The 55,932-nt window shown below is 72.3% G+C and carries 55 protein-coding genes (2 of these 55 running past the window's edge); 32 read left to right on the plus strand and 23 right to left on the minus strand.

Translation table 11 applies throughout. From position 1 onward, the window contains the following. The 7 genes from ABH937_RS08370 to ABH937_RS08400 form a co-directional block, all read left to right on the plus strand. Nucleotides 1–77 carry the 3' end of a 16S rRNA (uracil(1498)-N(3))-methyltransferase gene (locus tag ABH937_RS08370; RefSeq protein WP_280690349.1) on the plus strand. It extends 673 nt beyond the left edge of the window, so 77 of the gene's 750 nt are visible here — the last part of the coding sequence; its start codon lies off the left edge, out of view; its stop codon occupies nucleotides 75–77. Nucleotides 78–147: 70 nt separating this feature from the next. Further along, complete coding sequence (locus ABH937_RS08375; RefSeq protein ID WP_370217861.1) at nucleotides 148–3,477, plus strand: PDZ domain-containing protein; 3,330 nt, start codon at nucleotides 148–150, stop codon at nucleotides 3,475–3,477. Between the two features lie 132 nt (nucleotides 3,478–3,609). Beyond that, complete coding sequence (locus ABH937_RS08380) at nucleotides 3,610–3,963, plus strand: HIT domain-containing protein (protein WP_370217726.1); 354 nt, start codon at nucleotides 3,610–3,612, stop codon at nucleotides 3,961–3,963. 4 nt (nucleotides 3,964–3,967) lie between these two features. Next, entirely contained in the window at nucleotides 3,968–4,885 is a 918-nt protein-coding gene (locus tag ABH937_RS08385) for a ribonuclease Z (protein ID WP_370217727.1), read from the plus strand. A gap of 183 nt (nucleotides 4,886–5,068) precedes the next feature. Continuing rightward, nucleotides 5,069–6,193: a PhoH family protein gene (locus ABH937_RS08390; RefSeq protein ID WP_370217728.1), complete on the plus strand. Its 1,125-nt coding sequence runs from the start codon at nucleotides 5,069–5,071 to the stop codon at nucleotides 6,191–6,193. A 14-nt stretch (nucleotides 6,194–6,207) separates the two neighbouring features. Next, entirely contained in the window at nucleotides 6,208–6,702 is a 495-nt protein-coding gene (gene ybeY / locus ABH937_RS08395) for an rRNA maturation RNase YbeY (RefSeq protein ID WP_280690345.1), read from the plus strand. Nucleotides 6,703–6,783: 81 nt separating this feature from the next. Further along, the gene (locus ABH937_RS08400; protein ID WP_370217729.1) at nucleotides 6,784–8,118 is read left to right on the plus strand and encodes a hemolysin family protein; all 1,335 of its coding nucleotides are present in this window, start codon (nucleotides 6,784–6,786) and stop codon (nucleotides 8,116–8,118) included. Between the two features lie 62 nt (nucleotides 8,119–8,180). Here ABH937_RS08400 and ABH937_RS08405 read toward each other — a convergent pair whose 3' ends face one another. Both ABH937_RS08405 and ABH937_RS08410 read right to left on the minus strand, forming a co-directional pair. Next, nucleotides 8,181–8,543 carry a winged helix-turn-helix domain-containing protein gene (locus ABH937_RS08405; RefSeq protein ID WP_370217730.1) on the minus strand — a complete coding sequence of 121 codons (363 nt, stop codon included), beginning with the start codon at nucleotides 8,541–8,543 and terminating at the stop codon, nucleotides 8,181–8,183. Next, a complete protein-coding gene (locus ABH937_RS08410) occupies nucleotides 8,540–9,232 on the minus strand; it encodes a hypothetical protein (protein WP_370217731.1) in 693 nt (230 codons plus the stop codon). The genes ABH937_RS08405 and ABH937_RS08410 overlap by 4 nt, the downstream gene beginning before the upstream one ends. Nucleotides 9,233–9,492: 260 nt before the next feature. Here ABH937_RS08410 and ABH937_RS08415 point away from each other — a divergent pair, with 260 nt between their 5' ends. Beyond that, nucleotides 9,493–10,575, plus strand: coding sequence for a Scr1 family TA system antitoxin-like transcriptional regulator (locus ABH937_RS08415; protein WP_370217862.1), 1,083 nt, complete (start codon nucleotides 9,493–9,495; stop codon nucleotides 10,573–10,575). Continuing rightward, nucleotides 10,576–10,773, plus strand: a complete 198-nt coding sequence (locus ABH937_RS08420; protein ID WP_370217732.1) for a DUF397 domain-containing protein — start codon at nucleotides 10,576–10,578, stop codon at nucleotides 10,771–10,773. Nucleotides 10,774–10,787: 14 nt separating this feature from the next. Here the strand turns inward: ABH937_RS08420 and ABH937_RS08425 are convergent, their stop codons facing one another. Next, a complete protein-coding gene (locus ABH937_RS08425) occupies nucleotides 10,788–11,504 on the minus strand; it encodes a hypothetical protein (protein ID WP_370217733.1) in 717 nt (238 codons plus the stop codon). A gap of 110 nt (nucleotides 11,505–11,614) precedes the next feature. Here ABH937_RS08425 and ABH937_RS08430 point away from each other — a divergent pair, with 110 nt between their 5' ends. The 3 genes from ABH937_RS08430 to era all read left to right on the plus strand — a co-directional run bounded on the left by ABH937_RS08430 (nucleotide 11,615) and on the right by era (nucleotide 13,175). Then, entirely contained in the window at nucleotides 11,615–11,956 is a 342-nt protein-coding gene (locus tag ABH937_RS08430; RefSeq protein WP_370217734.1) for a cytidine deaminase, read from the plus strand. A 67-nt stretch (nucleotides 11,957–12,023) separates the two neighbouring features. Continuing rightward, entirely contained in the window at nucleotides 12,024–12,176 is a 153-nt protein-coding gene (locus tag ABH937_RS08435) for a hypothetical protein (RefSeq protein ID WP_280690337.1), read from the plus strand. A gap of 48 nt (nucleotides 12,177–12,224) precedes the next feature. Beyond that, a complete protein-coding gene (gene era, locus ABH937_RS08440) occupies nucleotides 12,225–13,175 on the plus strand; it encodes a GTPase Era (RefSeq protein ID WP_280690336.1) in 951 nt (316 codons plus the stop codon). A gap of 78 nt (nucleotides 13,176–13,253) precedes the next feature. Here the strand turns inward: era and ABH937_RS08445 are convergent, their stop codons facing one another. Both ABH937_RS08445 and ABH937_RS08450 read right to left on the minus strand, forming a co-directional pair. After that, on the minus strand, nucleotides 13,254–13,559 hold the full coding sequence (locus ABH937_RS08445; protein ID WP_280690335.1) for a protealysin inhibitor emfourin: 306 nt from the start codon (nucleotides 13,557–13,559) through the stop codon (nucleotides 13,254–13,256). Between the two features lie 118 nt (nucleotides 13,560–13,677). Beyond that, complete coding sequence (locus ABH937_RS08450; RefSeq protein ID WP_370217735.1) at nucleotides 13,678–14,802, minus strand: M4 family metallopeptidase; 1,125 nt, start codon at nucleotides 14,800–14,802, stop codon at nucleotides 13,678–13,680. A gap of 304 nt (nucleotides 14,803–15,106) precedes the next feature. Between ABH937_RS08450 and leuA the strand changes: the two genes are divergently transcribed. From leuA to ABH937_RS08490, 8 genes are all read left to right on the plus strand, one after another. Continuing rightward, nucleotides 15,107–16,912, plus strand: coding sequence for a 2-isopropylmalate synthase (gene leuA / locus ABH937_RS08455; RefSeq protein ID WP_280690333.1), 1,806 nt, complete (start codon nucleotides 15,107–15,109; stop codon nucleotides 16,910–16,912). 11 nt (nucleotides 16,913–16,923) lie between these two features. Further along, a complete protein-coding gene (locus ABH937_RS08460; protein WP_370217736.1) occupies nucleotides 16,924–17,181 on the plus strand; it encodes a hypothetical protein in 258 nt (85 codons plus the stop codon). Nucleotides 17,182–17,375: 194 nt separating this feature from the next. Then, the gene (locus ABH937_RS08465) at nucleotides 17,376–18,041 is read left to right on the plus strand and encodes a TerB family tellurite resistance protein (RefSeq protein WP_280690331.1); all 666 of its coding nucleotides are present in this window, start codon (nucleotides 17,376–17,378) and stop codon (nucleotides 18,039–18,041) included. Between the two features lie 109 nt (nucleotides 18,042–18,150). Then, nucleotides 18,151–18,897, plus strand: a complete 747-nt coding sequence (recO, locus tag ABH937_RS08470) for a DNA repair protein RecO (RefSeq protein ID WP_370217737.1) — start codon at nucleotides 18,151–18,153, stop codon at nucleotides 18,895–18,897. Nucleotides 18,898–18,899: 2 nt separating this feature from the next. Then, nucleotides 18,900–19,739 carry an isoprenyl transferase gene (locus tag ABH937_RS08475; protein WP_370217738.1) on the plus strand — a complete coding sequence of 280 codons (840 nt, stop codon included), beginning with the start codon at nucleotides 18,900–18,902 and terminating at the stop codon, nucleotides 19,737–19,739. 119 nt (nucleotides 19,740–19,858) lie between these two features. Further along, nucleotides 19,859–20,173, plus strand: coding sequence for a type VII secretion target (locus tag ABH937_RS08480; RefSeq protein WP_370217739.1), 315 nt, complete (start codon nucleotides 19,859–19,861; stop codon nucleotides 20,171–20,173). A gap of 2 nt (nucleotides 20,174–20,175) precedes the next feature. Beyond that, nucleotides 20,176–21,270, plus strand: a complete 1,095-nt coding sequence (locus ABH937_RS08485; RefSeq protein WP_370217740.1) for a WXG100 family type VII secretion target — start codon at nucleotides 20,176–20,178, stop codon at nucleotides 21,268–21,270. Between the two features lie 62 nt (nucleotides 21,271–21,332). Beyond that, nucleotides 21,333–21,944: a hypothetical protein gene (locus ABH937_RS08490; RefSeq protein ID WP_370217741.1), complete on the plus strand. Its 612-nt coding sequence runs from the start codon at nucleotides 21,333–21,335 to the stop codon at nucleotides 21,942–21,944. Between the two features lie 15 nt (nucleotides 21,945–21,959). On the opposite strand, the gene ABH937_RS08495 is transcribed toward ABH937_RS08490, so the two are convergent. Next, entirely contained in the window at nucleotides 21,960–22,388 is a 429-nt protein-coding gene (locus ABH937_RS08495) for a Fur family transcriptional regulator (protein ID WP_370217742.1), read from the minus strand. Nucleotides 22,389–22,762: 374 nt separating this feature from the next. On the opposite strand from ABH937_RS08495, the gene ABH937_RS08500 reads away from it, so the two are divergent. Further along, nucleotides 22,763–24,145 carry a glycine--tRNA ligase gene (locus ABH937_RS08500; protein WP_280690322.1) on the plus strand — a complete coding sequence of 461 codons (1,383 nt, stop codon included), beginning with the start codon at nucleotides 22,763–22,765 and terminating at the stop codon, nucleotides 24,143–24,145. 79 nt (nucleotides 24,146–24,224) lie between these two features. On the opposite strand, the gene ABH937_RS08505 is transcribed toward ABH937_RS08500, so the two are convergent. Together ABH937_RS08505 and ABH937_RS08510 are read right to left on the minus strand one after the other, a co-directional pair. Continuing rightward, a complete protein-coding gene (locus ABH937_RS08505) occupies nucleotides 24,225–24,788 on the minus strand; it encodes an NADAR family protein (RefSeq protein ID WP_280690321.1) in 564 nt (187 codons plus the stop codon). Between the two features lie 84 nt (nucleotides 24,789–24,872). Next, on the minus strand, nucleotides 24,873–26,027 hold the full coding sequence (locus ABH937_RS08510; protein WP_370217743.1) for a sensor histidine kinase: 1,155 nt from the start codon (nucleotides 26,025–26,027) through the stop codon (nucleotides 24,873–24,875). Between the two features lie 511 nt (nucleotides 26,028–26,538). Here ABH937_RS08510 and ABH937_RS08515 point away from each other — a divergent pair. Continuing rightward, nucleotides 26,539–27,891: a peptidase S8 gene (locus ABH937_RS08515; RefSeq protein ID WP_370217744.1), complete on the plus strand. Its 1,353-nt coding sequence runs from the start codon at nucleotides 26,539–26,541 to the stop codon at nucleotides 27,889–27,891. Nucleotides 27,892–27,987: 96 nt separating this feature from the next. Here ABH937_RS08515 and ABH937_RS08520 read toward each other — a convergent pair whose 3' ends face one another. Both ABH937_RS08520 and ABH937_RS08525 read right to left on the minus strand, forming a co-directional pair. Beyond that, complete coding sequence (locus tag ABH937_RS08520) at nucleotides 27,988–28,923, minus strand: NADP-dependent oxidoreductase (protein WP_370217745.1); 936 nt, start codon at nucleotides 28,921–28,923, stop codon at nucleotides 27,988–27,990. 122 nt (nucleotides 28,924–29,045) lie between these two features. Continuing rightward, nucleotides 29,046–29,846, minus strand: a complete 801-nt coding sequence (locus ABH937_RS08525) for an alpha/beta fold hydrolase (RefSeq protein WP_370217746.1) — start codon at nucleotides 29,844–29,846, stop codon at nucleotides 29,046–29,048. Between the two features lie 66 nt (nucleotides 29,847–29,912). On the opposite strand from ABH937_RS08525, the gene ABH937_RS08530 reads away from it, so the two are divergent. Further along, complete coding sequence (locus tag ABH937_RS08530) at nucleotides 29,913–30,416, plus strand: DinB family protein (protein ID WP_280690316.1); 504 nt, start codon at nucleotides 29,913–29,915, stop codon at nucleotides 30,414–30,416. A gap of 22 nt (nucleotides 30,417–30,438) precedes the next feature. On the opposite strand, the gene ABH937_RS08535 is transcribed toward ABH937_RS08530, so the two are convergent. From ABH937_RS08535 to ABH937_RS08565, 7 genes are all read right to left on the minus strand, one after another. Then, nucleotides 30,439–32,376, minus strand: coding sequence for a glycoside hydrolase family 5 protein (locus ABH937_RS08535; RefSeq protein ID WP_370217747.1), 1,938 nt, complete (start codon nucleotides 32,374–32,376; stop codon nucleotides 30,439–30,441). Nucleotides 32,377–32,532: 156 nt separating this feature from the next. Next, entirely contained in the window at nucleotides 32,533–33,498 is a 966-nt protein-coding gene (locus ABH937_RS08540; protein ID WP_370217748.1) for an SUKH-3 domain-containing protein, read from the minus strand. Further along, entirely contained in the window at nucleotides 33,495–34,409 is a 915-nt protein-coding gene (locus ABH937_RS08545; protein WP_370217750.1) for an SUKH-3 domain-containing protein, read from the minus strand. The genes ABH937_RS08540 and ABH937_RS08545 overlap by 4 nt, the downstream gene beginning before the upstream one ends. Nucleotides 34,410–34,432: 23 nt before the next feature. Beyond that, a complete protein-coding gene (locus tag ABH937_RS08550; RefSeq protein WP_370217751.1) occupies nucleotides 34,433–35,377 on the minus strand; it encodes a YwqJ-related putative deaminase in 945 nt (314 codons plus the stop codon). Further along, nucleotides 35,374–36,102 carry a WXG100 family type VII secretion target gene (locus tag ABH937_RS08555; RefSeq protein WP_280690311.1) on the minus strand — a complete coding sequence of 243 codons (729 nt, stop codon included), beginning with the start codon at nucleotides 36,100–36,102 and terminating at the stop codon, nucleotides 35,374–35,376. The genes ABH937_RS08550 and ABH937_RS08555 overlap by 4 nt, the downstream gene beginning before the upstream one ends. 114 nt (nucleotides 36,103–36,216) lie before the next feature. Continuing rightward, entirely contained in the window at nucleotides 36,217–36,633 is a 417-nt protein-coding gene (locus ABH937_RS08560; RefSeq protein ID WP_280690310.1) for a hypothetical protein, read from the minus strand. A 39-nt stretch (nucleotides 36,634–36,672) separates the two neighbouring features. Further along, nucleotides 36,673–37,110, minus strand: coding sequence for a hypothetical protein (locus ABH937_RS08565; RefSeq protein WP_280690309.1), 438 nt, complete (start codon nucleotides 37,108–37,110; stop codon nucleotides 36,673–36,675). Nucleotides 37,111–37,315: 205 nt separating this feature from the next. On the opposite strand from ABH937_RS08565, the gene ABH937_RS08570 reads away from it, so the two are divergent. From ABH937_RS08570 to ABH937_RS08600, 7 genes are all read left to right on the plus strand, one after another. After that, entirely contained in the window at nucleotides 37,316–38,659 is a 1,344-nt protein-coding gene (locus ABH937_RS08570; RefSeq protein WP_370217753.1) for a histidine kinase, read from the plus strand. Further along, on the plus strand, nucleotides 38,647–39,291 hold the full coding sequence (locus ABH937_RS08575; protein ID WP_280690307.1) for a response regulator transcription factor: 645 nt from the start codon (nucleotides 38,647–38,649) through the stop codon (nucleotides 39,289–39,291). Before ABH937_RS08570 ends, ABH937_RS08575 begins: the two co-directional genes overlap by 13 nt. A gap of 2 nt (nucleotides 39,292–39,293) precedes the next feature. Further along, nucleotides 39,294–40,091 carry a DUF4097 family beta strand repeat-containing protein gene (locus ABH937_RS08580; protein ID WP_280690306.1) on the plus strand — a complete coding sequence of 266 codons (798 nt, stop codon included), beginning with the start codon at nucleotides 39,294–39,296 and terminating at the stop codon, nucleotides 40,089–40,091. Between the two features lie 94 nt (nucleotides 40,092–40,185). Next, entirely contained in the window at nucleotides 40,186–41,370 is a 1,185-nt protein-coding gene (gene dusB, locus ABH937_RS08585) for a tRNA dihydrouridine synthase DusB (RefSeq protein WP_280690305.1), read from the plus strand. 562 nt (nucleotides 41,371–41,932) lie between these two features. Then, nucleotides 41,933–44,641: a pyruvate, phosphate dikinase gene (gene ppdK / locus ABH937_RS08590; protein WP_280690304.1), complete on the plus strand. Its 2,709-nt coding sequence runs from the start codon at nucleotides 41,933–41,935 to the stop codon at nucleotides 44,639–44,641. A 201-nt stretch (nucleotides 44,642–44,842) separates the two neighbouring features. Further along, entirely contained in the window at nucleotides 44,843–45,355 is a 513-nt protein-coding gene (locus ABH937_RS08595) for a hypothetical protein (RefSeq protein WP_370217754.1), read from the plus strand. Further along, nucleotides 45,352–45,678, plus strand: a complete 327-nt coding sequence (locus tag ABH937_RS08600; RefSeq protein ID WP_280690302.1) for a transcriptional regulator — start codon at nucleotides 45,352–45,354, stop codon at nucleotides 45,676–45,678. The genes ABH937_RS08595 and ABH937_RS08600 overlap by 4 nt, the downstream gene beginning before the upstream one ends. A gap of 220 nt (nucleotides 45,679–45,898) precedes the next feature. Here ABH937_RS08600 and ABH937_RS08605 read toward each other — a convergent pair whose 3' ends face one another. Together ABH937_RS08605 and ABH937_RS08610 are read right to left on the minus strand one after the other, a co-directional pair. Next, complete coding sequence (locus tag ABH937_RS08605) at nucleotides 45,899–46,903, minus strand: hypothetical protein (protein ID WP_370217755.1); 1,005 nt, start codon at nucleotides 46,901–46,903, stop codon at nucleotides 45,899–45,901. Nucleotides 46,904–47,039: 136 nt separating this feature from the next. Then, nucleotides 47,040–47,783 (minus strand): GNAT family protein, encoded by a 744-nt coding sequence (locus ABH937_RS08610; protein ID WP_280690300.1) that lies wholly within the window; start codon nucleotides 47,781–47,783, stop codon nucleotides 47,040–47,042. Between the two features lie 682 nt (nucleotides 47,784–48,465). On the opposite strand from ABH937_RS08610, the gene ABH937_RS08615 reads away from it, so the two are divergent. Both ABH937_RS08615 and ABH937_RS08620 read left to right on the plus strand, forming a co-directional pair. Then, nucleotides 48,466–49,413 (plus strand): PAC2 family protein, encoded by a 948-nt coding sequence (locus ABH937_RS08615; RefSeq protein ID WP_280690299.1) that lies wholly within the window; start codon nucleotides 48,466–48,468, stop codon nucleotides 49,411–49,413. Nucleotides 49,414–49,437: 24 nt separating this feature from the next. After that, entirely contained in the window at nucleotides 49,438–50,418 is a 981-nt protein-coding gene (locus ABH937_RS08620) for an SGNH/GDSL hydrolase family protein (protein ID WP_370217757.1), read from the plus strand. A gap of 189 nt (nucleotides 50,419–50,607) precedes the next feature. On the opposite strand, the gene ABH937_RS08625 is transcribed toward ABH937_RS08620, so the two are convergent. The 4 genes from ABH937_RS08625 to ABH937_RS08640 form a co-directional block, all read right to left on the minus strand. Continuing rightward, entirely contained in the window at nucleotides 50,608–53,958 is a 3,351-nt protein-coding gene (locus tag ABH937_RS08625) for a tetratricopeptide repeat protein (protein WP_370217758.1), read from the minus strand. Next, nucleotides 53,955–54,413, minus strand: coding sequence for a hypothetical protein (locus ABH937_RS08630; RefSeq protein WP_280690296.1), 459 nt, complete (start codon nucleotides 54,411–54,413; stop codon nucleotides 53,955–53,957). The genes ABH937_RS08625 and ABH937_RS08630 overlap by 4 nt, the downstream gene beginning before the upstream one ends. 189 nt (nucleotides 54,414–54,602) lie before the next feature. Next, nucleotides 54,603–55,910 carry an MFS transporter gene (locus ABH937_RS08635; protein ID WP_370217759.1) on the minus strand — a complete coding sequence of 436 codons (1,308 nt, stop codon included), beginning with the start codon at nucleotides 55,908–55,910 and terminating at the stop codon, nucleotides 54,603–54,605. Further along, a protein-coding gene (locus ABH937_RS08640; protein ID WP_280690294.1) for a helix-turn-helix domain-containing protein crosses the window boundary here: on the minus strand, nucleotides 55,907–55,932 show its 3' portion. Its footprint extends 571 nt past the window's final position; the window shows 26 of its 597 coding nt (coding positions 572–597); the start codon falls outside the window, past its right edge; it ends in the stop codon at nucleotides 55,907–55,909. The genes ABH937_RS08635 and ABH937_RS08640 overlap by 4 nt, the downstream gene beginning before the upstream one ends.

The raw sequence follows: 55,932 nt of genomic DNA on the forward strand, positions 1-55,932 counted from the left end.
CCTCGGTGCTGCGCACCTCCACGGCAGGGGTGGCCGCGGGTGCCCTGCTGCTGGGGCGCACCGGCCGCTGGTCCTGAACCAGCAGCTGCCCGAGCTCGGGAGAATCGCTGGTCCCACCCGCCCCGGGCTGCATAACCTGGCGCGGTGATGGAAACCGAGAGCACTCCAGCGAGCGCTTATCTGCGCCACCCGCACCTGCACGGCGACCTGGTGACCTTCGTCGCCGAGGACGACATCTGGCTCGCCCCGGTGGACGGCGGCCGAGCCTGGCGGCTGACCGCCGACCGCTCGCCGGTCTCCCGTCCGCGGTTCTCCCCGGACGGCCGGCTGATCGCCTGGACCTCCACCCGGGACGGTTCGGCCGAGGTCTACGTCGCCCCGGTCGACGGCGGCGAGGCCCGCCGGCTCACCCACTGGGGACACACCGGGCGCAGCCGGCTGCGCGGCTGGACCCCGCAGGGCGAGCCGGTGGCGATCACCAGCGCGGGCCAGCCGACGTCCCGTCAGACCTGGGCCTTCGCCGTCCCGCTGGACGGCGGCGAGCCGCGGCGGCTGCCGTTCGGGCCGATCGGCAACCTGGCCTTCGAGGGTCCGGTCGGCGCGCAGGGTGGGGAGGAGGCCCGGGTGCTGCTGCTCTCGGCGGCCGCCACCGAGCCGGCGTACTGGAAGCGGTACCGGGGCGGCAACGCCGGGCGGCTGTGGCTGGGCAGCGCCGGTGCCCAGTTCGCCCGGGTGCACGAGGAGCTGGACGGCAACGTGGAGTCGCCGCTCTGGGTGGGGGACCGGATCGCCTTCCTGAGCGACCACGAGGGCAGCGGCCAGCTCTACTCCAGCCGCCCCGACGGCTCGGGGCTGCGCCGGCACACCGACGTCGAGCACCCGTTCTACGCCCGCAACGCCGCCACCGACGGCACCCGGGTGGTCTGGCACAGCGGCGGCGAGCTGTGGCTGCTCGACACCCTGGAGGGCGAGGCCCGGCCGCGGCGGCTGGACGTGCGCCCGGCCGGTCCGCGCACCGGGCGCCGCAGCTACCCGCTGCCCGCCGCGGGTTGGCTCACCTCGGCCGCCCCGGACGCCACCGCTCGCGCCGCCGCCGTGGTGGTGCGCGGCACCGTGCACTGGCTGACCCACCGGGAGGGCCCGGCCCGGGTGTTGGACGAGACCCCGGGCGCGCGGGCCCGGCTGGCCCGGGTGGTGCCGCCGGCCTCCGAGGGCGCTGCCGAGGGTGCTGCCCAGGGTGCGCTCTGGGTGACCGACGCCGAGGGCGAGGACGCCCTGGAGTACGCCCCCGACGTGCTGGGCGCCGAGCGGCACCGCCTCGCGGCGGGCGCGCTGGGCCGGGTGCTGGGCCTGCTGGTCGCCCCCGACGGCAAGCAGGCGGCGGTGGCGGCGGCCGACGGCCGGGTGCTGCTGGTCACGCTGGCCGACGGCGCGGTGCGGGAGCTGGCCGGCGCCGTCGACGGCGAGGTCACCGGGCTGGCCTTCAGCCCCGACTCGGCCTGGTTGGCCTGGTCCCAGCCGGCCCTGGGTCCCTTCTCGCTGCGCCAGATCATGCTCGCCGAGCTGGCCTCGGGCACCGTGAGTGAGGCCACCCCGCAGCGATTTGTCGACACGTCACCGGCGTTCACGGCCGACGGCAAGCACCTCGCCTTCCTCTCGCTGCGCAACTTCGACCCGGTCTACGACGCGCACAGCTTCGACCTGGGCTTCCCCACCGGCGCCCGGCCGTACCTGATCACGCTGGCCGCCGAGACGCCCTCGCCGTTCGGCCCCCGGCGCGGCGGGCGGCCCGCCGAGGGGGTGGACGAGGCGGAGGAGAAGGCGGCCGAGAAGCCGGCGGAGGGCACCGAGGCGGGCGACACCACCGAGGCCACCGAGGCCACCGAGACCACCGAGGCCACCGAGAAGTCGGACATCCCCGTCACCACCGTCGAGTTGGTGGGGCTGGCCGACCGGATCGTCCCGTTCCCGGTCGAGGGCGGCCGGTTCGGCGTGCTGCGGACCGCCAAGGACGGCGTGCTGTGGACCAGGTACCCGGTGGTCGGCGAACTCGGCGACGACGCCGCCACCCCCGACGACGAGCGCCCGGGCCCGGTGCTGGAGCGCTTCGACCTGGTCAAGCTGCGCGCCGAGCAACTGGCGGAGAGCCTGGACGGTTTCGCGGTCAGCGGCGACGGCGCCCGGCTCGCGGTGCTGGACGGCGGCGAGCTGCGGATCGTCCCGGCCGACCGCAAGGCCGGCGATGACGACGAGGCCCGGGTGGACCTCGGGCGGCTGCGGGTCACCGTCGACCCGGCGGCCGAGTGGCGGCAGATGTTCGAGGAGAACGGCCGCCTGATGCGCGACAACTTCTGGCGGGCCGACCTGGGCGGCGTCGACTGGGCCGGGGTGCTGGACCGTTACCGCCCGCTGGTCGAGCGGCTCGGCTCGCACGACGATCTGATCGACCTGCTCTGGGAGGTGGTCGCCGAGCTGGGCACCTCGCACGCCTACGTCTCGCCGCACGCCCGCGGCGCGGCCGCCTCGCGGCCGCAGGGCCTGCTCGGGGCCGACCTGGTGCGCGACGGCGAGGTCTGGCGGATCGCCCGGATCCTGCCCGGCGAGTCCTCCGACCCCAGGGCCCGCTCCCCGCTGCTGGCTCCCGGGGTCGCGGTGCGGGCCGGTGACGCGCTGCTCGCGGTGGACGGCCGCCCGGTCGACCCGGTGGCCGGCCCGGCCCCGCTGCTGGCCGGCACGGCGGGGCAGCCGGTCGAGCTGACCGTCCAGCACGCCGACGGCACCGTGCGCTACCCGGTGGCGGTGCCGCTGGCCGACGACGAGGCGCTGCGCTACCACGACTGGGTGGCCGGCCGCCGGGCCGAGGTGCGCCGGCTCTCCGAGGGACGGCTGGGCTACCTGCACGTCCCGGACATGATGAGCGCCGGCTGGGCCCAACTCCACCGCGACCTGCGGGTGGAGCTGGCCAAGGAGGGCCTGCTGGTCGACCTGCGGGAGAACCGCGGCGGTCACACCTCCCAGCTGATCATCGAGAAGCTCTCCCGCCGGATCGTCGGCTGGGGCTACGGCCGCGGCATGGCCACCGCCGAGCCCTACCCTGGCGAGGCGCCGCGCGGCCCGGTGGTGGCGCTGGCCGACGAGCACGCGGGCTCGGACGGCGACGTGGTCAACGCCGCGATCCAGGCCCTGGGCATCGGCCCGGTGGTCGGAACCCGCACCTGGGGCGGCGTGATCGGGATCGACGGCAAGTACGGCCTGGTCGACGGCACCGGGGTGACCCAGCCCAAGTACGCGACCTGGCTGGAGGGCTACGGCTGGGGCCTGGAGAACCGCGGGGTCGTCCCGGACGTCGAGGTGCCGATCGCCCCGCACGACTGGGCGGCGGGCCGCGACCCGCAGCTCACCGAGGGGGTGCGGATCGCGCTGGCCGCGCTGGCCGTCACGCCGGCCAAGACCCCGCCGCCGCTGCCGCCGCTCTGACGGGCTCCGCCCGAGACCGACCGACCCTGCGGGGGAGGGCCGCCGAGGCCTTCCCCCGCAGCGGCTCGGCTAGGCTGCGGTCCGTCAGATGCCGGTGGCCAGAGGCCGGCAACGCATCGCGAGGAGACCCGGATGTCCGGCGAGCCGCAGGCGGACTGCCTGTTCTGCAAGATCGTGGCGGGCGAGATCCCGGCCACCGTGGTCCGCAAGACCGAGCGCACCCTGGCGTTCCGGGACATCCACCCGCAGGCCCCGACGCACATCCTGGTGATCCCGCACGTGCACTACCCGAACGCCGCCGCGCTGGCCGCCGCCGAGCCGCTGATCGCGGCCGAACTGCTCACCGAGGCCGCCGCGGTCGCCGCCGACGAGGGGATCGACGCCTACCGGCTGATCTTCAACACCGGCGCCGGGGCCGGCCAGACCATCTTCCACGCACACGTCCACGTGCTGGGCGGCAAGCCGCTGCGCGAGGGCATGGTCTGATCCCGTGTCACAACGCGAACTCGTCGTCCTCGGCACTGCCAGCCAGGTGCCGACCCGGCAGCGCAACCACAACGGCTACCTGCTGCGCTGGGACGGCGAGGGCCTGCTGTTCGACCCGGGGGAGGGCACCCAGCGGCAGATGCAGTTCGCCGGGGTCTCGGCCACCGACCTGACCCGGATCTGCGTCACCCACTTCCACGGCGACCACAGCCTGGGTCTGGCCGGGGTCGTCCAGCGGATCAACCTGGACCAGGTCCCGCACCCGGTGCACGCCTACTACCCGGCCAGCGGCCAGGTCTTCTTCGACCGGCTGCGGCAGGCCACCGCCTTCCACGAGACGGCCGAGCTGCGCCCGCACCCGATCGCCGAGGCCGGCGAGCTGCCCACCGAGGGCGCCGCCTTCACCCTGGAGGCGATCCGGCTCTCGCACCCGGTGGACGCCTTCGGCTACCGGCTGACCGAGCCCGACGGCCGTCGCCTGCTGCCCGAGAAGCTGGCCGCGCTCGGCCTGCGCGGACCCTCGGTCGGCCGGCTGCAGCGCGAGGGCGCCGTGGAGGTCGACGGGCGCACGGTCACCCTGGCGGAGGTCAGCGAGGTGCGGCGCGGCCAGCGCTTCGCCTTCGTGATGGACACCCGGCTCTGCCCGGGCGCCGAGGCGCTGGCCGAGGGCGCCGACCTGCTGGTCGCCGAGGCCACCTTCCTGGCCGCCGACGCGCACCTGGCCGAGCAGCACGGCCACCTCACCGCCGGGCAGGCGGCCATGCTGGCCGCCGAGGCGGGCGTGCGGACCCTGGTGCTGACCCACTTCTCGCAGCGCTACCCGGACCTGGCCGGCCACCTCGCCGAGGCCCGGGCGCACTTCGACGGCGAGCTGGTGGTCGCCGAGGACCTGGCCCGGATCCCGGTGCCGCCGCGTCGATGAGGCCCGGAGACCGCGAGGCCCGAAATCCGCTGGCGTCCCAGGGGGAACTGGCCCACCATCGATCGGGCCGCGTCACAGCGAACACCTGCGCGGCGTACCCTGGTGACCCCGGAACCGACCGAGCGGCACCCCGAGACACGGATGGGATGAGGCAGGCCTCAGCGCCGACCCATGAGCGAACCGATGAGTGACACCGTACAGACCAGCGCCCCCAGCGGCGTCCAGGGCGGCGACGGATCGACCGCCCGGATCGTGATCCCCGAGAAGCACCCGATGGTCACCCTGCTCGGTGCCACCGACTCCCTCCTGAGAGTGATCGAGCGCTCCTTCCCGGACACCGACATCCACGTCCGTGGCAACGAGGTGACCGCGACCGGCAACCGGGCCGACATCGCGCTGGTCAAGCAGCTGTTCAGCGAGATGATGCTGGTGCTGCGCACCGGCCAGCCGCTGACCGAGGACGCCGTGGAGCGGTCGATCGCGATGCTCAAGAGCGGGGCCCAGGACCCGGACGGCGCGGTCAGCCCGTCCGCCGTCTTCACCCAGAGCATCCTCTCCAACCGGGGCCGGACCATCCGCCCCAAGACGGTGAACCAGAAGACCTACGTCGACGCGATCGACCGGCACACCATCACCTTCGGGATCGGCCCGGCCGGCACCGGCAAGACCTACCTGGCGATGGCCAAGGCCGTGCAGGCGCTGCAGGCCAAGGAGGTCAACCGGATCATCCTGACCCGCCCGGCGGTGGAGGCCGGCGAGCGGCTCGGGTTCCTGCCCGGCACCCTCTACGAGAAGATCGACCCGTACCTGCGCCCGCTCTACGACGCGCTGCACGACATGATGGACCCGGACTCGATCCCGCGGCTGATGGCGGCCGGCACCATCGAGGTCGCCCCGCTCGCCTACATGCGCGGCCGGACCCTGAACGACGCCTTCATCATCCTGGACGAGGCGCAGAACACCTCGCCCGAGCAGATGAAGATGTTCCTGACCCGCCTGGGCTTCAACTCCCGGGTCGTGGTCACCGGTGACACCAGCCAGATCGACCTGCCGGGCGGTACCCGCAGCGGTCTGAAGGTGGTCCAGGAGATCCTGGCCGGCGTCCCCGACATCCACTTCTCGATCCTGACCAGTACCGACGTGGTCCGTCACAAGTTGGTCGGCCGGATCGTTGACGCCTACGAGCGCTGGGACGCCGAGAACGCCGAGGACGCGGACCGTGCGGCCTCCGACCGGTCCCCGCGCAAGACCGCCCCGCGCGGCCCCCGTGGCCACGCGCCCCGACAGTCCCATCGCACCGAAAGCTGAGTCGACACCGCTTCATGTCCATCGACATCGCCAACGAGTCCGGCTGGGAGGCCGACGAGGAGTCCATCCTCGACGTCGCCCGCTTCGCCCTCGACAAGATGCGGATCCACCCGCTGTCCGAACTGTCCGTGATCCTCGTGGACGCCGAGGCGATGGAGCAACTGCACATCCAGTGGATGGACCTGCCAGGTCCCACCGATGTGATGTCCTTCCCGATGGACGAGCTGCGCCCCGGCAAGGAGGGCGAGGAGCTGCCGCAGGGCCTGCTCGGCGACATCGTGCTCTGCCCCGAGGTGGCCCAGGCGCAGGGCCTGGCCGCTCCCTCCAAGCACTCGATGGACGAGGAGCTGCAGTTGCTCACCGTCCACGGGGTGCTGCACGTGCTCGGCTACGACCACGAGGAGCCGGAGGAGGAGCAGATCATGTTCGCCCTCCAGAAGCGGATCCTCGACGACTGGCGGGCCGGTCGCGGGCTTTCGGGGATCTCCCCGGCGCCGACGACCCACTAGTCCGATGAGCGAGCGAAGCGAGCTCATCATCGATAGGTGCGTGTGCCGCGAAGCGCCTGCCGAGGGCAGCGAGGCGGCCGCATGAGTGGCAATAGTACGAGCTTTCTGGTCGGGGCCTGCCTGCTGGTCGTGCTGGGCTGGCTGGCCGCCTGCGCCGAGGCCGGCATCTCCCGGGTCTCCCGGTTCCGCGCCGACGAGGCCGTGCGCAACGGCCGGCGCGGCGCGGTCCGGCTGCTCACGCTGGCCAGCGACTCGATCCGCTATCTCAACCTGGCCACCCTGATCCGGGTGGCCAGCGAGATGGCGGCCGCGGTCCTGGTCACCGTGGTCTGCGTGCGCACCCTGCAGCAGACCTGGCAGGCGATCCTGCTGGCCTTCGGGGTGATGGTGCTGGTCTCCTTCGTGGCGGTCGGCGTCTCCCCGCGCACCATCGGCCGCCAGCACCCGCTGACCACCGCGACCGCGGCCTCCTTCGTGCTGCTGCCGCTGGCCCGGATCCTCGGGCCGATCCCGCGCCTGCTGATCCTGCTGGGCAACGCGCTCACCCCCGGCAAGGGCTACCGGGAGGGCCCGTTCGCCTCCGAGGCCGAGCTGCGCGCGCTGGTCGACCTGGCCGAGAAGGACGACCTGATCGAGGACGACGAGCGCCGGATGGTGCACTCCGTCTTCGAGCTGGGCGACACCATCGTGCGCGAGGTGATGGTGCCGCGCACCGACCTGGTGATGATCGAGCGGCACAAGACGGTCCGGCAGGCGCTGACCCTGGCGCTGCGTTCGGGCTTCTCGCGGATCCCGGTGGTCGGTGACAACGAGGACGACGTGGTCGGCATCGTCTACCTCAAGGACCTGGTCCGGCGCACCCACGTGAACCCCGAGGCGGAGTCCGACCAGGTGGACACCGTGATGCGCTCGGCCGTCTTCATCCCGGACAGCAAGCCGGTCGACGACCTGCTGCGCGAGATGCAGCAGATGCGCTCCCACGTGGCGATCGTGATCGACGAGTACGGCGGCACGGCCGGGCTGGTCACCATCGAGGACATCCTGGAGGAGATCGTCGGCGAGATCACCGACGAGTACGACCGCGAGATCGCGCCGATCGAGGACCTCGGCGACGGCTCGTTCCGGATCACCGCCCGCCTGCTGGTCGAGGACCTCGGCGAGCTGTTCGGCATCGAGCTGGAGGACGAGGACGTCGAGACGGTCGGCGGCCTGCTCGCCAAGCACCTGGGCCGGGTGCCGATCCCCGGCTCGGCCTGCGAGATCCCGGCGCCCGAGGACGGCCCGGCCGGACTGAAGGCGATCCGGTTGACCGCCGAGAGCTCGGCCGGGCGGCGCAACCGGATCGGCACCGTGGTGGCCGCCCCGGTCGGGCCGGGCGGGTCGGACCAGCCGCCGGCGGGCGTGGATCTCGGCTGACGGTCCGTCAGCCGCTCCTGGCCCTGGCGACCACCACGGCGGCGTCCACGCCGGCAGGACGCTCAACCAGGTGATGGAGCGGCTGTGGGACCGGGGTTGACTCCGCCGTCACGTTCTTCAAGTCCTTCGAGCTGGTGGATCAGGGTCCTGAGCGTCGTGATCTCGTCGTGCAGGGCCTTCTTGCCGGCCTTGGTGAGCTGGACCCAGGTGCGGGCCCGCTTGCCCTCGTAACCCTTGTCGATCGTGACCAGGCCGGCCTTCTCCAGGACGCCGAGGTGTTGGGAGAGGTTGCCGGCGGTGAGGCCGAGTGTGCTGCGCAGGAAGGTGAACTCCACCCGCCGGGCCTCCTTGGCCACCGCGAGGATGCCCAGGCGGACGCGCTGGTGCACGACGTCGTCGAGGCTGCTGGTGGGGTGCTCGGTCATCCGGCCGACCGCCCCTGGGCCCGGTGCAGCAGGGCGAGGACGACGCCGCCGACCAGCAGCACGCCGCCTTCCAGTAGCAGGCTCGGGAGGAAGGACCACGGGGACGGGTCAGGACGGCTGTCAGAGCTGAGCATGGCGAGCAGGTACCCGCAGGTGACGGCGAGAAGCGGCCAGCTGCGCTCGATCCGGGCGAGCAGCAGCAACGCCAGACCGATCGTGCCGGCTGGGCTCAACACCGTGCGGGCGAACACGGAGATCGGCCCCGTCCCGTCCAGCTCGGCCAGGAAACCCGGGTGGGCCGCCGTCCACGCCTGGTCGGCGGCCATGAGCAAGGCGAGGGCGACACCCAGCACCAGGTACGGCTGGATCCGGGTACCCAGGCCGAGCTTGGCGGAACGACGGAGATAGAACCAGCTGATCGCGACATAGGCGAGCAGCAGCGCCACCGGCCAGTACCACATCGCAGGGGGCAGGGAGTTGACGCAGAGCCCGCCCAGGCCGCCGTTGGCCGCATCGCAGGGGCCCTGGCCGTACTCGACGATCGGAGCTGCGGCGAACCTCGCGGCGGCGAAGACCAGGAGCGGGAACCAGGCACCGCGTTGCTCACGGCGGACACGCTGGACCAGAGCCCCGGTCGTTGCCAGGAGGTGCCGGGGGTCACTTGAGGACGGAACGGGTTGAGTCGCCATGAGATCGAGGTTTGCATGGCAAACCAATTGTGTCTAGAGACCTGTCTGCGAAGTGCCCGAAGGGGCGAACGGCCGTGGTTGCCAGGGGGATCGGCGTTCGAGTAGGCCGAACGGGTGTAGTTCGGGTCTTCCGTCGCGTGGGATGGTCGCGCGGTGCTACCAATGGACCGCAGTGGGTGGCGCCGCGTTCAATTCCGGCCAAGGGGTGGCTGGTTGGCGGCTGCGTGCCCGGCGGATCTCACGATCGAGGGGTGCACCACATGGCGAGTCGACGTTCCACTGAGCACCGGCTGCTGACGCCCGAGGCCTTCGGCTGGCTGCTCAAGGACTGGCGGGAGCTGCGGAAGATGAAGACCGTGGAACTCGCGCGGACGATCCCGATCGATCCCTCGCTGCTCTCGCGGTTCGAGTCGGCGGAGCGGTTCCCGCGCGAGGACTACGTGGTGCGGCTGGACGAAGTCCTGGACGCCAAGCAGGCTTTGGTGCGGGCGTGGCACGACGTGGACTGGGATCGGGAGGTGGTGCACCCGGACTGGTTCAAGCTGTACGCGCGGCTGGAGGGGGCGGCCTCGTTGATCAGGGGGTATGACGTTGACCGGATCCGGGGTCTGTTGCAGACGCCCGGCTATGCGCGTGCCCTCTTCCGCTTCGCGCGGCCTGATGCCGACGACCGGGAGATCGAGAACGCCGTCGCGGCCCGGATGGCCCGGCGGAAGCGGTTCCTGACGCCGGACGGGCCGCAACTGATCTCCATCCTCGACGAGTCGGTGATCTGGCGGCCCGTCGGTGGCCCGATGGTGATGCATGAGCAACTGCAGCACCTCCTCGACGTCGGGGAGGCGTTCCCCAATGTCATCGTCCAGGTGGCTCCGTTCGGGCTTGGGGAGCGGACCGGGACCAGCGGCAGCCTGACCCTGCTGTCCCTGCCGGGGGCAGAGGAGTGGGCCTACTCGGAAACGATGAGCAAGGGCTACTTCGTTACCGATGAACAGACTCTGAGGGAGCGTTCGCGGTTCTATGATCGGCTGAGGGCGGAGTCGCTGTCCGTGTCGGAGTCCGCCCGCCTGATCCGCAGCGCGATGAGAGGGTTCCAGAACGTGACTATTCCCCGGCAGCAGCAGCCCGTTGCGTACTCGTACCGCAAGGCGGACTGGCGGACCAGCAGTTACAGCCAGGGTGACGGCGGCGAGTGCGTCGAGGTGGCGCTGAACCTGGCCGCCGCTGATGGCGTGGTGCCGGTGCGCGACAGCAAGGACCGGCAGGGGCCGGAGCTGGCGTTCGGCGCCGAGGCGTGGGCGGCGTTCACCCGTGGCGTTGCGGGTGGCCGGTTCGGGGAGGTCTGAGTGGACTGGCGGACCAGCAGTTACAGCGAGGGCGACGGTGGCGAGTGCGTCGAGGTGGCGCTGAACCTGGCTGCTGCCGATGGCGTGGTGCCGGTGCGCGACAGCAAGGACCGGCAGGGGCCGGAGCTGGCGTTCGGCGCTGAGGCGTGGGCGGCGTTCACCCGTGGCGTTGCGGGTGGGGAGTTCGGCATCGTCTGACGGGCCGTCAGGCGCTAGCCGTTCTGGAGCGCGTCGCGGCAGAGCGCGCCCGATCCGATGCAGAGCTGCGGCGTGCCCGCGTCGGCGGGCAGGGGCGGCGACGGGGTGCCGTTCGGGTAGTCGAGTGCGTGGTACTCGACGACGGTGTACGTGACGCCGTTCGCCGCCTTGGCCGTGGCCTGGTTGAGCGGGTCGATCTCGCCGTCGGGGTCGTGCCGCACGACCACGGGGTCGGTCGAGCCGATCACCGCCGCGAACCACTCCATCGCGTGGTCGTTGCCGCCGAGGTTCGAGGGACCGACCATCACCGGGGGATCGGCGGGAGACCTCGCGGGCAGGTCGAGGCAGCTGACACCGACATGCGGAGCGGGGGTGCCGCCGCTCTGGGAGGAGAGCAGGCAGGCGCTCCCGCTGTCGGGCAGCCAGGCCGCGTCCCCGTCGGCGTCCGTGAGCGGGCGCAGCACCATCAGGTCGGTGGTGGACTCCGGCAGGGTCACGTGGGGGCTGCCCGCGAATGACTTCAGCTGCTCGACGAATTGGTCGGCCTGCCCCGCGTCGCTCGGCCGGGTGGGCGTCACCGGGTAGCGCACCTGCGTCGCGGAAGTCGAGGGGTGCGGCGAGGGGGCTGCGGGAGCGTGCCCGGCAGGCCCGCCGCAGCCGCTCGCCAGGGCCGGGGTCAGGACGAGCAGTGCCGCTCCCGTGGCGCGGCTGATTCCGGTCCGCCGGTTCATCGGTTCCCCCTCGTTGGCAGATCGCTGCGTAGCCTCCCACGGCGACGACGAGAACGGGAGGGAATGGACCATCGTGGTTCGCCCCGGCTCGGCCGCCTATGCTCGGCGGCATGACTGACCTTGATCCCGAAGACCAGAAGCTGCTCACCCTCGCCCGCTCCGCCCGGGCCCGCAACGGCGTGGCCGAAGGCGCGGCCGTGCGTGACGAGACCGGCCGCACCTACGTCGCCGGGACCGTCGAGCTGGCCTCGCTGAAGCTGAGCGCGGTGCAGACGGCGGTGGCGATGGCGGTGGCCAGTGGCGCCAAGGGGCTGGAGGCGGCGGCCGTGGTGACGGCGGGGGAGACTCCGGCTGAGGCGGACCTGGCCGTGGTGCGTGATCTGGGCGGGGCCGGTGCGCCGCTGCTGCTGGCCGGGACGGACGGGGTGCTGCGGGTTCGCGTCGAGGCGTGAGTCGAGGCGTGACCCGCCGTGGCCTAAGTACGAAGAGCGGATAATCTCACCCCGAGGGGGTGGGGTGATGTTCGGCGTACTCGGGTTCTTCGCGGCGCTGCTGGCCGTGGTGATGGGGTTGGGCCGCTGGCACGAGAGCGGCTCGCCCTACTGGCTGGCCGGCTCGATCGCGCTGCTGGTGCTCACGCTGGTCGGCGCGCTGCAGTCGCGACGCAAGTGACACGGCTGGGAGCGGGGGTGGCCGGGGGCTCCCAGGCGATCAGGGACAATGGTCCTCATGAGCGACACCCCCTCCTCCCCGGCAAGCCCCTACCGTTCGGGCTTCGCGTGCTTCGTCGGCCGACCCAACGCGGGCAAGTCGACCCTGACCAACGCCCTGGTGGGAACCAAGGTCGCGATCACCTCCGACCGCCCGCAGACCACCCGGCACACCGTGCGCGGCATCGTGCACCGCCCGGACTCCCAGCTCGTGCTGGTGGACACCCCGGGCCTGCACAAGCCGCGCACCCTGCTCGGCGAGCGGCTCAACGACCTGGTTCGCAGCACCTGGGCCGAGGTGGACGTGATCGGCTTCTGCCTGCCCGCCGACCAGAAGCTCGGCCCCGGCGACAAGTTCATCGCCAAGGAACTGGCCGAGATCAAGAAGACCCCCAAGGTGGCCATCGTCACCAAGACCGACCTGGTCGACTCCAAGCGGCTGGCCGAGCAGCTGATCGCCATCGCCCAGCTCGGCGCCGAGCTGGGCATCGAGTGGGCGGAGATCATCCCGGTCTCGGCCACCGGTGACAAGCAGGTCGACCTGGTCGCCGAGCTGCTCACCAAGCTGCTGCCCGAGGGCCAGCCGCTCTACCCGGACGGCGACCTGACCGACGAGCCCGAGCAGATCATGGTCGCCGAGCTGATCCGGGAGGCCGCCCTGGAGGGTGTGCGCGACGAACTCCCGCACTCGCTGGCCGTGGTCGTCGAGGAGATGATCCCGCGCGAGGACCGGCCCGCCGACCGCCCGCTGCTGGACATCCACGCGAACGTCTACATCGAGCGGCAGAGCCAGAAGGCGATCGTGATCGGCGCCAAGGGTGCGCGGCTGAAGCACGTCGGGACGACCGCGCGCAAGCACATCGAGGCGCTGCTCGGCACCCCGGTCTACCTCGACCTGCACGTGAAGGTGGCCAAGGACTGGCAGCGCGACCCCAAGCAGCTGCGCAAGCTCGGCTTCTGACGCAGGCTCAGATCGCGCCGCCGGGCGGCCGCGGGCTCGTTCTCCGAGCCGGCGGCCGCCCGGCGGTTCTTACGGGCGTCAGCCGGGGGTGGCGACCCAGTCGCCACCCGGCGGCACCGCCGTTCCCTGGTGCAGGATCAGCGAGACCAACTCCCGCTGGCAGGCGGTCAGTCGCGGGTCGGCGCAGTACACCGTGCGGCCGTCCACGGTGATCGCGTAGTGGTAGCCGTCGGGCACCCCGTAGCCGGGGGACCGGGCGGCGCCCGCGACCGCCTCGCGGGCCAGCGCGTGCACGTGCGGCGCGTCCATCCGGGCTTCGGTGTCCAGCTCGGCCCGCAGGATCTGACCGGTCAAGCCGCCGCTCCTGGTCACCTGTATGCGCATGGTGGCCAGTCTGCTACCCACGGATGGCCGATGCTGGGATTTTGCTGAGAACGCATCGGCCGCGTGTCGTCGAGCGTGTGTGGTCCAGCGCGTGTCGTCCAGCGCCGGGGTGCCGTGCTCAGGTGGCCGAGAGGCCGACCCGCTTCCAGGCGCCGGCCACCGCCTCCGGCACCGGGCCCTCGCCGAAGCGGGTGCGGGCGGCGGTCACGGTGGCCCGGGCGAAGGCGGCGAAGTCGGCGTCCGGGCGCAGCTCGGGGCCGGTCACCGTGTCGTACCAGATCCGCCCGGCCCGCTCCCAGGCGGCGCCGCCGAGGTCGGCCGCGAGCAGCTGGAACGCCCGGTTGGGGATACCGGAGTTGATGTGCACCCCGCCCTCGTCCTCGTCCGTCTCGACGTAGCCGTCCATCGAGCCCGGCTGCGGGTCGCGCCCGAGCCGGGGGTCGTCGTAGGCGGTGCCGGGTGCCTTCAGCGAGCGCAGCGCCACCCCGCGCACCCCGGAGCCGAACAGGCCGGCGCCGATCAGCCAGTCGGCGTCGTCGGCTTGCTGGCCCAGCGCGTACTGCTTGGCCAGGGTGCCGAAGACGTCCGCCACCGACTCGTTGAGCGCTCCGGGCTGGCCGTGGTAGGCCAGCTTCGTGCTGTACTGCACCAGCCCGTGGGCGAGTTCGTGGCCGATCACGTCGGGGCAGCCGGTGAAGTCGCCGAAGATCGTGCCGTCGCCGTCGCCGAAGACCATCCGGCGGCCGTCCCAGAACGCGTTGTCGTACCCCGTGCCGTAGTGCACGGTGGCGTGCAGCGGCAGGCCCGCGCCATCCACCGAGCGGCGGCCGTAGACCTCCAGGAGCAGCGCGAGGGTGGCGCCGAGGCCGTCGTAGGCGCGGTTGACGGACGGGTCGGCGGTCGGCGGGCCGCCCTCGGTGCGCATCGCGCGGCCGGGGAGGTGCTCGGTGTGTTCGGCGTCGGCGATGGTCCGCCCCGGCCGGCCCGTCACCCCGGCCGCGGCGGCGGGTCCGGCAGCCGGTTGCTCGCCGGCCCGGCGTTCGCCGCCCCGTTGTTCGCCGCCCCGTTGTTCGCCGGCCTGTTGCTCGCCGTCCGGCGGCGGCGTGGCCTGGGCGGCGCGCGCCGCGCGCAGCGCGGCGTCCAGCTGACGCGAGCGCAGCGCGCCCTCGTGGCCGAGGCCGGCCAGCCGGTCCAGCAGATAGGGCGGCACGATGGTGCAGAGCGGTGAGATGGGCTGCGTCATGGCACTCAGGGTGAGGACTCCACGACCTGCTGTCACGCAGGCGCCGTCTCAAGGAGTGGAAATGTCGCGGCACTCGCTTCGGCATCGCCGGACCCTCGGCTACGCTGGCTCACATCATGCGTTACGGGCTGCTTCTTCTTAGCTGCCGCGGCGAGGGCCTGTAAGACCATCGGAGGCCGGCTCCCTCGCCGCGGAGTCTGTGCTGGGCGCATGCGTCGATCGCTGAGCGCCGCACGAGTCGGCCCGTCGGGTGAGCACCACCCCGACCAGCCCGCATCCGAAGAGAAGCCGAGAGTCTCACCACATGACTGAGCAGTCTTCCGTCGCCCGTGCCTACAGTGCTCGTCCCTTCGTCGAACTGCCGACCCCGATCACCGCGGCCGCCGTGCGTCAGCAGCCGTCCGGGATGCCCTTCGAGCGCTACGTACCGTTCGGCACCGTGGACCTGGCGGACCGCAGCTGGCCGAGCAAGCTGATCACCAAGGCGCCGCGCTGGCTCTCCACGGACCTGCGGGACGGCAACCAGGCGCTGATCGACCCGATGTCGCCGGCCCGCAAGCGCAAGATGTTCGACCTGCTGGTGAAGATGGGCTACAAGGAGATCGAGGTCGGTTTTCCCTCCTCCGGGGCAACCGACTTCGACTTCGTCCGCTCGCTGATCAACGAGGACGCGATCCCCGAGGACGTCACCATCTCGGTGCTGACCCAGGCCCGCGAGGACCTGATCGAGCGCACCGTGGAGTCCCTGGTCGGCGCCCCGCGGGCGACCGTGCACCTGTACAACGCCACCTCGCCGCTGTTCCGCCGGGTGGTCTTCAAGGGCAGCAAGGCCGACATCAAGCAGATCGCGGTGGACGGCACCCGGCTGGTCATGGAGTACGCGGAGAAGCTGCTGGGCTCCGGCGACAGCGCGACCGTCTTCGGCTACCAGTACTCGCCGGAGATCTTCATCGACACCGAGCTGGACTTCGCGCTGGAGGTCTGCGAGGGCGTGATGGACGTCTGGCAGCCCGGTGAGGGCCGCGAGATCATCCTGAACCTGCCCACCACGGTGGAGCGTTGCACGCCCAACGTGTACGCCGACATGATCGAGTGGATGTCGCGCAACCTGTCGCGCCGTCAGTTCATCGCGCTCTCCACCCACCCGCACAACGACCGCGGCACCGGGGTCGCCTCCGCCGAACTGGCCGTGATGGCCGGGGCCGACCGGGTCGAGGGCTGCCTGTTCGGGCAGGGCGAGCGGACCGGCAACCTGGACCTGGTCAACGTGGGGATGAACCTGTTCTCGCAGGGCGTCGACCCGATGATCGACTTCTCCAACATCGACGAGATCCGCCGTACCTACGAGTACTGCAACCAGATGAACGTCCCCGAGCGCCACCCCTACGCCGGCGACCTGGTCTACACCTCCTTCTCCGGCTCGCACCAGGACGCGATCAAGAAGGGCTTCGACGCCCTGGAGGCCGACGCCAAGGCGGCCGGCGTGCCGATGGGCGAGTACACCTGGGGCGTGCCCTACCTGCCGATCGACCCCAAGGACGTGGGCCGCAGCTACGAGGCCGTGATCCGGGTCAACAGCCAGTCCGGCAAGGGCGGCATCGCCTACGTGCTGAAGAACGACCACAAGCTGGACCTGCCGCGCCGGATGCAGATCGAGTTCTCCCGGATCATCCAGGCCAAGACCGACGCCGAGGGCGGCGAGGTCACCCCGGCCGACATCTGGGCGGTCTTCCAGGACGAGTACCTGCCCACCCCCGAGAACCCGTGGGGCCGGATCGCGCTGCGCGAGCAGCAGAGCCTGACCACCGAGGACGGCCGCGACGCGCTGGCGGTGCAGGCGCTGGTGGACGGCGCCGAGGTCGAGCTGACCGGCTCCGGCAACGGCCCGGTCTCCGCCTTCGCCGACGCGCTGGCCGGCGTCGGCGTGGACGTCCGGGTGCTGGACTACGCCGAGCACGCGCTGAGCGAGGGCGGCGACGCCCAGGCGGCCGCGTACGTCGAGTGCGCGGTGGACGGCCGGGTGCTGTGGGGCGTGGGCATCGACGGCAACACGGTGCGTGCCTCGCTGAAGGCGATCATCAGCGCCGTCAACCGGACGGCCCGGCACTGAGTCATTCCTTCGTGGCCTGCCGTCCGTACCGGGCGGCAGGCCACTGCCGTAGGGCGGCCGGTGGTCACTCCAGGCACAACACCCTCGGACCGCTGCACGGTTGGCTGACAATCTGGGCCGGCGAGGTCGAGATCGAGCGGCGCCCCGACCTCTACGAGCGCTGCGGTGGCCCGAAGGGCCAGGACGCTCTGCTGCCGGGCGGCACGTTCGTCCACCTGATCGTTCCTCGGCACGAACGCGTCTACATCCGCCAGATCACGGCGTGGTAGTCGACTCGCTGGGAACAGATGTGTCCTGGGCCACATTTTTTCCCTTCGGCACCCGTTCGGGGTGCTGACACCGTCCGGCAACCGTGGCACCATCGACGGACCGGAAACGAGGTCGGTGGGACGGCCGTCGCCTCCGGTCACGTGACCTGCCCGTTGTCGTGCAGGCCGTCTGCCAGGTCTGGGGAGTTGGCGCCGTGACGCAGTTGTGGGGTGTTCGCCCGCGGTGGCGGACGGATGTGCTCGGTGACTTCTTCTGCCCGGGGTGCGGCGGCGACCGCAACTACCGCCGCCAGCACGGTCGGCGGTGGCTGCGGCTGTTCGGTACCCCGGTGCTGCCGCTGGGCCCGGTGCTGGGCAGCGTGCAGTGCACCAACTGCCTTGGCCGGTACGGCCTGGAGAGCCTGGAGCAGCCCACCAGTGGGCGGCTGACCGGGCTGCTGCGGGACGCCCACTACACCATCGCGCTCGCCCTGCTGGCGGCCGGCGGGACGAACGCGGCCGCCGCCCGCACGGAGGCCGGCGAACTGGTCCGCGACGCCGGCTTCGAGGACTGTGGCGAGGCCCAACTGCTCGCGGCGCTGGCCGCGTTGCTCGGCCTGGACGCCGGCGAGCCGGTCGACCTGCAGGCCGACGGGGGCGGGCTGCTGGTCGAACTGCACGCCGCGCTGGAGCCGTTGGCCCCGCACCTGGCCCAGCAGGGCCGTGAGCGGCTGCTGCTGCAGGGCGCCAGGATCGCCCTGGCCGACGGTCGCTACCTGCCCCAGGAGCGCGCCGCGCTGACCGCCGTGGGCGGCTGCCTGCGGCTCGCCGAGGACGTGGTCGACCGGCTGCTGGAAGCGGCCACCCGCACCGCGCACTGAACCTTCTCCCTGGTGGGACCTGGACCTTCTCTCTGATGGGACCTGGCTGCCCGGGGCCGCCCGGTGCCCGGATGTCCGGGACCGGTGCGCCGTGCGGGACAATGGGGGAATGAGTCTGATCCGCGACGACGGCGTCGTGCTGCGCGCCCAGAAGCTCGGTGAGGCCGACCGGATCATCACCCTGCTCACCCGCCAGCACGGCAAGGTCAGAGCGGTGGCCCGCGGGGTCCGCAAGACCAAGTCCAAGTTCGGCGCCCGGCTCGAACCCTTCTCCCATGTGGACGTGCAGTTCTTCAGCCGGGGGAGTGAGCTGATCAGCCGCTCGCTGCCGCTCTGCACCCAGGTGGAGACCATCGCCCCCTACGGCGGCTCCATCGTCACCGACTACGGCCGCTACACCGCCGGCACCGCGATGCTGGAGACGGCGGAACGTTTCGCCGAGAACGAGGGCGAGCCGGCCGTCCAGCAGTACCTGCTGCTGATCGGCGCACTGCGCACGCTGGCCGCCGGCGCGCACGAGTCGCACCTGGTGCTGGATGCCTTCCTGCTGCGCTCGCTGGCCGTCAACGGCTACGGCGCCAGCTTCACCGACTGCGCCAAGTGCGGCCTGGACGGCCCCAACCGGTTCTTCTCGCTGCAGGCCGGTGGCGTGCTCTGCGCGGACTGCCGCGTGCCCGGTTGTGCCGTACCCTCCCCTGAGACACTGGTTCTGCTCGGCGCCCTGCTGTCCGGAGACTGGCGGACGGCGGACACGTGCGAACCGAGGTACTGGCGGGAGGGCAGCGGGCTGGTCGCCGCCTACCTGCAGTGGCACCTCGAGCGGGGCATCCGCTCGATGAGATACGTGGAGAAGTGAGCATGGCAGCGCGACGGCTCTTCGGTGGCAGCAAGCAGCGGACCTACCGCACCCCGGACCCGCATCCGAGCGGCGCCGTGCCGCCGAAGATCCCCGGTGAGCTGGTCCCCGAGCACGTCGCGATCGTGATGGACGGCAACGGCCGCTGGGCCAAGGAGCGCGGCCTGCCCCGCACCGAGGGCCACAAGGTCGGGGAGAGCGTGGTGCTCGACGTGCTGGCCGGCGCCATCGAGCTGGGCGTCAAGAACATCTCGCTCTACGCCTTCTCCACCGAGAACTGGAAGCGCTCCCCGGACGAGGTGAAGTTCCTGATGAACTTCAACCGGGACGTGATCCGCCGCCGCCGCGACGAGCTGGACGAGCTGGGCGTGCGGATCCGCTGGGCCGGCCGGATGCCCAAGCTCTGGAAGAGCGTGGTGCAGGAGCTCAAGGTGGCCGAGGAGCAGACCAAGGGCAACGACCTGGTCACCCTCTACATGTGCGTCAACTACGGCGGCCGGGCCGAGCTGACGGACGCGATGGCCGCGATCGCCGCCGACGTGGCGGCCGGCAGGCTGGACCCGAAGAAGGTCAACGAGAAGACCATCTCCAAGTACATGTACCACCCCGACATGCCGGACGTGGACCTGTTCCTGCGCCCCAGCGGCGAGCAGCGCACCTCCAACTTCTGGCTCTGGCAGTCGGCTTACGCGGAGTTCGTGTTCCAGGACGTGCTCTGGCCCGACTTCGACCGGCGCGACCTGTGGCGGGCCTGCGAGCAGTACGCGATGCGCGACCGCCGCTTCGGCGGCGCGCTGCCCAACGAGGTCCCGGAGGCGCCGGAGCTGCCGACCCAGCGCTGACGTCGCGTGATAACCCCTCGCGGTGGCAACGTCACGGCGGGGGGCTATCGTTCGTTCCACAACTGACGGGCCGTCGGATGAGCCGCGGCCCATCGTGGGGACGAACGGGGACGAGAGCCATGGCGGGCAGCCACTTCTCCATACAACCGGACCGGGTGACCGCGGTCGGCGGCGACTTCCACACCGCTTCCAACAGCTTGGGCGGCCAGATCGACACCTTCGCGGGCGCCGCCGAGAACGTCAACGACGCCTTCGGGGTGCTCTCGGAGTCCACGGCCTGTCTGCAGAAGTACGTCGCGATGACCCAGGCGACGGTGACCAGCCTGCGGCAGCTGCAGAGCCAGCTCCAGCAGTACTCGGACGGTCTGGACCAGACTGCGAAGCACTACCAGCAGACCGACCAGCACCACGCGAAGAAGCTGCGGGGGGTCTGACCATGGCGCAGCAGAGCACCGGCGATCAGAGCGGCCAGTCGGACACTCCGCCACCCCCGCCGATCGAGAAGAGCTTCGACATCTTCAATCCGGGCGGCGACCCGGGCGTGCTGCGGGCGTGCGCGAACGCCTGGCGGACCATGGCGACCGAGCTCAAGAGCACGCGGGACGGCCTGGACCAGCAGGTCAACGGCATGGACAGCGCCTGGACCGGCCAGGCCGCCCACTCGTTCCACAGCCACTGGGACAACACCCGCGGCCAGATCGACAAGGCGCTGCCGGACTTCGAGAACGTCGCCGCCCAGCTGGACCAGGCGGCCGACGCGATCGATTCGGTCAACAAGCAGATCAAGCAGGTCGAGGAGCAGATCGCGATCACAGCCGCGATCGGGATCGGCCTGTCCATCCTCTCCGCCGGCTTCTCGGATGTCGCGGCCGCGGCCGGCGCCGCCGCCGAGGCCGAAGAGGCCAGCGCGGCGGTGGTCCAGCTGGCGCGGGTGCTGAACGCGATCGAGAAGGTGCTGGAGGTGATCAAGGACGCGACGGAGGACAGCAAGCTGCTCGAGATCGCCGTCAACTTCGCGGGCAACCTGGCCGGCGATTACAGCGGCAACGTGCTGGGGCAGGCGCTGTCCGGACAGCAGGTCACCTGGGGCGCGGACTTCGAGTCTGCGGCGATCGACGCCGGGTTCAGCACCCTGCTCTCGACAGGCGCGGGTGCGCTCGCGGGCGACGGCAAACTGGGCAGTGTGCTGCAGGGCAACGGCCTGGCCGGGAACGTGGTGATGAACGGCGTCACCAGCGGCCTGGGCCAGGCGGGGACGGACTTCGTCGAGGGCAAGAGCCCGATCAGCATCGGTGAGGACGGCCTGACCTCCCTGGTCGGTGGTGCGCTGGCCGGTGGCGCCGTGCACAACGGGCGGAAGATCTACTCGCAGGGGGAGGAGAACGGGCCGCGCGACAGCGCCGTCAACGGCACCGTGTACGGCTTGGCGAATGCGGCCGAGAACGCCCTGACCGGTGAGCCCATGGATCACACGCCCTTCGATCCCGGATCGCCGCTGGTAGACCCCAAGGGAGCGATGAACCCCCGATGACTAGGGTGGTGTGGGTGGCCGCGCACGCGGGTGGTCACCCGTACCACTGAGGGGGGAGAGCCGTGTTCGAGGTCCGCAAGAGCATTCGCCGCTTCCGGGAGGACCCTGCCTGGGCGTACCAGCGGGCCGTGACGATCGAGTACCCGGACTGGAACCCGCTCGGGTACCCGTTCAGCGCCGGGTCCTTCCGCGACCGGCTGCACCATGTGCTGCGCGGTCAGGTGGCGGGCTATCCCGTCACGTTGGGCTATGTGGTGGTCTCCAGGCCGGGCGCGCCCTCGGGCAGTCACTCGTACGACTTCTCGATCGCCACACTGGAGCTCCCTCGCGCCTTCCCCGACACGGCCATGACGGAGTTCGACCTGGCGAGGCACGCCGGGAGCAAGGCAGTGCCGATCCCGCGCGCGTCTGTTGAGCAGCTGCCCCAACTGGCCGGCGGGCGCAAGGGCACGGTCAACCTGGTCAGCGTCGATGCGGAGTTCGGCAAGCTGCTGCTGACCGAGGAGATCGAGCGGCTGACCGTCGAGGCCGGGTGCGGTTGGCGGATCGATCGCTCCCGGCTGATCGGCTGGGTCCGCAAGCGTCGCAGCTACGAGGAACTGATCGGGCTCGCCGAGACCATGGCGGCCGTCACCGCCGCCTTCCCGCCCGCCGTCTGGCAGTGGCCGGCCTGACGTCCCCGCTGCCGGCTACTGCAGCGCGGCCGCCCGCTGCTTGGCCGTGCACTCCGCGCAGGTGCCGAAGATCTCCAGGGTGTGCGCGATGTCGCTGAACCCGTGCTCGGCCGCCACCGTGTTCGCCCAGCGCTCGACTGCCGGGCCCTCGACCTCCACCGTGCTGCCGCAGAGCCGGCAGACCAGGTGGTGGTGGTGCCCGCTGCTGCAGCGGCGGTAGACCGCCTCGCCGTCGGCGGTGCGCAGCACGTCCACCTCGCCGGCGTCGGCGAGCGACTGCAGCGTCCGGTAGACGGTGGTCAGGCCCACCGAGTCGCCCCGGTGCTTGAGCATGTCGTGCAGTTCCTGCGCGCTGCGGAAGTCCTCGATCTCGTCCAGCGCCGCGGAGACGGCGGCGCGCTGCCGGGTCGATCGGGCGCGTGGCGACGGGCCTGCGGTGGTCACCGGTGCTCCTCCAGGGGATCGGGTCGGGTCACACCTCATTGTGCCAGCCTCGCACTGTCGCACGGGTCGTCCTGACGAGCTGCTCGTGCGGGTTCCGGGATCGCGGCCGCGGTGCCACCCGGCGCGGAGCCGGTCGCGGCCAGGGCCGGGGGAGGAGGGTGCGTCGGCATGTCATGAAAATCATTGTCATCTTACTTGAGCGTACCTCGAAACGGGCGGCGCCGGCTGTTCGCCGGCTCGAACGCGCGCGGACGTTATCGATTTGAACCCCCCACCCGCCTGCCCGGTAACCTGAGGTATTCGGGTGCGCGCAACCAGCCGCGCCTTGACCGTGCCGTCGCACCGGGTGTGCGGCGTCGTCTGAAGAGAGCACTGTGGCCGCCGACAAGATCGACACGATCGTCAGCCTGAGCAAGCGCCGTGGCTTCGTCTACCCCTGCAGCGAGATCTACGGCGGCACCCGCGCCGCCTGGGACTACGGGCCACTGGGCGTGGAGCTCAAGGAGAACATCAAGCGCCAGTGGTGGCGCACGATGGTGCACGCTCGCGAGGACGTGGTCGGACTTGACTCCTCGGTGATCCTGGCCCGCGAGGTCTGGGAGGCCTCCGGCCACGTTGCCACCTTCAACGACCCGCTGACCGAGTGCACCTCCTGCCACAAGCGGTTCCGCGCGGACCACTTGGAGGAGGCATACGAGGCCAAGCACGGCAAGCTGCCCGCCAACGGCCTGGCCGACATCAACTGCCCGCACTGCGGCACCAAGGGCGCCTTCACGGAGCCCAAGGAGTTCTCGGGCATGCTGAAGACCCACCTGGGTGTCACCGAGGACGCGGGCGGCCTGGCCTACCTGCGCCCGGAGACGGCGCAGGGTATCTTCACCAACTTCAAGGCCGTGCAGACCACTTCGCGCCGCAAGCCGCCGTTCGGCATCGCCCAGGTCGGCAAGAGCTTCCGCAACGAGATCACCCCCGGCAACTTCATCTTCCGGACCCGCGAGTTCGAGCAGATGGAGATGGAGTTCTTCGTCAAGCCCGGCGAGGACGAGACCTGGCACGAGTACTGGCTGCAGCAGCGCTGGGACTGGTACACCGACCTGGGTCTGCGGACGGAGAACATGCGCTTCTTCGAGCACCCCAAGGAGAAGCTCTCGCACTACGCCAAGCGCACGGTGGACATCGAGTACCGCTTCAACTTCGGCGGCACCGAGTTCTCCGAGCTGGAGGGCATCGCCAACCGCACCGACTACGACCTGACGGTGCACAGCGAGCACTCCGGCCAGGACCTCAAGTACTTCGACCAGGAGTCCGGCGAGCGGTACTTCCCGTACGTCATCGAGCCGGCAGCGGGCCTGAACCGCGCCATGCTGGCGTTCCTGCTCGACGCCTACTTCGAGGACGAGGCCCCCAACGCCAAGGGCGTCATGGAGAAGCGCGTCGGCATGCGGCTCGACCCCCGGCTCGCCCCGGTCAAGGTCGCGGTGCTGCCGCTGTCGCGCAACAGCGACCTCTCGCCGAAGGCCCGGGGCCTGGCCGCCGACCTGCGCACCGCGTGGAACGTCGAGTTCGACGACGCGGGCGCGATCGGCAAGCGCTACCGCCGCCAGGACGAGATCGGCACGCCGTTCTGCGTCACGGTCGACTTCGACACCCTGGACGACAACGCGGTGACCATCCGCGAGCGCGACACCATGGCGCAGGAGCGGGTGTCGCTGGACCAGGTCAAGGCGTACCTGGGCGCGCGACTGATCGGCTGCTGAGCCTGTTGGACTGAACCGTCAGGGCCCGTACCGCCGCAATGGTACGGGCCCTGACGCCTGTTCAGGTGCTGACGCGTGTTCAGGCAGCCAACCGCGCGCGGGCTTCCATCAGTGCGAAGCCGAGCAGGTTGAGCCCGCGCCAGCGCTGCGGGTCGTCGGCGCCCAGGTCGTGGGCGGCCAGGCCGATGCCCCAGACGCGGTCCAGCGGGCTCGCCTCGACCACCACCCGGTTGCCGGTGTCGAGCAGGTAGTCGCGCAACGCCTGGTCCTGGCCGAACTTGGCGACGTTGCCCGCCACCACGAAGCCGAACCGCTCGGCGGCCCAGCGCTCCTCGTCGAATCCCTGGACCAGTCGGCCGAGCTTCTTCGCCTCGGCGGGAGTACGGGCGGCGAGGATTCGCCGCTCGGTGTCGGCGTCCTCGAAGAGGCGGGCCTTCTGTGCCATCATCCAGTGCTCGGCGCTGGCGTAGTCGATCCCGTCGATGGTGAACCGGCACGGCCACCACTGGCTGAGCGCTCCGGTGCCGACCGTTCCGTCGCGTTGCGGCTGGTGGCCCCAGAAGAACAGGTACTTGGGTCGAGTGCCGGCCGCGACCAGGGCGGCGAGCTCTTCGCGGGTGCGGGTGTCGGACGGGTGGGTCATCGGGCCATCGTCTCAGGACCCGGCGGCCCCGGGCGACGGAATTCGAGGGCAGGCGACGGAGTTCGAGGTCAGGTCAGGCCGCAGTCAGGCCGGCAGCCGGGCCGCCACCCGGAAGCCGCCCTCGGGCCTGGACCCGGCGCTGAACTGACCGTTCAGCAGGGCGACCCGCTCGCGCATGCCGACCAGCCCGAAGCCGGTCCCGGCCGTCGCGGTCGGGGCCGGGCGGGTGCCATGGCCGCCGTCCAGCACCTCGATGGCCAGCTCCGCCTCCCGGTAGTCCACCGACACCTGGCAGCGCCGGGAGCCCGAGTGCCGCACCGCGTTGGTCACCGACTCCTGGATGATCCGGAAGGCGGCCAGGTCGATCTCGGGCGGCAACGGGCGCCGCTGCCCGCGCCAGAGCACGTCGACCCGTAGGCCGGCGCCCGCCGTCCGCTCGGCGAGCCGGTCCACCTCCTCCAGGCCCGCCGGCGGCGTGGACTCCGCGTGGTCGGCGTCGGCTCGACGCAGCGCGCCCAGCATCCGGCGCAGCCCCGCGAGCGTCTCGCGACTGGTGAGCTCGATGGCACTGACCGCCTTGCGCGCACCGGCGGGCTGGGTCTCCACGACCCGGCTCGCCGCGCCCGCCTGGATCGCGATCACGCCGATGCTGTGCGCCACCATGTCGTGCAACTCGCGCGCGATCCGCAGCCGTTCGGCCGCCACCGCCCGCTCGGCCAGCCGCTCGCGGACCGCCGCGTCGTACACGCGGCGCAGCCTGATCGAGCTGCCGATCGCCCAGGCCGTGACGACCAGCGCGAGCACGGTCGACGCCTCGCCGATATCGTCGAACACCCATGGATTCAGGAACGGCAGATGCCCGTACCACGCGAGGAGCGCGCCGCCGGCCGCGAGCGCGGAGCCGCGAGGCGACCGGGTGGCCGCGAGGTAGCCCAGCAGGATGGCGGTGACCAGCAGGAACGGCCAACTCCGCAGCCGGAACGCCGCCAGCACGACGGGCTCGGCGAGCAGCACGCCGAGCACTGCCACCGGTTTGCGCCGCACCCAGCCGATCGGCAGGGCGAGGAGCACGGCCAACACAGCCCGGGCCGGGTAGCTGAGGTGAAGCGCGTGGTGGGTGGGGACGAACACCGGGACCACGGTGCGATTCAGCGTGCGCAGGATCAGCAGGGCGAAGGTGCCGACGGCGCACCACGCCAACGCCTGCCATGCGATCGGGTGTTCTCGCTGCCTGTCCATGCCGCGATGCTAGCCAGCGGTGCCGGTCGCCGGCGTCCGCCTGCGGGGTTACGCCCGTGGGCGGACGCAGTGGTCGAGCGGCAGGCGGTGGAGGTTGTGCTCCTCTGCCGGTAGGCGATTTCCGGTCACCAGTGCCGCGGGTCCGGCGGCGTGGGAGCCGGGCAGCGAGGGCGGCGGCAGGGCGCCCAGCCCGCTGCCACCACGCGCCGCTGGGGGATCCACGGTGAGCCCGCCCGGCCCTGCGCCTGCTGTGGCACCTATTGACGCGGCCGGTCCCATGGTGTGAATGTTGCACCGGCACTTCACACATGGACACATCAATTCACGCCCGGGTAACCCATGCGCCCTTGCGTAGACCGATGCTGACTGTCCATCAGCGTGCCGGTATCCATCGAACCTCCAGTGCACCACGTGTCACATGTCGGCAGAGTTGACATGATCATGACGCTCAGCATTTCGGGCTAGCGCACAGCGGGCCCCCGCCGTGCGCCCGGTGAGAGGAACCGCTTCGATGAACATCCGTAAGGCCGCCCTGGCGGCAGTGGCGGTCGGCGCGTTGGTCGCCGGCCCGGTCATCCTGCCGGCCGGCGCGGCACAGGCGCAGGGCACCGCAGGCAGCGCCAGCGCCCCCAGCGCCGCAAGTCCCAGGATCGGCACGGCGGCCAGCCTGCCCAGTCCCGAACTGGTCAACCGGGGCACCGCCCAGGTCTGCGCCGGCATCGCGCGGGGGCGCTGCCTGGCCCAGGTGGTCACCGTGGCCCACGGCTCGGCCAAGCCCCTGGTGACCAGCACGCCGGCGGGGTACGGGCCGGCCGACTTCGCCGCCGCGTACAACCTGCCGGCGGCAAACGTCGGCCCGGCCAACACCATCGCGATCCTTGACGAGGGCGCGTTCCCGACGCTCGAAGCCAACCTCAACGCCTACCGCACGCAGTACGGGCTGCCCGCGTGCACCACGGCCAACGGCTGCTTCAAGCAGGTCGGCGAGCACGGCGGGGCGCCGCTGGCTCCGGGCACGACCGCCGACGAGAAGAACTTCGACGAGCAGGTCGGCGTCGAGACCACGCTGGACGTCGACATGGCCTCCGCCGCCTGCCCGACGTGTCACATCCTCGAGATCACCGTCAACCGGGACATGACGACCAGTCAGGACCAGGCGGCCGAGGACTTCGGCGTGGCGATGAACACGGCGGCGTCGCTCGGGGCGTCGGCGGCCAGCGTCAGCTACCAGTTCGCGCCGGACGCGACACTCGACCTGGGGCAGGCGGCCCGCGACTTCTACCACCCGGGCATGGCGATCACCGCCTCCTCGGGTGACGGCGGTTACGAGGGCACGCCCTCCGGCTGGCCGCAGAACCTGCCGACCGTCACCTCCGTCGGCGGCACCGCCCTCTATCGCTCGCCCGGCGCCGGGCACAACGGCTACACCGAGGTGGCCTGGGACGGCTCCGGCAGCGGCTGCGCCGCCGAACTGCCGCCCGCGCTCGGCCAGCCCACCGGTGTCTCGGCCAACTGTGGTGGCCACCGCGCCGGTTCGGACGTCTCCGCGGACGCCGACCCGACCACCGGCGCGGCCGTCTACGACGACTACACCCCGTTCTCCGGCCAGCCGCAGAGCTGGCTCGCGGTGGGCGGCACCAGCCAGTCCAGCCCGTACATCGCCGGCCTGTACGCCCGTGGCGGCAACCTGGCCGCCGTCGAGGGGCCGAGCACCCTCTACGCCGCTCCGTCCTCGGCGTTCAACGACGTCACGCTCGGCCAGAACGCCCCGACGAACAGCGGCTGCACCGTGCTGTGCGTCTCCGGCTCCGGCTGGGACGGCCCGACCGGCCTGGGGACGCCCAACGGCCTGTCCGGCTTCTGACCCGCGCGTTCGCGGGAGCCGGAGCGAGCGGGCCCCGGGTGGGCGCCGGTACGAACCCGTACCGGCGCCCACCCGCCCGCAGCTGAGCAGGCGTCGCTACGGGACGGTGACGACGACCTTGCCCCGGATGTGCTTGCCCGCGAAGTCGGCCACGGCCTGCGAGGCGTCGGCGAACGGGTAGGTGGCGCCGGTCTCCACCCGCAACCGTCCGTCGGCCGCGCGGGCGGCCAGGTCCGCCAGGTCGCCGGGCTCGGGGGTGAAGCTGCCGATGTAGACGCCGGTGACTCCCCGGCCCAGGTCCTGCGGCCCGAAGAGGGGGGAGACCAGCCGGCCCCCGGTGCGGGCCGCGCGGGCGGTGTTGGAGAGCGCGTCACCGCGATTGACCAGGTCGACCACCACGTCCACCCCGTCGGGGGCCTGGCGCAGCGTCTGCTCCGCGACGTCGCCCGCCTTGTAGTCGACGGTGCCCTGCGCGCCGAGCCCGCGCACGTAGTCCGCGTCCTCGGCTGTCGCGGTGGCGATCACCTTGGAGCCGAGCGAGGCGGCGAGCTGGACCGCGTACAGGCCGATACCTCCCGTCGCACCGACCACCAGCACGCTCTCCCCTGCCGCGAGGCCGACCGCGCGCAGCAGGCAGGTGGCCGTCATCCCGGACTCGGGGATGGCCGCGGCGGTCGGAGCGGCGAGGCCGGCGGGCCGCTTGGCGAGGTGCGGGCCCACCGCGACCACGGTGTACTCGGCGACGGCCCCGGCTTGACCGGTGAAGGCGAGCACCGGGTCGCCCGGTGCGTAGGCCGTCACCCCCTGACCGAGTTCGGCGACGGTTCCGGCGGTGTCCATCCCCACGACGAGGGGGTGCTCGACGGGGTAGATGTCCTTCATCGCACCCGTGATCAGCGCGAGGTCCAGCGGATTGAGGGCGGCGGCCTCCACCTTGAGCAGCACCTCACCGGGACCCGCGACGGGCTTCGGGAGGTCGGTGACGACGACCCCGTCGAGCGTCGTGTACTCGCGGGCTACGAGAGCCTTCATCGGGGAACTCCAGTCGGGCGTCAGCGCGGAACAGGTCGCGTTCACTTCTACACCCTGGTGCCCCCGAACCCAGGTCAACGGCGTCGGCGGCGCGGCGGGGTCATCCGTTCCGGCGCCGACGGTCACTCCCAGGTCGCGGACGGGCCCCACACCTCGGTGAGCAGAGCGTTGACCAGCTCGGCCCTGTCGCGGTGCGGGTAGTGGTCCGCGCCGCTCACCCGGACGGCCCGCGCACCGATCCGCTCCGCGACGAACTCCCCGCACGCCATCATCGCTTCGCCGATGAAACGGCGGTAGTCCGGATGCGCGGTCTCCCAGGTGCCGTTGACCACCACCTTCGGCCAACTCGCCGCGGCCAGCGGCGCCAAGTCGATCTCCGCGTCCCAGGCGACGCGCTCGGCCATCGCCGAGCGCGCCGCGCGGAGCCGGCGCGGGGTGAACTCGGGGACCGGGAGTCCGTAGTCCTCGGTCGAGTACCGCAGGTATTCCTCGGGGCTCATCGGGGCGCGTTCGGTGCCGAAGGCCGCCCTGATCTCCTGCAACGCGGCCGCCACCACTGGGTGCTGCTGCGCGACCCGCAGCACCGGCGGCTCGATCAGCACCAGCGAGTGGACGGCCTCGGGCTTTCGCGCGGCGGCGATCATGGCACCCGCAGTGCCGTAGGAGTACCCGACCAGATGCGCACCCGCGCCCAGCAACTCCACGACATCGTCGGCGTCCACCTGGTAGTCGCAGCGATCGATGTCCGGGCTGTCGCCGTAGCCGCGCCGGTCCATCAGCTCGACGCGGAACGCCTGCGCCAGCGGCCGCTGTTCGGCGAAGCACTCGGTGCCCCACGTCATCGTCCCGTGGACCAGTACCGCGCGCGGCACCTGCCGCTTCGACTCGTTCCAGACCGTCACATGAACCGGTTCGCGTCCCATGGGTCTCATGTTATGAGAGGTCAGGGCATCGAAGCCAGGTCGACGGCCGCCTGCTACCGTCCCCGCATGATGAAGCGTGTGCCATTCACCGGTGGCGAGAAGGAGAGTCTGCAGGTCGCCCTCGACCGGCATCGCGATGCGGTGCTGTGGAAGCTGGACGGTCTCGACGACGAGCAGGTGCGGCGGCCGATGACGCCGTCGGGGACGAACCTGCTGGGGCTGGTCAAGCATCTCGGGGGCGCCGAACTCGGGTGGTTCTGCGAGGCGTTCGGGCGCGAGACCGGGCCGTTGCCGTTCGACTTCGAGGTCGACGAGACGTCCGACATGCGGGTGGAGCCGGACGAATCCACGGCGGACATCCTGGCGTTCTACGCCCGGGCCCGGGCCGCCGCCGACCAGGTGATCGGCGAGTTGGAGCTGGACGACCTCGGCAAGGCGTGGTTCGGCGACGCGGTGTCCCTGCGCTGGGTGCTGATCCACATGACGACGGAGACGGCACGGCACGCGGGCCACCTGGACATCCTGCGCGAGCTGATCGACGGCCGGACGGGCGACCACAACCGGAGCTGACGGCACTCCACCACCCGGGACCTCAGCTCAGCGGCCGGCAGAGCAGCGCGTCCGGCACCCCCTGGGAGACCCACTTCCAGGTGTAGGCGACGCCCGCGAGGTACTCGCCGTCCGCGCACTGCCCCTTGTAGTCCCCCGGGGCCCAGTCGCTGCCGCCGGACCCGCCGGTGCTCGGCCGGTTGTCGCCGTGGTCGAACCAGACGTCCCGCCCGCCGGTCGGCAGTGCGTGCGCGGCGGGCGCGCAGAGCAGCGCGGACATCGCGCCGCCTCGGACGCTGTAGCCCACCGCGAAGTCCCCGTCGGGGCACTGCAGTTTGTTGTAGCCGGAAGCCCAGTCGCCGTCGGTGACATACCGCTCGTCGGTGACCACCACGTCCGGCGCCCCGCTCTTCACGGGCTCGCCGGCGTCCGTGCACAGGCCGCGGCTGCTGCTGCGGCCCAGGCCCACCAGCCGCTCGGTGTCGGGGCAGGCGGCCTTGCGGGCGCCGGAGTCCCAGTCGGGCAGCGCGAGCATGGTGGCCGAGACGTCGTAGTCGGCGTGGTCGAGGTCGAGCAGGTTCCAGTGGTTCACGTCCGGCGCCGGACCGGTCAGGCTCGGCGCGGTGAGCAGCTTGTTCCAGTCGGCGGCGCGCCAGTCGCCGGGATCCTCGACGCTCAGCTGCCGACCGCCGGCGTCGTACGAGAGCATCGCCCAGTTGTCCATCGGTGCACCGGAGTTGTCGGTCCAGCCGACCAGCGGCCAGATCGCGAAGTCGGTGTCGTTCGCGGCCAGGATGCCGGTGAACTCGTCGAACCAGGCCTGCTCCTTGGCGTCCGTGGCGCCGCGGCCGGCCGCGCCGAACTCGCTCACCCAGACCGGCGCGGTGAAGTGCTGGCCCGCCTGGGTGACGAACAGCGCTTCCTGGTTCACCACTTGGGCGAGCTGAGCGGGCGTGAAGTCCTCGTAACGCGGGTCGTTGGTCGCGCCCAGGCCGCTGCCGGCACCGGAGTTGGCGGGGCCGGTGTAGGCGTAGAAGTGCGCCGAGTAGACCAGCTTGTCCGACTCGATCAGGGTGTTGGAGAGGGTGGCGACCGGCGTCAGCATCGGCCGCCCGTGCGGCAGGCCGTTCAGCGGGATGCCGTACCAGTTGATGCCCTCCATGATGATCAGCAGGTCCGGATCGGCCTGCAGGATCTGGTTCCCGGCCTCCTCGAAGGCGGCGTTCTCGTCGTGGGCGTCGCCCCAGCCCCAGTTGGGGTCGTCGGTGACGTCGCGGCGCACCTCGTTGCGCAGGTCGGCGCCGACCACGCGCTTGTTGGACTGGTAGCGCCGCACCATGAACAGCCAGTCGGCCTCCCACTGCTGGGTGCTCTGACCGCTGTTCCAGCGCTCGTTGCCGTCCAGTCCGCAGCACCAACGAGCCGTGGTGGTGTGGTTGTTGAGGATCACCGCGAAGCCGTCGGCGGTCAGCGCGGCCACCACGGCGTCGTAGACCTGCAGTGGGGTGTCGCCGCTCAGCTGCGGGTTGGCGGCCACGGCCGCGTCGGGCACCGGCGTGCTGTCGTGGACCAGCGCGTTGGAGAACGGCAGCCGGATGCTGTTGATGCCCAGGCTGTGGAACCCGGCCAGGATGGTGCCGATCGGCGCCCGGTCCAGGCCCAGCGGCAGGTTGTTCGACGGTTCGCCGTGCGCGTTGTTCGCCGGGTCGTCGACCGCCCCGCTGCCGGTCCAAGTGCCCTGCGCGCCCTCCCAGTTGCCGGACTGCAGCTTGAACCGCCGCCCGGTGGCGTCGACGACGTACCGGCCCTTGGTGCTCAGCGGGCCGGTCCAGGAGGCCGCGAGCTGGGCGCCGGTCAGAACTCTCGGGCGGGCGGCGGCCGTTGTCGCGCCGGCCTGGCCGGAGCCGGTGCCAGCCGACCAGGCGAGCAGCGAGAGCAGGGCGGCGCCGGCTGCCACGGCGCGGGTCGCGAAGGTCTTCATCGTCCGTCCAGGAGTGGTGGGGAGAGGGCCACGTGCTCGAAGAACGGCGATGCCGTCGGCTCATGATGGCGGGTCGTCGTCGTGGACGGAACAACCTGAGCGGACGTCTGGATGACTATTCAGTAACATTGCACGGAGGCTTTGCGCGTCAGCAGGTCACCGGGTCCGCCGCCCCAGCGCCAACGCGTAGCGGTCGATCGCCGCGGCGAACGCGGCGGCCTGCACCGTACCGGCCGCCGCGGCGTCCGGCGCGCCCCGGTGGCGCAGCAGCACTTCCAGCTCCCCGTTCGCCTGCCGGGTGACCAGGCAGTCCCAGGCGCCGGAACCGGACAGCCGGGCGTGCAGCCGGTGTCGGCCGGCCTGCTGCGGCAGTTCGGCGGCGGCGATCGTGGCGGCCAGGTCGTCGAGGCTCTCCGTGCCCAGCGGGTATTCGCGGTCGAGCAGTGGCTCGCTCCCGGCGCCGAGCGCGAAGAGCCGCAGCACCCGTGGAGCGGTCAGCCGGCACCGCCACAGTTCGTACGCCGTCACCAGGGCGATCCGCACCACGGTCGCCACCGGATCCGGTTCGGCCTCCTCGGGCGCGCGCCAGCTGAGCCGCTCCACCACGCGGGGCAGTGCCGGCAGCGCTAGCCAACGGCCGTCCGGCGTCACCCGGGAGGGGGCGAACCCCTCGACCAGCCGGGCCAGCCCCGCCAGCGGGTCGGCGCCCAGGAACCACCAGCCGCCGGGGTCCTGGATGTAGAGCCGCCCGTGCGCGTCGACGCCCAGCAGCGACCCGTCGGCCGAGCCCACCGGGAAGACGGCCGCGCCGACCAGACTCGAGAGCAGCGTGTAGGCCGCCCGCGCGTACTGCCCCTCACGCGGGTCGATGACGCAGCCGCGCGCCACCACGTCGACTCCCGGACCGACCGGACGCAGCGTCAGTGCCGCGTACTTGCGGATGAGTTGCTGCGCGGCCGGGAAGAGCTGCCAGGCGCCGGTGGCCGAGGGCCCCGGGGTCGCCATGGTCTCGATCAGCCAGCGTCGGGCCGTCGAGGCGGGGTCGTACCACGTCGTCCAGCCGCCGTCCGCGAGAGCGGTGCGCAGGACGCCGGGCAACTCCGTGTGGTGCCGGTCGCTCATGAAAGGAGGATCTCCACGCCCAGCACCTCGAGCAGCGCGGTGCAGGAGAGGCACGGCGCGATGACCTGCCCGTGCTGCGGGTCGCCCTCGTCGCGCACGGCGCGGGAGATGATCTGGCTGCCGGCGAAGTGCGGGACGGCCTGCGCGATGGTGCAGACGGTGCCGTCCGCCCGCTCGTCGTCGATCCGCCAGAACTGGTCGGCGACCAGCAGGGATTCGGCGCAGTAGCCGATGAACGGCTCCCGCTTGGAGGGCGGCAGCGACGTCAGGAAGGCCGCGATGGTCGGGTGCAGGTTCGGCTCGCCGTCGCCGGACAGGCTGGTCGCGCTCACCAGCGTGTCGCCGACCACCAGCGAGGAGGCGACGGTCGGCACCTCCGGCGGTCCGATGGGTTCGCCGTCCAGGCCCACCGGGGACTCCGGGCTGTTCCCGCTACCGACGAAGAAGTCCTCGGCGTCCCGCAGCACGCCCCCCGACAACCTGGTCTCGAAGGCCTCCCAGGCGTCCTCGCCGAGGTAGTAGCCCCCGGTGTGGTGCAGGTAGAAGAACCTGCCCCGGGGGGTGATCAGCACGGTCCCGTCCTCGGACGTCTCGTAGCCGACCGGGAAGAGCGCCTCGCCGAGCGACTCCGCCAGCTCGTTGATGTCCTCCGCGTCGCCGTCGTAGCCGGGCGTCGGCTGCAGGATCATGGAGACCCCGGAGCCGCCCGGGTAGATGAGCGTCAGATCACCGAAGGTGTGCAGGAACTGCGCGGCCGCCCGGGACGGTGCCAGCGGGCTGCCCTGCTCCTCGGCGTCCTCGACCAGCAGGGCGATCAGCTGCTCGGCGCGCGCGCCGATGTCCCGGCCGGGATACCAGCCGTGCGAGGTGAGCCAGTCTTCGGTCTCGCGGCCGGTGGGCGGCGGAGCCATGGAGAGCGTTCCGATCTGTGGGTCTACTTGATGGGGTTGACGCCGAGGCGGGGCAACAGGTGCGTGCAGGTCCCGCAGGGTGGTTTGTACTCCCCGTGTTTCTCGCCGGGACCTCTGCTGTCACCGATCTGCCTGGTATGCATATTGCCACCGGACAGGGCCGCTTTGGCCTCCTCCACCGTCGTGATCTTCGTGCCGTCCGGATCCAGCTGGTGCAGGCGGTCGCTGAGCAGCGAGACTTCGGCGCACTTGCCGTGTCCCGCGCCGAGCGGGTCGATCTTCCCGGCCTTCTGGTCCTGCTCGATCTCGTCCAGCACCTTCGCCACCATCGGGTGGGTCGTCGGCTTCTCCTGCAGGCCGTTCTTCTTGGTGCTGGTGTGGGACGTGATGGTGTCCCCGTGTTCGAAGCTGCCGGCGCAGCCTGTCGTCACCCGGTACTCGCCGGGGCCGGGCGCCACCTTGGTGTTCCGCGGCGCCCTCGCGGCGTCGGCCAAGGTGGCCGACTCGTCGCGCAGCACCGTCTTGCGGGCCTCGCTGTCCAGGCCCGTGACGGAGAGGGCCGGCCCGCGGTGGCCCTTCATGTCGCCCGCGGTCTTGCCGTGCCAGTCCGGCTGGGGGTCGAGCTTGACCCCCTTGGGCTGGGGGCTGCTACCGCTGCCGCCCTCGCCGCCGGGGTGCCCGCCCCCGTCGCCGCCGCCCGGGTGGCCGCCGCCCTCGCCGCCCGGGTGCTCGCCGCCCTGGCCGGGCACCTTCGGATCCTTGACGGTGTCGTGCTTGCCGTCGTCAAGGATCTTGGTGAGGTGCGTCGCGTGCTCGGCGTCCGTCTTGGTGGTGTTCTCCACCACCTTCTTGGCGCCGTTCGCGGTGTCGCTGTACAGCCCGTGAACGGCCTTGCCGGTGTCGTCGGTGAGCGCCTTGCCCAGCTTCTTGGCGCCGCCTTCGAGGGCCTGGACGATCGCGTTGGTCATACGAACGTCACAGTCGCCATTTTGGTCCGCAGTTCGTCGGCGTGACCGGCCACCGTCTGGGCGTGCTGGCTCATCGTCTCCGCGTGCTGGATCAGCACGGCCGGGTCGACCATCATGTGCGTGCCGGCGCCGTCGCCGCCGGGCTTCACACCGAGCGCGTCGGCGGCGGCCGAGTAGACCAGGCCGCTGACCGCCCGGCCGACCACGTCGACCAGCGGGTCGATCGCCTTCTCGATCACCTCGCCCAGGATGTGCTGGACCACCTGCTGCTCCAGGTAGTCGATGGCGGCTTCGGCGGCCTTGATGATCCCCGCCTCGGCGACCTCGGCCAGGCCGAAGGTGACCACGGCCGCGGCCTGGTCGGCGACGAAGGAGACCGCCAGCCCGATCAGTTCGGCGATCGCGGTGCCCTTCAGCCCGACGATCACGTCCGCGGCCACGTCCAGCGCGTCGGCCACCACATGGCAGGCGTTGATCAGTTCGGTCATGTGATTGCTGGACATGTGCGACCAGGCCGAGACCAGGGCCTCGTAGGACTGGCCCTGGTAGGCCTCGGACATCTGTTGCACGGTGGCCGTCGAGGCCTGGTGGGTACTGTCCACCTTGTCCGCGAAGTCCCGGATGTGCGTGGCCAGATCACGTACCTGGTCCTCATTGACGTTCGGCCAGTTGATCCCGATGAACTGGAGGAACGACACCACCTCGTCAGGCAGCTCGATCGCCATGACGCCCCCTCATGAATTGCTCGGCACAGGGACGGTAACAGTCGCTCGAACTTCGTGGCCACACCGGGGCGGCGAGGACGGTCCGTTTCAGCCGCTCGACGTACGAGTCGGGTCTCAGGCCGCCAGCAGCAGAGCGGGCCGGCTCAGCAGCGGCCGGCCCGCGGAAGCCCGCCCGCGCAGCGCGAGTCCGCGCAGCGCGAGCCCTACGCAGAGCGCCGCCAGCGGCAGCTCGGCGCCCGCCGCCATGGCGAGCGCGGACAGCAGGGCACCGGGCTCGCCCGCCGTGCCGATGTCCCACCCGGCGTCGGCCAGCAGCAGGACGGCGGCCAGCGCCGCGATCGGGCGGTGCAGGCGGTGGTCGGTGCGCAGCAGCCAGGCCGCGCCGAGCAGCGCGGCGGCCTCGGCGAGGTCCAGCGCGACCCAGCCCGCCGCGTGGCGCAGCGTCAGCGCCAGCACCACGATCCACGGCAGCAGCGCCAGGCCGGCGCCGCCGAGCAGGACGACGAGCAGGTGCCTGATCCTGGTGTCCATCGCGATTCCCCCCGCACTCCGTGTCTCAGGCTCGGTGTCTCAGGACGCCCGGGACGGCCGCAGCCGCTCCCGATGTCCGTCCGGCCAACTGGCCACCACACCCGCCAACGGCCCCGGCGCGGTGGCCAACCAGAAGCCGCCGTCCAGCTCGCGCGGCTCGGCCGGGCGCCAGAGCGGCCGCAGCCGGCCGCCGGCGAAGACGACGGCCGGCAGCCGCCCGGCCGCGTCCAGCCGCCCCCAGGCGAAGCCGGTCGGCCGCTGCCCGTCGACCACCGCGCGGCGGGCGCCGCGCAGCAGTTGGCCGCCGAGCGTGCTGGCCACCACCACGTCGAGCAGCTCGCCGTGCTCGTAGACCTCCAGTGCCGGGCGGCCGCCACGGCTGACGGTCAGCCGGGCCGACCAGGGGCCGGCCACCGGCCAGGTCAAGGCGGTCGGCCGGGCGCCCGCCGCCTGCCGGACCTCGCGTGTCGCGTCCATCCGTGCCACCCCGTTCATCACGCCCGCCACTTGGCTCGCCGCCGTCCGCTGTCCGGCATCCGTTTTCCGACAGCCTCCAGCCTGCCGATTCCGGCCGCCTGGGTCGCTGGCGTGGGGGCCCGTCTTGGGGGTGTACCTGGCTACACCCCCGGCCTGCACCCTGCTGCACTGACCGCGCCTGGAGTGTCCCCTTAAGCTGTGCGACGTGATCGGGACCGGTGGGCTGCGCCAACTGCGCGAGGGGATCCGCCGGGGGACGGCGCACCCGAGCCTGGCCTGGCTCTCCGAGCACGACAACGGACCGGAGGCCGAGCCCAGCACCCGTCCCACCGAGCGCCCCGCGCGCACCCCGCACGTCGCGCCCTGGTCCGCCAAGGCCGCCCGCGAGGTGCGGCTGGTCGCGGCCGGCCTGCCGTTCCTACTGCCGCTGGTGACGGTGGTCACCGTCAGCAAGCTGGCAGTCGCGGTCAGTTGCCTGCTGCCCGTCATCCTGCCCGCGCTGACCCGGGCCCAGCGCGGCCGCTTCCGGGCGCTGGGCGACCTGGAGATCCGCCCGCACCCGCCGGTCGCCTCGCCCGGTGCCCCGGTGCTGTGGCGCCTGCTGGCCTGGTGCAGCTCGGAGTCGACCTGGCGCCAGGTCGGCTACCACCTGCTGATCGGCCCGGTGTTGGCCCTGGCCGGCCTGGTCGCGCTGCTGGCCCTCGGGGCCGGCGGCACCATGGCCACCGTGCTGCTCTGGCACGCGCTGATCCCGCGCGGCAGCGCGGTCCGCGCCAGCTTTGCGCTCGACGTGCTGCTCACCGTGGTCGGGCTGGCGCTGCTCCCCGCCGGCCCCTGGCTGGCCGTGCGGGTGGCCCGGATCGACCGGCGCGCCGCCCGTGCGCTGCTCGGGCCCAGCCGGGCACGCGAGTTGGAGCGCCGGGTGGAGGACCTGGCGGAGAGCCGGGCCGGTGTGGTGGACGCCGCCGACGCCGAGCGCCGCCGGATCGAACGGGACCTGCACGACGGTGCGCAGCAGCGCCTGGTCTCGCTCGCGATGAACCTGGGCCTGGCCCGCAAGACGCTCAAGGACGTCTCCCCGGAGGCGATGCGGGTGATCGTCGAGGCGCACGAGGAGGCCCAGGCGGCGATCGCCGAGCTGCGCGACCTGGTCCGGGGCCTGCACCCGGTGGTGCTGGAGGACCGCGGCCTGGACGCCGCGCTCTCCGGCATCGCGGCTCGCGCCCCGCTGCCGGTGCGGCTGGCGGTCGACCTGCCGGCCCCGATGGCGCCCACCGTCGAGGCGGTCGCCTACTTCGTCGTCTCCGAGGCGCTGGCCAACGTCGCCAAGCACGCCAGGGCCTCCCGCGTCGACCTGTCGGTCCGTCAGCAGGACGGGCGGCTGTGCATCGTGATCCGCGACGACGGCGTGGGCGGCGCCGACGCGTCCCGCGGGACCGGCCTGACCGGGCTGCGCAAACGCGCCGCCTCGGTGGACGGCACCCTGACCATCAGCAGCCCCTTCGGGGGCCCCACCCTCATCACTGTGGAGTTGCCGTGCGAGCTGTGATCGCCGAGGACTCGGTCCTGCTGCGGGTCGGCCTGGTCAAGGTCCTGGAGGCGGTGGGCTACGAGGTGGTCGCCGCCGTCGGGGACGCCGAGGCGCTACTGGCCGCCGTCGAGGAACACCAGCCGCAGGTGGTCGTCACGGACGTGCGGATGCCTCCGAGCTTCACCGACGAGGGCGTGCGGGCGGCGCTGCTCATACGCCGGCAGTGGCCGCAGGTGGCGATGCTGCTGCTCTCCCAGTACGTGGAGGAGCGGTACGCCGCCGACCTGCTCTCCTCCAACACCAGCGGGGTGGGCTATCTGCTCAAGGAGCGGGTGGCCAATGTGGACGACTTCGTCGACGCGCTGCAGCGGGTGGCCGCCGGCGGCACGGCGCTGGACCCCGAGGTGGTCGCCCAGCTGCTGGTCCGCCGCCACCGCGATCCGCTGGAGAAGCTGACCCCGCGCGAGCGGGACGTGCTCAAGCTGATGGCGGAGGGCCACTCCAACGCGGCGATCGCCGAGGCGCTGGTGGTCAGCGACAGCGCGGTGGCCAAGCACATCAGCAGCATCTTCACCAAGCTGGACCTGCCGGCCGCCGACGCCACCCACCGCCGGGTGCTGGCCGTGCTGCGCTTCCTCGGGGAGGGCTAGCGGTGGCCTGGCTGAGCGGCGCGGCGCGACCCGGCCGGGAGCGCCGGATCTGGCGGTCCATCGGGACACTGTCCGGGGTGCTGGTGGTCCTGGTCGGCGCCGGGCAGACCTGGAGCGGCTTGGTGCGGCAGAGCGCGGTCCGGCCGGCGAGCTACCCGAGCGGCGTCACCGCGCTGGAGCTGGACGTGCAGAACGCCAGCGTCTCCGTGACGGCGACCGACAAGGACCACGTGACGGTCCAGCAGGTCGAGCACTGGACGGTCAGCCGACCGGTGGTCACCCGCACGGTGGTCGACAACACCCTGCGGATCTCGGCCCGCTGCCCGCAGGTGCTCGGGATCAGCGAGCCGTCCTGCTCCGTCGGGCTGGACATCGGGGCTCCGCTCGCCACCGCCGTCACGCTGACCAGCAGCTCGGGCGACACCAGGATCCGGGGCCTGGCCGGCGACCTGAGCCTGCGCAGCTACTCCGGCTCGATCCAGCTGGACGACGTCTCCGGCCGGATCGCCGCGCGGCTGACCAGCGGCTCGATCAGCGGCACGAACATCTCCTCGGCCGAGGTGCAGGCCGCGGTCACCTCGGGCTCGGTGGACCTTGGCTTCGCGGCGCCGCCCCGCAGTACCGCGCTGAACTGCTCCTCGGGCTCGCTCACCGTGCGGCTGCCGCCGGGCAGCACCTACCGCCTCAACGTGGCCGGGCCCTCCGACGTGAATCCGGCGCTGAACGACCCGACCTCGCCGAACTCGATCGTCGCCACCTGCGGCTCGGGGCACACCGGCCTGGGCTACACCTCGGGCTGACCGGCCCCGGTCGGGCGGCAGAAAGAGGGCCCGCGCGGCGGTGGGGGACAATGGAGAGTCCCGTCCACCCGCTCCCGCCGAGGACCGCCCGCGCATGACCGTCACGCCCGAAGCACCCGCAGCCGCTCCCGAAGCCTCCGCCGGCGAGTTCGCGCCGCTGTCGATCGGCCCGCTCCAGGTCTGGCCGCCGGTGGTGCTCGCGCCGATGGCGGGGATCACCAACGCTCCGTTCCGCACGCTCTGTCGCGAGCAGTCGGGCGGCAAGGGCCTGTTCGTCTCCGAGATGATCACCACCCGGGCGCTGGTCGAGCGCAACGCCAAGACCATGCAGCTGATCCACTTCGATGCGAGCGAGCAGCCGCGCTCGATCCAGCTGTACGGCGTGGACCCGGCCACCGTCGGCAAGGCCGCCCGCATGATCGCGGAGGAGGACCTGGCCGACCACATCGACCTCAACTTCGGCTGCCCGGTCCCCAAGGTGACCCGCAAGGGCGGCGGCTCGGCGCTGCCCTACAAGCGCAACCTGCTGCGCGAGCTGCTGCGCGAGGCGGTGGCGGGCGCGGGCGGGCTGCCGGTCACCATGAAGATGCGCAAGGGCATCGACGAGGACCACCTCACCTACCTGGACGCCGGCCGGATCGGCGCGGAGGAGGGCGTCTCGGCGATCGCCCTGCACGGCCGCACCGCCTCCCAGCACTACGGTGGCACCGCGGACTGGTCGGCGATCGCCCGGCTGCGCGAGGCGGTCCCCGCGCAGGTGCCGGTGCTCGGCAACGGCGACATCTGGTCGGCGCCGGACGCGGTGCGGATGATGCGCGAGACCGGCTGCGACGGCGTGGTGGTCGGCCGCGGCTGCCTGGGCCGGCCGTGGCTCTTCAAGGACCTGGTCGCGGTCTTCGAAGGCGTCACCGACCCGGTCCGCCCGAGCTTCGCCGAGGTGGGCGCCACCATGCTGCGCCACGCCGAGCTGCTGGGCCGGTGGATGAAGGACGAGCAGCGCGGCGTCGTCGACTTCCGCAAGCACGTCGCCTGGTACACCAAGGGCTTCTCGGTCGGCTCCCAGCTGCGGGTCAAGCTGGCGATGGCAGGCTCGCTCGACGAGCTGGCCGGGCTGCTCGCCGAGGTCGAGCAGGAGCAGCGCTGGCCGGCCGGCGCCGACGGCCCGCGCGGGCGCACCAGCGGCAACGGCCGGGTGGTCCTGCCGGAAGGCTGGTTGGACGATCCGTACGACTGCGCCGTACCGAGCATTGACGCCGAATCGGACAGCTCCGGCGGCTGATTCATCCAGAGCGGCGAAAACGCCCGCTCGGGGCCCTGGGACGAGGTGTCCTGGCCCTCTTGGCCGATCTGGCCAAGAGGGCTCCCTTTTGGCAGATCGTCATCACTGAGAGCACACGAAACGGCGCGTTGGGCGACGAATGGACGAGTTTCGATACGTACGATGAGCGAGTCGCGTCCGTGACTCTTGCCACACCAAAGAGTGACTGACGGCGCGTCAGGGGCATGGAAAGTGCCACGGCGTCCAAATCGCTTCCCGAACGGGCGCTCGGGCCGATCCGTCCCTTGGCTGCAGGAAATCAAGCCGGGGAAACACGGTGGACCATCCACCACTACCCTCTGTCCGGCCCAGGCGATCTTCGCGTGTCCGTGTCTTCAATACTTGAACGATCGCTAGCGTCATCCGGACGATTTCGGCAACAGAGGTGAACGCCTTCACAAGCATTTGATCCCGAGGGTCGGTACCGGTCCTCAGGATCGGACGGCCTATCGACGGCGCGCAATCGCCTTCGAAATGGGTATGTTCTCCGGCGTCAGGCAACCCCGTGCGAGGAGACCGACCCGTGGCGGCGACGCAGAAGTTTGTTTACTCCTTCACCGAAGGAAACAGGGACCTCAAGGACCTGCTGGGTGGCAAGGGCGCGAACCTGGCCGAGATGACCAACCTCGGGCTCCCGGTGCCCCCCGGATTCACCCTCACCACCGAGGCCTGCAAGGTCTTCCTGGAGACCGGCGCGGAGCCCGCCTCGCTCAACCAGGAGGTCGGCGAGCACCTGTCCGCGCTCGAGGCGCAGATGGGCAAGAAGCTCGGCCAGGCCGACAACCCGCTGCTGGTCTCGGTCCGCTCCGGGGCCAAGTTCTCCATGCCCGGCATGATGGACACCGTCCTGAACATCGGCCTGTCCGACGCCTCGGTGGCCGGCCTCGCGGCCCAGTCCGGCAACGAGCGGTTCGCCTGGGACTCCTACCGGCGCCTGGTCCAGATGTTCGGCAAGACCGTGCTCGGCGTGGACGGCGAGCTCTTCGAGGACGCCCTGGAGCAGGCCAAGCACGCCAAGGGCACCGTCAACGACCTGGACCTGGACGCTTCCGACCTCCAGGTACTGGTCGAGACCTTCAAGGCCATCGTGCAGCGCGAGACCGGGCGGGCCTTCCCGCAGGACCCGCGCGAGCAGATGGACCTGGCCATCCACGCCGTCTTCCACTCCTGGAACGGCGACCGGGCCCGGCTCTACCGCCGCCAGGAGCGGATCCCGAACGACCTGGGCACCGCGGTCAACGTCTGCACCATGGTCTTCGGCAACCTCGGCGAGGACTCCGGCACCGGCGTCGCCTTCACCCGCGACCCCTCCACCGGCGCGGTCGGCGTCTACGGCGACTACCTCTCCAACGCCCAGGGCGAGGACGTGGTGGCCGGCATCCGCAACACCCTGACGCTCGCGGACCTGGAGCAGCTGGACAAGAAGTCCTACGACGAGCTGATGGCGATCATGCACAAGCTCGAGCTGCACTACCGCGACCTGTGCGACATCGAGTTCACCATCGAGCGCGGCAAGCTCTGGATGCTGCAGACCCGGATCGGCAAGCGCACCGCCGCGGCCGCCTTCCGGATCGCCGTCCAGCTGGTCGACCAGGGCCTGATCGACCTGGACGAGGCGCTGCACCGGGTGACCGGCGGCCAGCTGGCCCAGCTGATGTTCCCGCGCTTCGCCCCGCAGCCTGACTCCAAGCAGATCGCCTGGGGCCTGGCCGCCTCGCCCGGCGCCGCGATCGGCAAGGTGGTCTTCGACTCCTACACCGCCGTCAAGTGGTCGCGCTCCGGCGAGAAGGTCATCCTGGTCCGCCGCGAGACCAACCCGGACGACCTGGACGGCATGATCGCCGCCGAGGGCATCCTGACCTCGCGCGGTGGCAAGACCTCGCACGCCGCCGTGGTGGCCCGCGGCATGGGCAAGACCTGCGTCTGCGGCGCCGAGGACCTCGAGGTCGACACCAAGCGCCGCAAGATGACCACCTCCGACGGTCTGGTGATCGAGGAGGGCGAGGTCGTCTCCATCGACGGCGCCTCCGGCAAGGTCTACATCGGCGAGGTGCCGGTGCTGCCGTCCCCGGTGGTCGAGTACTTCGAGGGCACCCTGCACGCCGGCGCCGACATCCAGGGCGGCCTGGTGCAGGCCGTGCACCGGCTGATGTCGCACGCCGACGTACGCCGCCGGCTGGCCGTGCGGGCCAACGCCGACAACGCCGAGGACGCCAACCGGGCCCGCCGCTACGGCGCCCAGGGCATCGGCCTGTGCCGCACCGAGCACATGTTCCTCGGTGAGGAGCGCCGCAAGGAGGTCGAGCACCTGATCCTGGCGGACAACGACAAGGACCGGGAGCAGGCGCTCTCCACCCTGCTGCCGCTGCAGAAGGGCGACTTCGTCGAGCTCTTCCAGTCGATGGACGGACTGCCCGTCACGGTCCGCCTGCTGGACCCGCCGCTGCACGAGTTCCTGCCCGACATCACCGAGCTGTCGGTGCGCGTCGCGCTCGCCGAGGCCCGCAAGGACCCGAACGAGAACGACCTGCGCCTGCTCCAGGCGGTGCACAAGCTGCACGAGCAGAACCCGATGCTGGGCCTGCGCGGTGTGCGCCTGGGCCTGGTCATCCCCGGCCTGTTCGGCATGCAGGTGCGGGCGATCGCCGAGGCGGCCGCCGAGCGCAAGCTGGCCGGCGGTGACCCGCGCCCCGAGGTGATGATCCCGCTGGTCGGCACCGTCCAGGAGCTGGAGATCGTCCGGGACGAGTGTGAGCGGGTGCTCGCCGAGGTCGCCGTTTCGACCGGCGTCAAGCTGGACATCAAGCTCGGTACCATGATCGAACTTCCGCGGGCCGCCGTGACGGCCGGTCAGATCGCCGAGGCGGCCGAGTTCTTCTCCTTCGGAACGAACGACCTCACCCAGACGGTCTGGGGCTTCTCCCGGGACGACGTGGAGGCCTCGTTCTTCACGGCCTACCTGGAGAAGGGCATCTTCGGGGTCTCCCCGTTCGAGACCATCGACCGCGACGGCGTCGGCGCGCTGGTCAAGCACGCCGTCAAGGAGGGCCGGGCCACCCGTCCCGACCTGAAGCTCGGCGTCTGCGGCGAGCACGGCGGCGACCCGGAGTCGGTGCACTTCTTCCACGAGGCGGGCCTGGACTACGTCTCCTGCTCGCCGTTCCGGATCCCGGTGGCGCGCCTGGAAGCCGGCCGCGCCGCCCTCGAGACTGCGGGCAGCGACTCTCGCTGACCCGTGCCCCCCTCCAGCGGGGAGGGGCGTCCGGCGGTGCTCGGCGCAGGAGAACCGCCGGACGTACTGAGGCCGGGGCGGGAACGGACAATGGCGTCCGTTCCCGCCCCGGCCTCGCGCCGTTATGCATGCTGAAAGTACTTTCCAAATTGGAAAGTAGGTGCCATCCTGGAAAAGAAGTCCACACCCAGGGGGAGCACCATGACCAGCGATTCCGTCCTTCATTCCGCCGAGCCCGCCGAGCCAGCTGATTCTGCCCGGGCCCTCGATCCCGCCGAGGCCCTCGCGCTCGCCGAGCGCGCGAACGTCGCCGCCCACCGACCGCGGCTGCTGCCCGGCTGGTACGGGCCGACTTTCGGCGCGATCCTGGCGGGTTACGGCACGCTCATCGGGATCTCCCGCGCCTACCACCTCACCTGGCTGCTGCCCGCCGGCATCCTGCTCTTCGCCGCCCTGATGGGCCTGGTGGCCAGGCTCGGCATGCGCAGCACCGGCGTGGTCGGCCGGCTCGACGACAACCGGGCCTGGCGCGGCTTCATCCGGGGCGGCACGGCGGCGGTCGTCGCGGTGGCGGGCGTGGTCGGTCTGGCCTGCTGGCCGATCGGCGGCCAGCTGGCGGCCTGCGCCGGGGCGGGAGTCGGCGGCGGCTTCGGCTTCTGGGCGCTGATGCTGCTGGCCAACCGGCGGGTCCGCGGGGAGCGGGCCGCCGCGTGAACACCGTCGATCCGCTGCTCCAGCTGCCGACCCGGTTGACCCTGCTCGCCTTCCTCTGCGGCTGCACCGAGGCCGAGTTCGGCGTGGTGCGGGACTACTGCGAGGTCTCCGACTCGGTGCTCAGCAAGGCGGCGAGCGCGCTCGAGGCGGCCGGCTACCTGACGGTCAAGAAGGGCTACGTCGGCAAGCGCCCGCGCACCTGGCTCGCCGCCACCCGCACCGGACGCACCGCCCTGACCTCCCACCTCGCCGCGCTGCAGGCGCTGGCCGCCGTCGCCACGGCCGCCGGCGCGGCGACGGCCGAGCAGCGGGGGACCCCCTGACTCCTGGTCAGGGGTCCTCGGCCGGCGCGAATCATGAAACACGCCCAGGTCCTGTCGTCAAACCCCCTTCTGCTCGGCGACGCCATGCACGCACTCTCGCCGCACCGGGCGCAGGCCCGAGTACGCCCAGTACGAGGGCCCGCGCCCGGCACGCCGAGAGCACGCACCTGACGCCGCCAAGCCGCCCTGCGGGCGAACGAAGGGGGTTTGACGGCAGGACCTAGCCGATCCGCTGCCGCGCCCAGCTCAGCCGGTGGTACGGCCCGTGCGGGCCGGTGGCGAGCAGGGTGCGCAGCTCCCGCAGCACGGTCGCCGCGTCGGTGCGCAGCTGGTGGGGGGTGGCCCGGACCACCGGTAGTCGGGCCGCCGCCAGCCGGTTGCCCCGGGTCAGGGTGCGCTCGTAGTCCGCCGGGCGCAGGTGCCAGGCCCGCGAGTCGATCTCCAGCGCCACGCAGGCCTGCGGCCAGAACGCGTCCGGGATCGCCAGGAACCGTCCGTCCAGCATCAGCACCGGATTCCACAGCGGTTCCGGCAGGCCGCCGCGCCGTAGGAGTTCGCGGGCCTCGCTCTCCGCGATCGAGTAGATGCCGCAGGTCAGCTCGTCGGCCACCTGCTGCACGTGCGGCAGTGCCGCGGTGGTCGACGGTCCGCCGAGCAGCCGGGTGAGCAGATCGGCGCGCTCGCACAACCGCCGCTGCGTCGCCTCCGCGCAGAGCGCCCGGAACTGTCTACCGCTGGTCAGATGCGGTGCCACGTCGGCCAGCGCCCGCCCGACGCCCACGCTCCACAGGCCGTCGTCCCGTTCGAAGCCGGCCGGTAGTCCGCTGGCTCTGGCCGGGGCCCGGTGCACCCGGACGAAGTCCCGGCTCGCCACCCGCCGCCCCGCCGGGATCAGCACGTCGACCACCTCGATGTCCGACGGGTGCCCGGCGCCGGTCAGCCCGGCATCGGCCAGCACGGCCAGGCCGGTGAGCAGGACGGCGCCCGGGCGTGGCCGCTCGCCCTTGGGCGCGGCGTAGCTGAGCGCCGCGCGCAGGCGCTGATGCGCGGTCAGCCGCCCGCTCTGCAGGCAGATCACCCGCGGGAGCACCCGCTGCCAGGGCCCACCCGGGCGCAGTCGATGCGCGATGGTCCCGGACGGGACCCCGTGCTCGATCAGCTGCGCGCGGGTGACGATGTGCTGCTGGTCGGCGCCGAGCAGCCGGACGGAATCGAGGGGAGTCATGGCGGGGTGGTGCCCAGCCGAACCGTGGGTATGCGAAATATCCCCCTCAGGGGGTCATCTCCACCACGTGTTGACTCGGGCGCCGGCCACGCTCCAGTCGTGCTCCAGTCGTGCTCCAGCGACGGTCGGGTCAGGGTCAGGCCGGGATCAGCGCGCCGGCGTGTCTGACGCACTCCTGGTCGAGCTCGCGGCCCATGCCCCGGTCCAGCCGCCGCTCGGGCGCGCTCGGCGCGATCGCGGCGGCGATCCGCAGCTCGATGATGTCCCGCACGGCGGGCCACTCCTCGGCCAGGATCGAGTAGAACGCGGTGCTGCGCACCACCCCGTCCAGCCCGCGGCTGTGGGCCCGCCGCACGCCTTCCGAGGTGGCCCCGAGCCGCTCGATCGCCGCGCGCGAGCGCAGGTTGCGGGCGTCGGCGCGCATCGAGATCCGCTGCACGCCCCAGGTCTCGAAGGCGTGCCGGAGCATCAGCAGCTTGGCCTCGGTGTTGATGCCGGTGCCCTGGGCGTGCGCGGAGAGCCAGGTGCGGCCGATCTCGGCGGCGTCCGGCACGGCGGTGGCCGGGTCGCCGATCGGGCCCGAGGGCAGCGGCGGCCAGACCACCGGGCCCTGCCAGTAGTCCAGTTCCAGGAACCGGGTGGAGCCGACCACCAGGCCGTCGGCCGCCCGCACGCTGGCGAAGACCAGCGACCGGCCGGCCGCCATGTCGCGCTGCGCGGTGGCGATGAACTCGCGGGCGCCGTCCAGGCCCTGCGGGACGGCGGTGAAGCCGAACGAGGTCCGATCCGCGGCGGCGGCCGCGGCCAGCCCTTCGGTGTGCTGCTCGGAAAGGGGCTCCAGCCGAACGGTGCGGCCGGTGAGGGTGACAGGTGCTGGCACGGAACCTTCGGTCCTTCGGCGGTCGGAGGGACCCTCGCGCCCAGGGTGCGGGCGTTCGGGCTGGGCAGATCGCCCCGGCCGGGGGCTCCGCCGCTCCTCGGGTACGCCGGAGCTCGGTCGTACGACGGGGGAGGGGCGGCCCGGAACGGGCAGCGCGGTGCCGGAGCGGGCACGGTTCTCATGGACCGGTCCGGCGGGGAGTTGCGGGGGGACAGTGTGCGTCCGCGAGATGGCCGAAGAAGGAACGAAGGCGCGAAGGGAAGCAGGCGGCCAAGTGAAGGCAAGGTGCGAATCAGGGGGCTGGCCGCACATGGATCGGGCCGCGGCCCACGGCGTGACGGACGACGTGGCGACGACGCGATGATGCGAGGCAGCGAGAGGACGATACCCGGCTTGGCCCCGTGCGTCACTTCGCGGCACGCGGGTGGGGGACGCGAGTGTCCCGATGCTACGCCCGGCGCCGCGTCGAGGACCAGTCCTCGACCCCGATTCGCCGTGCTGACCTGCGCCGACGGCCCCGGGCGCTCGAGCCGCGGACGAGCGGCGCGGGTGGTCGCAGGTGAGAGGATTCGAGTGCGTTCCGGTCGGCGGGAATGTCAGTGCCGTGCGGCACGCTGGTGCTGTTGCCGGACCGGTACGGCCGGACAGGTAGGACCGACGACGAGAAACGGTTGGGTGCGCGGTGCGTGATCCCGAGGAGCTGTACGAGCTTGAGCCGCAGGGCGTGGCAGCGGTGGCGGCTGCCAAGGCCGCCGCGACCTCCACGGCCGAGGCCGGCCTGGTGCTGCTCTACCACTTCGAGGGCTTCATGGACGCGGGCGAGGCCGGCGGCCAGGTGATGGCCCATCTGCTGGCCGAGGGCAGCCCGCAGGTGGTCGCCCGGTTCGACCACGACCGCCTGGTGGACTACCGCGCACGCCGCCCCGCGATGACCTTCGACCGGGAGAGCTGGGTCTCCTACGAGCCGCCGCAGATCCTGCTCCAGCTGGTCACGGACGCCGCCGGCGCGCCGTTCCTGGTGCTCACCGGCCCGGAGCCGGACGTCGAGTGGGACGCCTTCGCGGCCGCCGTCGGCAAGCTGGCGGAGCGGTTGGGCGTGCGCCTGGCGGTGGATTTCCACGGCATCCCGATGGGCGTGCCGCACACCCGTCCGGTCGGCCTGACCCCGCACGGCAACCGGCTGGACCTGGCCGGCGGGTACCCGCAGTGGTTCGAGAAGGCGCAGGTGCCGGGCAGCGCCCAGGCACTGGTCGAGTACCGGCTGGCCGAGGCGGGCCGCGACGTGCTCGGCTTCGCGGTGCACGTGCCGCACTACGTGGCGCGGTCGGCCTATCCGGCCGCCGCCGTGCTGATCCTGGAGGCCGTCCAGTCCGCCACCGGCCTGGTGCTGCCCGGCAACGAGCTGCGTGAGCACGTCGGCGAGGTCTACGCCGACATCGAGGAGCAGCTGGCCCAGGGCGACGACGAGCTGCGTTCGGCGATCCGCGGCATGGAGGGCCAGTACGACGCGGTGGCCGGCGCCGAGGGCCGCGAGAGCCTGCTCGCCGAGGCCGCCGACCTGCCCTCGGCCGAAGAGTTGGGGCGCCGCTTCGAGGAGTTCCTGGCAGAGCACGAGCGCGGGGCGGAGTAGCGTGCCGCCGGGGGGTGGGGGTCGATGCGTGGGGTGACGCGGGGCACCGGATTGGTGACGGTACTGGCAGCGCCGCTGGCGCTCATCGTCGGCTGCTCGGGCGGCGCGACGCCGGGGGAGCGGGCGGCGTCTCGGCCCAGCGTCTCGGCCTCGCCCAGTGCGGCCGCGTTACCGACCGGCCCGTACGCGGCGCTCGGTGACTCCTACACCGCCGGCTTACAGGTCGACCCGACCAGCGGCGGTCCCAAGGGCTGTGGCCGCTCGGCGGCGAACTACCCCTCGCTGGTGGCGGCAGGGCTGAAGCTAGCGCCCGGCCGGTTCACCGACGTCAGCTGTTCCAGCGCCACCACGGCCGATCTGACGGACGCCCAGCGGGTGACCGGCGGCCCCAACCCGCCGCAGCTGGACGCGCTGACCGCGGACACCCGGCTGGTCACGGTCGGTATCGGCGGCAATGACGCGGACTTCATGACGGTGGTCAAGCAGTGCGCCGAGGACGGGCTGGCGAACACGGCGCTCAAGTGGGTCGACCCCGACAAGGCCAGCAACGCGCCCTGCCAGGCCGCGTATACCGCCGCCGACGGCAGTGACAAGCTGACCGGCGTGCTGGACACCGTCGGGCAGCGGGTGGCGGCGGTGCTGGCCGAGGTCACGCGGCGGGCGCCGCGGGCCAAGGTGTACGTGGTCGGGTACCCGGCGCTGCTGCCGGCCGACCCGGCCACCTGCGCCCCGGTGCTGGGCAACACCGTGACCCCCGGCGACCTGTCCTTCCTCGCCACGCAGGAGCAGCGGCTGAACGAGGTGCTGCGCCAGCGGGCGACGGCGGCCAGCGCGGGCTACGTGGACACCTATGCCCCCTCGCTCGGCCACGACATGTGCGCCGGGCCGGACGCCCGGTGGATCGAGCCGCCGTTCCCCGCCCACGGGCGGGCACCGCTGCACCCGAACGCCGCCGGGCAGCAGGGGATGGCCGCGGCGGTGCTGCGGGCCGTCCGGGGCGGCTGAGGGGCCGCTGAGGGGCGACTGACTGGCGGCTGACGGACCGTCGGCGGAGCGGGCCGGAGGGTCAGGCCGCCGCCCGTCGTCTGACCCGCAGCGCGAAGCCCGGCCCCGCCCCGCGCGGCGCCCGGGCTTCGGCGTGCGGCCCGCTACGGCTCCTCCGACTCCTTGACCGGCCGGCGCTCCCTGCGCGTTTCAGTGGGCAGCGTGTTCGCGGCGGACGGTGGCGGCCTGCTCGGTGTGGCCCAGGGCTTCCAGGGCGGCGGCGTGGACGGTCGGGAAGTCGGGCAGGCCGGGGAAGAGGTGGTCGCCGCTCAGTTCCCCGGGTGCCAGCAGCCGGGAAGCGCGCAGGGCGGAGCCGCTCGCCTCCAGCGCGTCGGGGAGTTCCACTCCCGCTCGCAGTCGCACCAGGGCGAACGCCTTCAAACCGTGGGCGCAGTCGGCGAGGCAGGCCCGCCGGTCGGCCTGGGCGAAGCGGGTGAGTGCCTGGGTGCCCTGACGCGTCATCAGGAGCGCCTGGTCCAACCGGCCGTCCTGGGCGAGCCGCAGGCCGAGCAGGACCATGCCGCGCGCGATTTCGGGCCGGTGGGCGGCCCGGTCGTCGTTGACGGCGGTGCGCAGGGCACCGAGGGCGAGGGCGGTCACCCGCAGTGCCTCCGGTGCTCGCCCGGCCTCGACCAGGTGCAGGCCGTACATCGCCACACAGCTGTGCAGCCGGGCGAATTCGGCCTTCGACCCGGCGGCCGCGGCCGCGGTGCGCACTGCGGTCTCCTCGGCCAGCGGCTGGAAGGACGCCGCCACCCGGCCCGCGCGGACGAGCCGCTGACCGGCGGTCCGCAGGGCCTCGGCCAGCCGCTGCCGGTGCGCGGCCTGGTCCGCCGCGACCAGTCGTCGGCGCACGGCCAGCTCCTCCTCGGTCGCTGCCAGCGCTTCTTCGTGCTCGCGGCGCCAGGCGTGCCAGTGGCCGAGGGTGAAGAGCGCGGTCGCGAAGTCGGGCAGGTGGGCGGGATTGCCCTGGGCCAGCGGGCGGAACAGGCTCACCGCCCGCTGCGCGGGCGCGAGCCCGTCGAACGGGCTGCCGTCGGCGTCGCTGCCGTCCAGCTGGGAGAGGCGGATGCTGAGGTTGGTCAGCGACTTGGCCAGGCCCGGCAGGTGGAGCAACGGGTCGGCGGCGGCCAGCTCCTCGCGGATCGCCAGTGCCTCCCGGGTCGCCGCCAGCGCGTCCGGCCGCCGCTGCAGCCGGGCGAACAGGTTGCCCAGGTTGTCCCAGGCCACCGCCAGTTGGGCGCGATGGGCGGCGGGGTTGACCCGGGCCAGCCGCTGCTGGAGGGCCACCGCCTCCTCGCAGGCGGGCAGCGCCTCGTCGAGCCGCTGCGCGTTCATCAGCCGCAGGCCGCGGTTGATCACGGTCATCGCCAGGTCCGGCAGGTGCCGGTCCGGGTCGGCCTGCGACAGCCGGCGGTAGAGGTCCGCGGCCCGCTCGCCGGCCGCCAGCCCCTCCTCGGTCCGGCCGGACTCGGAGAGGCTGTTGCTCAGACCGGTCAGTGCCGTGGCCAGCTCCGGCAGGTACCGTTCGGGGTCGGCCGCCGCCAACTGCTCGTAGGTGCCCACCGATTCCACCGTCGGCGGCACCGACTCGGCGGCCCCGCCGGTGCGCAGCAGCTGGAGCCCCAGGTTGTTCAGGGCCCTGGCGAGATCCGGCAGCTGTCCGGCGGGGTCGGCCCCGGCGAGTTGTCGGTGCAGCGCGACGGCCTCCTCCAGCGGTGCCCGAGCCTCCTGGTAGCGGCCCGCGCTGTTCGCCGCGGCGGCCAGGCTGTTGAGCGCCGTCGCCAGGTCCGCCAGGTGTCCGGGATCGCTCGCGGCGAGGTCCCGGTAGAGCGCGACGGACTCCCGCGCCGGGGCCAGGGCCTCGGTGAGCAGGCCGGCGTTGCCGTACCGCCCGGCGAGGATCCTCAACAGCTCCGCCCGCTCCGCGGGGGCGACCGTTGTGGTGGCGAACCGGTGCTGGATCAGCCGCCTGGTGAACACCGCGACGGCGAGGTCGAGTTCGACGTGGCGCTGGTGCGGCAGGCACGGCCGGATCCGCTCCAGGACGGTGCCCGGCAACTCGTCCAGCTCGCACAGGCGCAGCAGCGCGGCGCCCCCGGCAGCCGGCGCCAGTGCGGGGCGGGCGAGCAGCAGCGGCACCAGCTGGGTGTGCAGCAGGTGCGGCCAGCGGTGGGCGGCCTCGATCACCATGGTGAGCACCTGCCGGGTCAGGGCGGGCGGCGTGCCGTCGGCGGGCTGGTCGAGCAGCAGCGCCGGGGCACCCGCGGCCCAGGAGTCGGTCGCGTGGTAGCCGGTCGACTCCTCGCGGCCGGGCAGCGTGAGGGCGAGGAAGTCCTCGGCCAGCCGGTCGGGCGACAGGGCCTCGAAGACCAGGCCGGGGTCCTGCGGCGGGTAGCAGCGGGCGTGGTCGGCCACGGCCGCCGCCACGCTCGCCGGGTCAGCCCTGGGGAGCGCATCGGTACGGGTGAGCGCCGCGGCCGCCTCGGCGGCCGGCAGCGGGCGGGTGAGGGTGGCGAGGTAGACCGCGCGGCGCAGCGCTCCCTCGCCGGTGCGCAGCGGACCGCGCGTCCCGTCGTGCGAGGCGCGCCAGTGGTCGTGCTCGCGGTCCAGCAGGTACGAGGAGAGCGCTGCCTGGTCCCGGCCGGCCGGCGGCAGCACGCCGCGGCGCGCCGCGTCCACGTCCACCAGTGCTTTCATGTGCACGGCCAGGGTCAGCGCGAACTGCGGGTCGTCGAGTCCGTCGGGCACGCCCAGGCCGGCGGGGTCCGGCAGGTCGAGCGCCCCGCCGAAGCTGTCCCGGGCCGAGGCGTAGATCCCGCCGCGCACCCGGGCGTCGTCCGGCAGCGGCGCCAGCGGGACGGCAGCGGCGTCGAAGATGTCGAGCTTGGCCAACTGGTGGGCCAGGCCCTGCCACCAGTCGCCCGCCGGGCGGGACAGCAGCAGGACCCGCAGCCGGTCGCGGGCCGCCTCCCGGTGCTGGCGCACCAGGGTGAGCAGGTCCGCCAGCGGCCAGCGCTCCGCGTAGTCGACCACCAGCACCAGGCCGGGATGACGCACCGTCAGACTCTGGTCCCCGCCGCCGGCCGAGGCCACCTCGCTGCGGTGCCGCGCCTGCGCCACCGTCCATCCGGCCCGCACCGAGCACGCGGCGAACTCGGCGGCCAGCCGGGTCTTGCCCCGCCCGCCCTCGGCGTGCAGCAGACGCACCGTCAGGCCCGGCGACGGGTCGTCGCGCCAGGCGGCCAGCAGCTCCAGCTCCGGTCGCGGGAAGAACGGGACGACCTGGTGCCGGGCCGTCAGCAGCCGGCTGGGGACCCGTGCCAGGCCGGGCGCGGGAGCGGTCGGGCGCCCGAGCGGGAAAGGCTCGACCCGGTAGGGCGGCTCGGCACGGTAGATGTAGTTGTACTGGTCGCCGTGCTGGACCGCGTTCACCCGACCGCCCGAGGCGGTGATGTTCTGGGTGAAGACGATGCCCTGCGGCGCCGGGCCCTGGCTCACGCGGTGGCCCCGCCCTCCGCCCGGCGCGGGGTATCCATGAACCGGTTGTGCTGATCGCCGCCCTGCACCACGTTGACGATCGCGTGGCCGGAGGCCGTGACGTTCTGCGTCATGCCGGGGGCGGCGGCCGGCAGGCGGTCGCGGACCAGGTCGATCAGCTCCTGGAGGTCCTCGACGGCCTGCGGGTCCTCGCGCAGCAGGGCCAGCAGCCGGCGCCGCCAGGGCGCGACCAGCTCCGAGCGGGCCGCGTCGGCCTCCCCGCCCGTCACCAGGGCCGCGTCGTTGTCCAGTTGGCGCTCGACCTCGCCGAGGTCGTGGCCGCGCCGGTGGAACAGCCTGGCCGTCCAGCCCCGGGTGGCCTGCCAGGCGTCGGTGCCCATCGCGGCCGCCACGGTGGTGGCGCCGGTCAAGGCCAGGGTTTCGACGAGCTGTTGTGCTTCGTGCAGGTCGGACATCAGGCCCCCTCGGTCAGTCCAGGGATGGTTGCGACACTGCGAATCATCGCGCTCCGGCGCCCGGATCGCAGGCGTTCGCCGAGTCCGGTGCCCCGGCACCGGTCCTGACCGTCCAGCGCGAGGGGCAGGCCCAGAGCGGGAGTTCGGGTGCCCCCGCGCAGCCGGTCGAGGGCCGCCAGGGCCGGTGGTTCAGGCGGCCGCGGCCCGCGCGACGGACCCGGTGGGCAGGTCGCGGTAGCGGCGCAGCGGCGAGAACCAGAGGATCAGCGCCGCCAGTGGCAGCGCCGCGCAGGTCAGCCACATCGCGGGCAGGACACCGAGCCCGCCGGCCAGAGCACCGCCGAGCAGGGCGCCGAGCGGGATCAGGCTGTAGTTGAGGAACGCGCTGCTGGCGCTGATCCGACCGAGCAGTTCGGCGGGGACGTAGCCCTGGGTGAAGGTGGCGCGCAGCACGTTGCCCGCCACCACGCCGCCCGACACGGCGGCCCCGCCGACCAGGTAGCAGAGCACGCCGGCGCCGTTGCCGGTCAGCGGGATGAGCAGGACCAGCGAGGGCAGCCCGAGCAGGAAGAGCAGCATCGCGCGGGCCGTGCCGATCGCCGCGCCGACCCGGCGGGCCACCAGGGCGCCCAGCACGCCGCCGACGCTCGCGGCGCCGATCAGGGTGCCGAGCGCGCTCGCCGGCAGGTGGGCGCGGTCCAGCAGGAAGACCACCTGGATCGACTGGTAGGCGGTCAGCGCCAGGTTGGCGGTGGCGCCGTAGAGCAGGAAGCTGCGCAGCCAGCGGTCCCGGACGACGATCCGCAGGCCCTCGCCGACCTCGGCGAGCAGGGTCCGCCGCTCGCGCTCGACCGCCGGGGGCAACTGCTCGCGCTGCTTGATCGAGGCGGTGCAGAGCAGCGAGACCGCGAAGGTCAGGGTGTTCGCCAGCAGGCTGTCGACCGCGCCGAAGAGCTGCGCGAGGGTGCCGCCCGAGCCCAGGCCGACGATCTGGGCGGCCGAGGCGCTGCCCTGCAGCTTGGCGTTTCCCTCGGCGCGGTCGGGTTCGGTCACCAGACTGGGCAGGTAGGCGGTGTAGGCGGTCTGGAAGAAGACGGTGCTGGTGCCCGCGAGGAGTGCCACGACCAGCAGTTGGAGGTAGCTCAACAGGCCCAGCGCGGCGGCGATCGGGATGGTCAGGTAGAGCAGCAGCGAGGCGGCGGCGGAGGCCAGCATCACGGCCCGGCGGCTCATCCGGTCCACCCAGGCGCCGACCGGCAGGCCGATCAGCAGCCAGGGGAGCCAGGTGGCAGCGGGCAGCGTGCTGACCAGGAAGGCGCCGGCGTGCAGGCGGGTGACGGCGATCAGCGGTAACGCGAGGCCGGTCACCGAGGCGCCGTACTTGCCGGCCACCTCGCCGACGAAGAGCAGCCGGAAGTCGCGGTGGCGGCGCAGCAGGCTGCGGCGCGGCTCGGCCTGGGCGGTGGACGGGGCAGCGGGGGCGGTCGAGAGCTTCACTCGGACTCCTCGGCGGGCAGCG

The sequence above is a fragment of the Kitasatospora sp. GAS1066B genome, from assembly GCF_041262605.1.
Taxonomy (GTDB): Bacteria; Actinomycetota; Actinomycetes; order Streptomycetales; family Streptomycetaceae; genus Kitasatospora.

Coding starts and splice junctions, on each gene's coding strand:
- ABH937_RS08375 (WP_370217861.1), top strand. CDS start 148: ATGGAAACCGAGAGCACTCCAGCGAGCGCTTATCTGCGCCACCCGCAC.
- ABH937_RS08380 (WP_370217726.1), top strand. CDS start 3,610: ATGTCCGGCGAGCCGCAGGCGGACTGCCTGTTCTGCAAGATCGTGGCG.
- ABH937_RS08390 (WP_370217728.1), top strand. CDS start 5,069: ATGAGTGACACCGTACAGACCAGCGCCCCCAGCGGCGTCCAGGGCGGC.
- ybeY (WP_280690345.1), top strand. CDS start 6,208: ATGTCCATCGACATCGCCAACGAGTCCGGCTGGGAGGCCGACGAGGAG.
- ABH937_RS08400 (WP_370217729.1), top strand. CDS start 6,784: ATGAGTGGCAATAGTACGAGCTTTCTGGTCGGGGCCTGCCTGCTGGTC.
- ABH937_RS08405 (WP_370217730.1), bottom strand. CDS start 8,543: ATGACCGAGCACCCCACCAGCAGCCTCGACGACGTCGTGCACCAGCGC.
- ABH937_RS08410 (WP_370217731.1), bottom strand. CDS start 9,232: ATGGCGACTCAACCCGTTCCGTCCTCAAGTGACCCCCGGCACCTCCTG.
- ABH937_RS08415 (WP_370217862.1), top strand. CDS start 9,493: ATGGCGAGTCGACGTTCCACTGAGCACCGGCTGCTGACGCCCGAGGCC.
- ABH937_RS08425 (WP_370217733.1), bottom strand. CDS start 11,504: ATGAACCGGCGGACCGGAATCAGCCGCGCCACGGGAGCGGCACTGCTC.
- ABH937_RS08430 (WP_370217734.1), top strand. CDS start 11,615: ATGACTGACCTTGATCCCGAAGACCAGAAGCTGCTCACCCTCGCCCGC.
- ABH937_RS08435 (WP_280690337.1), top strand. CDS start 12,024: ATGTTCGGCGTACTCGGGTTCTTCGCGGCGCTGCTGGCCGTGGTGATG.
- era (WP_280690336.1), top strand. CDS start 12,225: ATGGTCCTCATGAGCGACACCCCCTCCTCCCCGGCAAGCCCCTACCGT.
- ABH937_RS08445 (WP_280690335.1), bottom strand. CDS start 13,559: ATGCGCATACAGGTGACCAGGAGCGGCGGCTTGACCGGTCAGATCCTG.
- ABH937_RS08450 (WP_370217735.1), bottom strand. CDS start 14,802: ATGACGCAGCCCATCTCACCGCTCTGCACCATCGTGCCGCCCTATCTG.
- leuA (WP_280690333.1), top strand. CDS start 15,107: ATGACTGAGCAGTCTTCCGTCGCCCGTGCCTACAGTGCTCGTCCCTTC.
- recO (WP_370217737.1), top strand. CDS start 18,151: ATGAGTCTGATCCGCGACGACGGCGTCGTGCTGCGCGCCCAGAAGCTC.
- ABH937_RS08475 (WP_370217738.1), top strand. CDS start 18,900: ATGGCAGCGCGACGGCTCTTCGGTGGCAGCAAGCAGCGGACCTACCGC.
- ABH937_RS08480 (WP_370217739.1), top strand. CDS start 19,859: ATGGCGGGCAGCCACTTCTCCATACAACCGGACCGGGTGACCGCGGTC.
- ABH937_RS08485 (WP_370217740.1), top strand. CDS start 20,176: ATGGCGCAGCAGAGCACCGGCGATCAGAGCGGCCAGTCGGACACTCCG.
- ABH937_RS08505 (WP_280690321.1), bottom strand. CDS start 24,788: ATGACCCACCCGTCCGACACCCGCACCCGCGAAGAGCTCGCCGCCCTG.
- ABH937_RS08510 (WP_370217743.1), bottom strand. CDS start 26,027: ATGGACAGGCAGCGAGAACACCCGATCGCATGGCAGGCGTTGGCGTGG.
- ABH937_RS08515 (WP_370217744.1), top strand. CDS start 26,539: ATGAACATCCGTAAGGCCGCCCTGGCGGCAGTGGCGGTCGGCGCGTTG.
- ABH937_RS08520 (WP_370217745.1), bottom strand. CDS start 28,923: ATGAAGGCTCTCGTAGCCCGCGAGTACACGACGCTCGACGGGGTCGTC.
- ABH937_RS08525 (WP_370217746.1), bottom strand. CDS start 29,846: ATGGGACGCGAACCGGTTCATGTGACGGTCTGGAACGAGTCGAAGCGG.
- ABH937_RS08530 (WP_280690316.1), top strand. CDS start 29,913: ATGATGAAGCGTGTGCCATTCACCGGTGGCGAGAAGGAGAGTCTGCAG.
- ABH937_RS08535 (WP_370217747.1), bottom strand. CDS start 32,376: ATGAAGACCTTCGCGACCCGCGCCGTGGCAGCCGGCGCCGCCCTGCTC.
- ABH937_RS08540 (WP_370217748.1), bottom strand. CDS start 33,498: ATGAGCGACCGGCACCACACGGAGTTGCCCGGCGTCCTGCGCACCGCT.
- ABH937_RS08545 (WP_370217750.1), bottom strand. CDS start 34,409: ATGGCTCCGCCGCCCACCGGCCGCGAGACCGAAGACTGGCTCACCTCG.
- ABH937_RS08550 (WP_370217751.1), bottom strand. CDS start 35,377: ATGACCAACGCGATCGTCCAGGCCCTCGAAGGCGGCGCCAAGAAGCTG.
- ABH937_RS08555 (WP_280690311.1), bottom strand. CDS start 36,102: ATGGCGATCGAGCTGCCTGACGAGGTGGTGTCGTTCCTCCAGTTCATC.
- ABH937_RS08560 (WP_280690310.1), bottom strand. CDS start 36,633: ATGGACACCAGGATCAGGCACCTGCTCGTCGTCCTGCTCGGCGGCGCC.
- ABH937_RS08565 (WP_280690309.1), bottom strand. CDS start 37,110: ATGGACGCGACACGCGAGGTCCGGCAGGCGGCGGGCGCCCGGCCGACC.
- dusB (WP_280690305.1), top strand. CDS start 40,186: ATGACCGTCACGCCCGAAGCACCCGCAGCCGCTCCCGAAGCCTCCGCC.
- ABH937_RS08595 (WP_370217754.1), top strand. CDS start 44,843: ATGACCAGCGATTCCGTCCTTCATTCCGCCGAGCCCGCCGAGCCAGCT.
- ABH937_RS08605 (WP_370217755.1), bottom strand. CDS start 46,903: ATGACTCCCCTCGATTCCGTCCGGCTGCTCGGCGCCGACCAGCAGCAC.
- ABH937_RS08620 (WP_370217757.1), top strand. CDS start 49,438: ATGCGTGGGGTGACGCGGGGCACCGGATTGGTGACGGTACTGGCAGCG.
- ABH937_RS08630 (WP_280690296.1), bottom strand. CDS start 54,413: ATGTCCGACCTGCACGAAGCACAACAGCTCGTCGAAACCCTGGCCTTG.